Origin of the sequence: Photobacterium phosphoreum, assembly GCF_002954725.1 — a bacterium.
Lineage (GTDB): Bacteria > Pseudomonadota > Gammaproteobacteria > Enterobacterales > Vibrionaceae > Photobacterium > Photobacterium phosphoreum.
The window spans coordinates 2,070,126-2,122,326 of sequence record NZ_MSCQ01000001.1; the positions used below are offsets into that span (position 1 = coordinate 2,070,126).

Sequence of the window (52,201 nt, forward strand, 5' to 3'; positions counted from 1 at the left end):
CGTAACTGACAATATGCGGAAGTGGCGGAATTGGTAGACGCACTAGATTTAGGTTCTAGCGCCGCAAGGTGTGAGAGTTCAAGTCTCTCCTTCCGCACCATTCTCTCTGATAAAAAAGTCTTGTTACTACCCAACAAGCAACGCTTATGTATTTAAGCACTGTAGGTCTATCGCCAAGCGGTAAGGCAACGGCTTTTGATGCCGTCATACCCTGGTTCGAATCCAGGTAGACCTGCCATATTTAAAAGTAACGATTAATCATGTGATATAAGTGTTTTTTTATAAACGCTTCTAATTAACATAGATTGTTCGGTATTTTAAATCGGCTACGTAGCTCAGTTGGTTAGAGCACATCACTCATAATGATGGGGTCACAGGTTCGAATCCCGTCGTAGCCACCATTCTCTGTTGATTAAATTCAAAGAGATAAAGAATTTGCGGAAGTGGCGGAATTGGTAGACGCACTAGATTTAGGTTCTAGCGCCGTAAGGTGTGAGAGTTCAAGTCTCTCCTTCCGCACCATATTAGAGACCTACTCTTTGAGTAGGTTTTCTTTTATCTGCAATATAGTGATCATCTTCATTGATAACGACTGCAAGTAAAAGAATAAATAAAAAGCCGAGTAATTAATTTTACTCGGCTTTTTGTTTTTATTTTCGTTACAAAAAACATTCAATACTATCGTTATATCCCCATTGCATACTTCAATACGTGTTTTTTTATCGCGCCAGTATGATCAGCAGCCCGTAATCCTACATTGCGCAGTAACTTCAATGGGCCGATATTATTACTAAATGTTGCGTAGAAAAAATCCATTCCCGTTTGCATGATTAAATTATCCGGACGGCGACAACGCTCATAACGGGCTAAAACTTGCGGCTGTTGCCAATCATTATCGGCTTGATTAATTTTATCTAATAAGCAAACCACATCTTTAAAGCCTAGATTTACCCCTTGCCCCGCTAATGGATTAATCGTATGTGCAGCATCGCCTAACAGCACTACATGCGGCTTATAATACGTTTGAGCATGACGACGGGTTAACGGAAAACTACCGTGATTAAGTACCGTAAATTCACCTAATTCTGGCGGAAATGTTGCAACGATCTCTGCGTGTAATTGTGCTGCAGGCATTGCCGATAATTGACGAATACGAGCAGGGCTATCATACCAAACTAGCGATCCCTGATGGCCGGGTAATGGCAAAAATGACCGTGGACCTGCAGGAGTAAACTGCTGCCAGGTAATATCTTGTTGTGGTAGCTCAGTAGCGATATTTATCAGCATACAGTGCTGGCGATAGTCCCATGCAGTAATACCAATATTGGCTTGCTGACGTACTTGAGAGTTTGCGCCATCAGCACCAATTAATAAGCCACAATTAAGTAATGCGCCATCATCTAACTCAATCAGATAACCATCATCAATCGCAGTTGCCGCGACCATAGTTGCTGGACACAAAACAGTGATATTGTCGTAATGCTCAAATTGCTGCCATAACGCTAATTGGATCACGCGATTTTCAACGATATAACCCAATTGTTGCAATTGCATCTCATCGGCATTAAAACGGGTTCGGCATTCTGGATGCTCCCAGGTTTCAAGGCGCTTAAACGGACATAAGCGCATCGCTAGCACAGCTTGCCATGCACCTAATTGTTCTAATAATGTCACTGAATGGGGAGAAATTGCAGATACACGTAAATCCATTGCTTGTTCAGTAGCAAAAGGCGCAGGGGCATAGCCTTCGATCACTGCAACATCAAGCCCTTGCAGAGCTAAACCAATTGCAGCTGCCGCGCCAACCATACCGCCACCAGCCACAATAACATCATATTGTTCCATATCTTTACCTGCCTATTATGTCTTGGCTTGTTATTTAGTTATAATATTTCAAACCATCGTAATCGTATTAGATGATTGTATAAGAAAATACACTTAACGGGGTACTACGATAACGTATTCGCCACGAATCACCACTAGCCCACGCTCTCACCACCACCGAAAGGAATTCAATTACCATGCTGGCAGGCTTTAGACGTTTTATTGTTAAACTTATTTTATGCGCGCTAATTGTACCTATTGTTCTGGTTGTTATTTTTAAATTTATTAATCCTCCCTTTTGGGGCTGGGAACTTAGCCGTGCTCTGTTTCCGCCAAAAGGTTACCCAGAGCAAACACATCATCAATGGGTTGATTTGAGTAAGATTTCAAAAAATATGCAATTAGCCGTTATTGCCTCTGAAGATCAAACGTTTCCAGAACACCATGGCATCGATCTTAATGCCACCCTATCAGTACTAGAACACAGTGGTAAAAATGGACCGAGTCGTGGAGCCAGTACGATCAGCCAGCAAACAGCCAAGAATGTATTTTTGTTCCCCAGCCATTCATTTATTCGCAAAGGCATCGAATTGTATTTCGCGTTATGGATGGAAATTATTTGGGGCAAAGATCGTATTTTAGAAACATACTTAAACGTAATTGAATTTGGTCCGGGGATTTATGGCGTGCAAGCCGCTAGTGAGCACTTTTTCCATATTCCAGCGAGTCGACTTAGCGCCCAACAAGCAGCACAACTGGCTGCAGTATTGCCTAACCCGTATAAAATAAAAGCCAGCCCTATGAGTAATTATGTTTATCAGCGGACATTATGGATCCGTAAACAAATGCGTCAATTAGGTATGGTAACGCTAAATAAAGTCTATGATGAACAATCACTTTTTAAATCATTTAATCTCTATCGCTAGTTAAGTCCAAAGACCACACTTTTTTCAGGGTGGTGATGAACTAGTCAGACCGAGTTTAAAGCAGTACAATACGCGGCTTGCTACAGGGCATTACCCGTTAAATAACGTAATGTAACCTGTCAGCCCGTAATCTGAATGTAATGAATCAACACTACGAGCGAAGAGAGATGGCGAAGAAACTGCTGATTAAAACCTGGGGCTGCCAGATGAACGAATACGATTCATCAAAAATGGCCGATCTTCTTAATGCTGCTAATGGCTTCGAGTTAACAGAAATCCCAGAAGAAGCAGATGTTCTGCTACTTAATACCTGTTCGATCCGTGAAAAAGCACAAGAAAAAGTTTTCCATCAGCTAGGCCGCTGGAAAAAATTAAAAGATAAAAAGCCGGATCTAGTGATCGGCGTTGGTGGCTGTGTAGCGACTCAAGAAGGTGATTCTATTCGCAAACGCGCACCTTACGTTGACGTGATTTTTGGCCCACAAACCCTACACCGTTTGCCTGAGATGATTAAACGCTCTCAATCAAATGAAAAAACCGTGATGGATATTTCATTCCCTGAGATTGAAAAATTCGATAGCTTGCCTGAACCTCGTGCTGATGGTGCTACGGCATTTGTTTCTATCATGGAAGGCTGTTCTAAATACTGTACTTACTGCGTAGTACCTTACACTCGCGGTGAAGAAGTTAGCCGTCCTATTGATGATGTGTTGTATGAGATTGCACAATTAGCAGAACAAGGTGTACGTGAAGTTAACTTGTTAGGCCAAAACGTGAACGCATTCCGCGGCCCAACATTTGATGGTGAGCTTGCTAGCTTTGCTGAATTACTGCGTTTAGTTGCAGCTATCGATGGTATTGACCGTGTGCGTTACACCACCAGCCATCCGATTGAGTTTACTGACGACATTATTGACGTTTACAAAGATACCCCTGAACTGGTTAACTACTTACACCTACCAGTCCAAAGTGGTTCAGATCGTATTCTGACGATGATGAAACGTCCACATACGGTACTTGAATATAAGTCAAAAATCCGTAAGTTACGTAAAGTACGTCCAGATATCACTATGAGTTCTGACTTTATTGTCGCGTTCCCTGGTGAATCAGATCAAGATTTCGAAGATACTTTGAAACTTATTCGTGATATCGATTTTGATATTAGTTACAGCTTTATCTTCTCACCGCGTCCAGGTACGCCTGCGGCGGATTACCCATGTGATTTAACGGAAGAAGTAAAGAAAGAGCGTCTATACGCCCTACAACAGCAAATTAATAGCCAAGCAATGCGTCACGCTCGCCAAATGCTTGATACGGAACAACGTATTCTAGTTGAAGGGCCATCACGTAAAAATGTGATGGAACTACGTGGTCGTACTGAAAATAACCGTATAGTAAACTTTGAAGGCTCTGCTGAATTGATTGGTCAATTTGTTGATGTGAAAATCGTCGACGTATTTACTAACTCATTGCGTGGAGAACTTGTTCGTACTGAAGCAGAAATGGATCTTCGCGTAGCCATGTCACCAGCAGAAATGATGGCAAAAACACGCAAAGAAGATGATTTAGGTGTAGGCGTATATACTCCTGAGTAACAGCCGCTAACTGCTGTCTAATCACACGCAGTGATCGCTATTATTCAAAGTAAGTCGCATGCCCTGAAAATATGGTCGCCTGCTAATAGGCGACCTCAATGAGAGGCAAACCTTGAGCAAAATAATTACTGTAGAATTTGATCTGGAACCGGCCAATAATCAGCGTCTTTCCAGCCTTTGTGGTCCTTTCGACGACAACATCAAACAGCTAGAGCGTCGTCTAGGTGTTGAAATCAATCATCGCAGCAACCATTTTAGCGTTGTTGGTCAGCCGCACACTGCTGATGTTGTCACCAATATCATTAAAGATCTCTATGTTGATACGGCTCCCGTACATAACAACATTCCAGATATTGAACCTGACCATATCCATCTTGCCATTAAAGCGTCAGGTATCTTAGAACAAACTATAGAAACGCCCCTTCCTTTTGGTAAAGAAATTCATATCAAAACCAAAAAAGGGATCATTAAACCGCGGACACCGAACCAAGCCCAATACATTGCCAATATTGTGACCCATGATATTACCTTTGGTGTTGGTCCTGCGGGTACGGGAAAAACTTACCTCGCGGTTGCCGCTGCCGTTGATGCCCTTGAGCGTCAAGAAGTTCGTCGTATTCTGCTCACACGTCCCGCGGTTGAAGCGGGTGAAAAATTGGGTTTCTTACCCGGTGATTTAAGTCAGAAAGTCGATCCATACCTGCGCCCACTTTATGATGCTTTATTTGAAATGCTCGGCTTTGAACGCGTAGAAAAGCTGATTGAGCGCAATGTAATTGAAGTCGCACCATTAGCTTACATGCGTGGCCGTACGCTTAATGATGCCTTTATTATTCTTGATGAAAGCCAAAACACCACCGTAGAACAAATGAAAATGTTCTTAACCCGCATTGGCTTTAATTCACGCGCAGTGATCACAGGTGACGTGACTCAAATAGATTTACCGCGTGGCGCTCGTTCAGGCTTACGTCATGCAATTGAAGTATTATCAAACGTTGATGATATTAGCTTTAACTTCTTCCTCGCCAACGATGTCGTGCGCCACCCTGTGGTTGCCCGTATCGTTCAAGCCTATGAAGTATGGGAAAGTGAAGACCAAAAACAACGTCAACAAGCAGAACAACGTCGTCGCACCGAGCAAGAAGCAAAAGAAGCCGCCTTATTCGCTGTTGCAACTGCTGCTAAAATTGAATCACAAAAGAGTAACTAATGGCGATTTATCTTGATCTACAACATGCAACAGCAGACGAAGCGGGATTACCAACTGAAGCTGAATTCCAACAATGGTTAGAGGCTGCTGTCACACCATTTCAAGCCGATGCTGAAGTCACAATTCGATTAGTTGACGAACAAGAAAGTCACGCACTTAACCTTCAGTACCGTGGCAAAGATCGACCAACAAATGTCTTGTCGTTTCCGTTTGAAGCGCCACCAGAAATTGAAATCGATTTACTGGGTGATTTGATTATTTGTCGCCAAGTTGTCGAAACAGAAGCACTTGAGCAACAAAAGCCACTTAATGCACATTGGGCACATATGGTTGTACACGGTAGTCTGCATCTGCTAGGTTATGATCATATCGAAGACGATGAAGCAGAGGAAATGGAAGCATTAGAGACTGAAATCATGCAAAACATGGGCTTTGTCGACCCTTACATTTCTGAAAAGTAGTAAGATACCAACGAATATTCCGCGGCTTGATAAACCAAGCCGCATTTCCGTGGCAATATCCACTTAATTGATAAAGTAAATAATGAACGAAGATAATTCTCCAACAACTGAAGGTCCGAGTAGAAAGTCCTTCTTTGAACGTATTGGCCAACTTTTCCAAGGCGATCCACAAAACCGTGAAGAATTAGTTGAAGTATTCCGTGATTCGGAAGAAAACGATTTAATCGATCATGACACTCGCGACATGCTCGAAGGTGTGATGGAAATAGCAGAAATGCGTGTGCGGGACATCATGATCCCACGCTCACAAATGACTACTATCGAGCGTTCTCAGAAGCTAGAAGATCTCATTGATTTAATTGTTGAAGCCCAACACTCTCGCTACCCTGTTATTAGTGATGATAAAGACCATGTTGAAGGCATTTTATTAGCCAAAGACTTACTGCGTTATTTATTACCTGATAGCGAGCCTTTTGATATCGATAAAGTATTACGTCCCGCTGTTGTTGTACCGGAAAGTAAGCGTGTTGATCGACTATTAAAAGAATTCCGCGAAGAACGCTACCACATGGCTATTGTGGTGGATGAGTTTGGTGGTGTATCTGGTGTTATTACTATTGAAGACATTCTTGAGCAAATTGTTGGCGAAATCGAAGATGAGTTCGACGACGAAGAAGAACAAGAAATTCGTCAGTTAAGTAAGCATACTTATGCAGTAAAAGCCCTCACAACCATTGAAGATTTCAATGAACTGTTCCAAACCTCATTTTGTGACGAAGAAGTCGACACTGTCGGCGGCTTAGTTATGATGAGTTTTGGTCACTTGCCATCGCGCGGTGAAGTTGTTGAAGTTAGTGGTTATTCATTTAAAGTGACCTCGTCTGATAACCGTCGTGTTATCCAGTTACAAGTAACTGTACCTGACGAAGCATTTCAACCGACCATTACTCCGTAAATGATGACGAAAAAAAAATTCATCTTGTTGGGACAGCTGCTTGCAGCTGTCCCTGCCGGTGCAATCGCGACTTTATCTTTTGCACCTTATGACTACGCATTTATTGCCCCATTAACACTGATTCTGTTTTTCTTTTTACTACAGAAACAATCACCTAAACGTTCTGCACTGATTGGCTTTTTTTATGGCTTAGGCATGTTTGGTACTGGCATTAGCTGGGTACATGTCAGCATCGACACCTTTGGTGGAATGCCTAAAATCGCCAGTATGTTCTTAATGTGCTTACTGATTAGTTATTTAGCGTTATATCCCGCGTTATTTGGCTATTTATTTAACCGTTTTAACCGTCAACGTCCTTTCCATCAATTATTGCTTTCAGGCCCGGTTATTTGGCTAGTACTTGATTGGATCCGTGGCTGGCTTTTTACTGGCTTCCCGTGGTTATGGATGGGCTACAGTCAGCTAAATACACCATTGGCACACTTTGCACCAATATTCGGTGTCGAAGGGATAACTCTCGCGTTAGTACTTATATCAGGTTCTATTGTCGCGACCCTTTACTACCGTAACTGGCGTCCATTATTGGTTGCTATTCTTGTGGCAATATTAGCGGTATTAGCCGGTATTCCGCAGTGGGTTAAACCCGATCCTAAACACAGTGTTACCGTTGCTCTTATCCAAGGTAATATTTCTCAAGAAGAGAAATGGCTGCCCAGTCATCGCTGGCCAACCTTAATGAAATATATGGATCTTACTCGTGATAATTGGGGCGCAGATTTAATCATTTGGCCTGAAGCGGCAATTCCAGCACTTGAAGAAGAAATTCCAACCTTCTTACAAAATCTGGATGCAGCAGCTCGAGCCAATAATAGCACTGTGATCACGGGCATTTTAGATCAAAAGTCGAATGGTAAGTTCTACAATAATATTTTGACACTCGGTGTCGATGCTGATGGTCCGTATAACTACAACACCGCAACCCGTTACACAAAGCACCATCTGTTGCCTTTTGGTGAATATGTGCCGTTTGGTAGCTTGTTACGTCCATTAGCGCCGTTCTTTAATCTACCAATGTCATCGTTTAGTCGTGGTGCTTATATTCAACCGAATATTCAAGCGCATGGTTATTCAATTGCACCGGCACTGTGTTATGAAATTGCGTTTGGTGAACAAATTCGTGCAAACGTCACTAAAAAAACGGAGTTACTACTCACGCTATCTAATGATGCATGGTTTGGACACTCTATTGGGCCTTTCCAGCATATGGAAATAGCGCAAATGCGGGCGCTTGAGTTAGGTAAACCATTATTACGTGGAACAAATACAGGTATTACGGCAGTGGTTGACCATAATGGTCACATCACCAAAGAATTACCGCAATTTGTCACTGGCGTATTGAGAGATAAAGTGATTCCAACCATTGGAATGACACCTTATACCACCTTAGGCAGCTGGCCATTATACGGCTACTGTTTATGGGCATTAGCGTTATCTTGGATCCTAATTCGACGTAAACGCGGACATTTCCGTGACTTACGTTCAGCAGAAAAAGAATAAACTCAAAGGTGAAGTTAATAACTTCACCTTTTTTTACGGTTAGTTTATTGTAATTTCATAGCCTAATAACAACCGCGATCCCGCAGGTCCAACCGCCCGTGGCGACGATAAGGAACGACAAATGCAAACACCACCTAAAATCTTTATCAGCTTGTGTTCATTATTGATGCTGATGCTATCAACCCAAGTACTTGCTCAAGAACAGCAAAATGATACCAAAGATGCATTAGCTCATTTTTACAAATCCCCACAAACCCAACCTTTTTTCCATTCCGCTTATGGGTATGCTGTTTTTCCATCGGTGGGTAAAGGTGGTTTTTGGATTGGTGGCGCTTACGGCTCAGGGGTCGTTTTTAAAGCCAACCAAGCGATGGGATTTGCTAAATTATATCAAGTATCTATTGGGTTACAATTTGGGGGACAAGCCTTTAGCGAAATTTTGTTCTTCCAAGACCAGCGGGCTTATGATCGCTTTATTGATGGCGGTCTAGAATTAGATGCTCAAGCGTCAGCAGTTGCCTTAACAGAAGGCGCTTCAGCTAAAATAGGCACCGCAGGGGCGGGAATGAGTGCGGGTAGTGACTACATGACCCAAAGCTACATTAATGGCGTTGCTATCTTCACCCGCGCTAAGGGTGGAGCCATGATTGAAGCATCATTGGCAGGACAAAAATTCACTTATGATCCAATGACAGCGGTTACCCGTGAAATTAAAGGTTATGATCAAGTACTGCCTGAATTTAAGCATGACGACCAAACCACTCAAACAGTCTCTCAGCAGCCACAACAACTGCAAAAGCCCGCTAACACTATAAACTCAACAGACTCAACAGACTCAGCGGTAGTGGTTGATACTATTGAACAGCCTGATGATTAATCGTTAACCTTACGATATAACAAAAAAACGCAGCCCTATTAGTGCTGCGTTTTTTTGATGGTAAATAAAGCACCCACCATTATGGGTTCAATGGTAAACGTGAAAATTGCTTACAGCCACATTTTACACATGGCTCAATGCGAGTCACATGGGTGATCATTTGAGTATGATCACATTGCTCACACACAAGATTACCTAACCCAACCAATTCACCCGCCTGATAAACGCCTTTATGTTGAATATCTTCCATTACCTCAATCCACTCTAATTGTGTTTTATCGGTAATTTCTGCTAAATTTTTCCAAATGCTTTCGCTAACTAATTTGTAAAAAGGACTTTCGCTAAACGGCTGTGAACTGCTTTTCACTTCTTCCGTAAAGGTTTTTAAATCACTTTTGACATAAGCTTCAACTAATGACAATTCATCTTTGGTCATATCGCTAGCGGCTTTACCATAAAGCTCGGTCGTTTTAAGATCACTTTTGATATACGCTTCAATCAATGCCAGCTCATCTTTAGTCATATCACTGGCCGCTTTACCATAAAGCTCAGTCATTTTAAAAAACTTCTTGAGCTCTTCTGGACTATGCTTAAGCGCTTCAGTTACTTTTTCTAATACCGCTTCATAATGCTTTTGTTGCTTAGTCATGGGATTAATCCTCCGCCAATGTGCGAAATAATTACGTAATTACGATCAAATACAAGATTAAGGTCGACGAATCGCTATCAGCTATTGTTGACACCTTGACCTTTAGTTATCCTATGTCGATTACAATGAATGTGTTTGTATTAAACTCACAAAATTCTGGATGTCATCGATGCAAGAACAATATCGTCCACAGGACATTGAACAAAAAGTTCAAGAACATTGGGATAACAATAAGACCTTTGTTGTTAGTGAAGACCCTAATAAAGAAAAATTCTACTGTCTCTCTATGTTCCCGTACCCAAGTGGTCGCTTGCATATGGGTCACGTGCGTAACTACACTATCGGTGATGTTATCTCTCGCTACCAACGCTTACAAGGCAAAAATGTGATGCAACCAATTGGTTGGGATGCATTTGGCCTGCCAGCAGAGAACGCAGCGGTAAAAAATAACACTGCACCTGCGCCTTGGACCTACGAAAACATCGAGTACATGAAGAACCAACTTAAGCTATTAGGCTTTGGTTACGATTGGAGCCGTGAGTTCGCAACCTGTACCCCTGAGTACTACCGTTGGGAACAAGAGTTCTTCACTAAACTGTATAACAAAGGCCTAGTTTACAAGAAAACATCTTCTGTTAACTGGTGTCCTAACGACCAAACTGTATTGGCTAACGAGCAAGTAGAAGACGGTTGTTGTTGGCGTTGTGATACCCCTGTAGAACAAAAAGAGATTCCACAGTGGTTCATTAAAATTACTGAATACGCGCAAGAATTACTTGACGATCTTGATACGTTAGATGGCTGGCCTGAAATGGTTAAGACTATGCAGCGTAACTGGATTGGTCGTTCTGAAGGCGTTGAGCTAACGTTTAACGTTAAAGGTCAAAACGATTTAGAAGTTTACACCACGCGTCCTGACACCCTAATGGGTGTGACATTTGTTAGCATTGCAGCGGGTCACCCTCTAGCGGCAAAAGCGGCTGAGAATAATCCAGCTCTAGCAACATTTATCGATGAATGCCGTAACACCAAAGTTGCTGAAGCTGAACTAGCAACAATGGAAAAGAAAGGCATGGATACGGGCTTTACTGCTATCCACCCACTTGATGGCCGTGAAGTACCGGTATACGTTGCTAACTTCGTATTAATGGATTACGGCACAGGCGCAGTAATGGCAGTGCCTGCTCACGATCAACGTGACTTTGAATTTGCAACTAAATACAACATCGACATCATGGCGGTTATTAAGCCAGAAGACGGTAGCGAGTTTGATATTTCTGAAGCGGCATACACTGAAAAAGGTGTGTTGTTCAATTCAGGTGAATTCGACGGTCTAAACTTCCAGCAAGCGTTTGATGCTATTGCAGCAAAACTTGAAGCAGATGGCAAAGGCAAGAAAACCGTTAACTTCCGTCTTCGTGACTGGGGTGTTTCACGTCAACGCTACTGGGGTGCACCAATCCCAATGGTAACCACTGAAGACGGTCAGGTTCACGCAGTACCTGCAGATCAACTACCAGTGATCTTACCTGAAGACGTGGTAATGGATGGCGTAACCAGCCCAATAAAAGCGGACCTTGAGTGGGCTAAAACTACGTTTAACGGCGAACCAGCACTACGTGAAACTGATACTTTTGACACCTTCATGGAGTCATCTTGGTACTACGCGCGTTACTGTTCACCACAGGCGGATGATATTCTAGATCCTGCTAAGGCGAACTACTGGCTACCTGTTGATCAATATGTTGGTGGTATTGAACACGCTTGTATGCACCTATTGTACTCACGTTTCTTCCACAAATTGCTACGTGATGCAGGTTACGTAACCTCTAACGAACCGTTTAAGCAACTACTATGTCAAGGCATGGTATTGGCAGATGCATTCTTCTATACCACAGAAAAAGGTGGTAAAGAGTGGGTTGCACCAACAGATGTTACTGTTGAGCGTGATGGCAAAGGTCGTATCACTACTGCTGTTGACTCACAAGGTCACAATGTTGAGCACTCAGGCATGATCAAAATGTCTAAGTCTAAAAACAACGGTATCGACCCACAAGAGATGGTCGACAAGTTCGGTGCTGATACTGTACGTCTATTTATGATGTTTGCATCACCTGCTGATATGACACTTGAATGGCAAGAATCTGGCGTTGAAGGTGCTAACCGTTTCCTTAAACGTGTTTGGAAACTGGTTCGTGAGCATGCTGAAAAAGGTGATGCTAAAACAGTTGATACCACAGCACTAAGCAGCGATCAAAAAGCACTTCGCCGTGATATTCATAAAACTATCGCTAAAGTAAGTGATGATATTGGTCGTCGTCAGACATTCAATACCGCAATTGCTGCCATCATGGAATTAATGAACAAGCTGGCTAAAGCGCCACAAGAGTCAGTACAAGATCGTGCTATTCTTGATGAAGCACTAAAAGCGATTGTTACCATGCTTTACCCAATGACACCGCATATCTGTTTTGAAATGTGGCAAGCACTGGGTCAAACAGACATTGATCATGCAGTATGGCCACAAGCTGATGCAGCGGCATTGATTGAAGATGAAAAACTGATCATTGTTCAAGTTAACGGTAAACTACGTGCTAAATTAACGGTAGCGGCAGACGCAACCAAAGAGCAAGTAGAAGCATTAGCAATGGCTGATGAAGGCGTAACTCGCTTTACTGAAGGAAATACCGTACGTAAAGTTATTTATGTACCAGGTAAACTACTTAACATTGTTGCTAACTAATCAAGGTTAACTGCTGTATAACGTTGTTACTAAAGCAGTAAATAGCCTCAAGATCCCCGCTTTTGCGGGGATCTTTATAATTACGGTCATATTTAATTTTGCGCCCAGCGCACCTTCTTTTCTTTCAAGGAGCTGACTTTCGTGAAAAGTTTTTTCTCGGCCAACAGCCTAACTCGACTACTTATCATCACTCTTCTCGCGCTTACAACAGCTTCTTGTGGCTTTCACCTTCGGGGTAACTACATGCTGCCTGAAGGGATCGCTAAGCTATCGTTAACCAGTTTTGACCCCTATGGTAAATTAACCCGCATGGTAAAATACCAATTTAAACTGCATGGTATTGAAGAAGTAAAACCAGCAGCGACAATCCCGAACCTTAATATTACCAGTGAATCAACCGGTGATAGTACGTTATCGCTATATCAAAATAACGGTAAAGCAGAATACGATTTAACCTTAACGGTAAATTACACTGTGACCATACCGAACCAAGGTATTGAACAATTTAGCACCAAAGTCACGCGTACTTTCTTAGATAACCCACTTTCAGCACTAGCAAAATCAGTAGAACGTGATGAGTTAGTGAATGTAATGCGTGAACAAGCGGCGCAACAAATCATGCGTAAACTCGCGCGTCTAACCACTGTCTTTAATAAGATGGAAGAAGATAAGTTGAATGCTGAATTAAACCAAATTTTGCATAACCAAAAAGTATCCATCAAAGATGGCAGCACTACCACCATAACGACCACGCCTGCGGTTATACATAAAAAACAAGATCACAACGCGCAATGAGAGTCTACCCAGAACAACTGACGCAGCAGCTGACAAAAGGCCTGCGTCAGGCTTATTTACTGTTTGGTAATGAGTTATTATTAAAACAAGAAGCGGGCGATAGCATCAAGCATATCGCCCAGCAACACGGTTTTTTAGAACGCCATAGTTTCACTATCGATAACAGTATTGATTGGAATGCAGTGTTAGATTGCTGTCATGCAATGAGCTTATTTTCAGCCCAACAAATCATCGAGCTTGAAATCGCTGAAACAGGGTTAAATGCCAATCAAGCCAAAGCATTGCTTGAGGTTATTGACGCGCTACATCCTGATATTTTATTAATTATTACCGGACCAAGAATTAATAAAAAACAGGAAAGCACTAAGTGGTTTAAAGCTCTCGATACTATTGGCTTGTATATTCCGTGTAATACTCCAGATCCACGCCAAATGCCGCGCTTTATTCAAAGCCGTTGCCAACAGCTCGCTTTAAAACCTGATCACGAATCAGTGCAAATGTTAGCTCAATGGCATGAAGGTAATTTACTGGCGTTATCGCAAAGTTTACATAAATTAGTGCTACTTTACCCCGATGGCATTCTCACTATCGTGCGGTTACAAGAAGCATTAAGTCGCCATAATCACTACACCCCATTTCAATTAATTGATGCACTGTTAGCTGGACAAGCTAAACGTAGCCAACGGATATTGCGTCAATTACAAGCGGAAGGGGTTGAGGCGACGATTTTATTACGTACCTTACAGCGTGAATTAACTCAGCTGTATAAAATGCAAGAAATGGGTAAAAGAGGCACACCATTAAATCTCATTTTTGAACAATTTAGGGTGTGGCAAAACCGCCGTGAAATGTATATTGGTGCTCTGCATCGATTACCACTTACTACTTTAGTGTCCATTATTCGGCAGCTAACATTATTAGAAATTCAGGTTAAAACTGATTACGACACCCAGCCATGGTCAGACTTAAGCTGTTTATGTGCCGAAATGTGTGGTGTAAAAACACATTTACATCATTTGAACTAAAATAAATTCAGGTCAAAATCGCGACTTTTTAGGTATTTGAACCTAATAGCGATACAAACATGCGAAAAAACACCGTCTGAACCTTGTCCGCTTATCGCTGTCTGATAAGAGCATGGTATACTGCGGCACAATATCATGGTCAGTATGTCTCTTTGACATTATCGACGCTAATAATAGCGCCGCCACTCGACCAACATCATACTAACACTCAAGTGAGGGAATCCCTTTGCAGCTTCAAGAACTACACGATTTCATTGTTGATAAAATTGACGACATTAAAGCACAAGATATCGTAACTATTGATGTACGCGGTAAATCAAGCATTACTGATATGATGGTTATCTGTACAGGTACATCTAACCGTCATGTGGCTTCTATTGCAGATCACGTCGAAAAAGAAACAAAATTAGTTGATTACCCACCTCTAGGCATCAGTGGCGAAAAAGAAGGTCTATGGGTTATTGTTGATATGGGCAATGTTATGCTACACATCATGCAAGAAGATGCACGTGAGCTGTACCAACTGGAGAAGCTTTGGAGCTAATTGACAATGAAGCTTCAACTGATTGCTGTTGGTACTAAAATGCCAAAATGGGTTGAGGAAGGCTATAAAGAATATAGTCGTCGCTTCCCAAAAGATATGCCACTGGAATTAATTGAAATTTCAGCGGGAAAGCGTGGTAAAAATGCTGATATTCCTCGTATTCTTCAAAAAGAAGGTGAGGCAATGTTAGCAGCGGTCGCTAAAGGTAACCGTATTGTCACGCTGGATATTCCGGGTAAACGCTGGGATACAGGAGAATTGGCACAACAATTAGATGCATGGAAACTTGATGGACGTGATGTATCAATTTTGATCGGCGGACCAGAAGGACTTTCTCCTGCATGTAAAGCAGCGGCAGAACAAAGCTGGTCATTATCACCATTGACTTTACCACACCCATTGGTGCGCGTGGTAATGGCAGAAAGCTTATACCGTGCATGGAGTGTCACGGCTAACCATCCGTACCACAGGGAATAATCATTAATGAGGCAAAAGCGAACCCAGATCCGCGATCATCGCGCTGAGTCGGCACTGTTTTATCGTCGAGCTCTTGTCTCATTTATTGGTATTGCAATACTTGTAGGCCTGCTGCTGTTTAATCTGTTTCACATTCAGGTTGAGCAACATCAGGACTATCAAACCCGTTCTAATGATAACCGCATCAAAATTGTTCCCGTCCCCCCTAATCGCGGCTTAATTTATGACCGTAACGGGGTAATTTTGGCTGAAAACAGGCCAATATATAGCCTTGAAATCACCTTAGAAAAAGTCTCTGAACTCGATCAGACTTTTGCCGATCTCAAACAGATCATGGGCATTACTGATGAAGACATTGCTAACTTCCAAAAAGAACGCCGTCGCACCCGTCGTTTTAAATCAGTGCCTATTCTTGAGCATCTCAACGAAAAACAAGTGGCGCTGTTTTCTGTTAATCAACATCGCCTACCCGGGGTAGAAGTTAAAGCACACTTAAAGCGTTATTATCCTTACGGAGATGTCTTAACTCACGTTTTAGGTTACGTCGCTAAAATTAACGATCGTGATCTTAAAAAGCTCGATAAAGCCGGTAAAATAAGCAATTACAAAGCCACCCGTGATATGGGAAAACTGGGCGTTGAACGTTATTACGAAGAACTATTGCATGGCACATCAGGCTATCAAGAAGTTGAGGTCAATAGCCGTGGGCGCGTTATTCGTACCCTAAAATATATTCCCCCAATTCCGGGTAAAGATATCAAGATCAATATTGATATCCATCTTCAGCAATATGTGCGTAATTTACTGATCGAACGCAGTATTGACCCAGAAACAGGCAAAGAAATCGTTAAACATAAGCGTGGTTCTATTGTGGTATTAGACCCTAAAGACAACGCTATTTTAGCCATGGTCTCAAGCCCAAGTTATGATGCAAACCTGTTCGTTCGTGGGATCTCAAGTAAGAAATACAATGCCTTACTGAATAATCCAGATCGTCCCTTGGTTAATCGAGTCACGCTCGGTATTTATCCACCCGCATCAACCGTTAAGCCCTTTATTGCCGTTGCCGCATTAACGGAAGGGGTTATCACGCCCAATACCACTCGGAATGATCCCGGTTGGTGGCAAATACCGAACTCTACCAGTCGTAAATTCCGTGACTGGTTACGTTGGGGACATGGTCGAGTCAATATTTATAAAGCGATTGAAGAGTCAGTCGATACGTATTTCTATCAAGTTGCCTACGATCTTGGTATTGATCGCCTCTCGACATGGATGAACAAATTTGGTTATGGCGAATATACAGGCGTTGATATTCACGAAGAAAGTAAAGCCAATATGCCCACTAGAGAATGGAAACAAACACGCCATAAGCGTCCTTGGTATCAAGGGGATACTATTCCCGTTGGTATTGGCCAAGGTTATTGGACCGCGACCCCATTACAAATGGCGAAAGCCACTTCCGTATTGGTCAATAGTGGCGTTGTACATCGCCCACACCTACTTAAAAATATTATTGATGACAACATAGAAGCACCGGCTGAATTTAAAGATTTTCCACAAATCACAGGCGTTGATCAAAAAACATGGGAAATCGCACGTGAAGGTATGCACCGCGTACTTTACGGTAACCGTGGTACAGCACGTAAAGCGTTTTATAACACCCCTTATCAGGCGGGTGGTAAATCAGGTTCAGCCCAAGTTTTTGGTTTAGCTGAAAACCAAAAATATAATGCTGATGAATTAGAAGAGCATTTACGTGACCATGCCTTATTTACCGCTTTTGCACCATTTGATAAACCACAAGTTGTGGTCGCGATGGTATTAGAAAATGCTGGCGGTGGTTCAAGTAACGGTGGACCTATTGCACGTAAAATATTTGATCATATGCTCATTGAATCCCCTGCCGATATACTGTCACCAGTGGTAGCACCAATAAAAGCAACAGCAGAGGTACGTTAATGAGCATCATGGCAACAACCGGTCAAAAACCCACGTTAAGTGACCGCTTACATATCGATATCCCTTTATTACTGGGATTATTAGCGATCATGAGTTTCTCATTAGTGATCATGTACAGTGCCAGTGGCCAAAGTATACCGATGATGGAACGTCAAGCGATGCGAATGGTATTGTCACTTGGGGTAATGTTACTATTAGCCCAAATCGCACCGCGTCACTATGAAGCATGGGCACCCTATTTATTTGGCATTGGCTTAGTGCTACTGGTAAGTGTTCTCTCTTTTGGCGAAGTATCCAAAGGCGCCCAACGATGGCTAAACTTAGGCTTTATTCGCTTCCAGCCCTCAGAGTTAATCAAACTTGCAGTACCATTAATGGTGGCGCGATTTATAGGCAATCGTCCACTGCCTCCCACATTTACTAATATCTTCGTTGCATTAGTGTTAATTTTCACGCCAACGATTTTAATTGCCAAACAACCCGACCTTGGCACCTCAATTTTGATCGCCGCATCGGGGATATTTGTTCTGTTTCTGTCAGGAATTAGCTGGCGAGTGATAATTGGTGCATTGGTATTACTCGGCGCCTTTATTCCTGTGTTATGGTTCTTCTTGATGCATGACTATCAACGCACTCGAGTGATGACCTTATTTAATCCTGAGTCTGATCCTTTAGGTGCGGGATACCATATCATCCAATCAAAGATAGCCATTGGTTCCGGAGGGATCACGGGCAAAGGCTGGCTCCATGGTACGCAATCACAATTAGAATTTGTTCCTGAACGTAATACTGACTTCATTTTTGCGGTGATCGCCGAAGAATGGGGCTTAGCGGGTGTTATTGGTTTATTAACAATGTATCTATTTGTGCTTGCTCGTGGATTATTACTTGCAAGCCGAGCTCAAACTGCGTTTGGACGCATGATGGCAGGTAGTATCGTACTCAGCTTCTTTGTTTATATTTTTGTTAATATCGGAATGGTGAGTGGACTATTACCTGTCGTAGGTGTACCGCTCCCCCTTGTTAGCTATGGTGGTACCTCAATGGTTACTCTTATGGCTGGTTTTGGTATTCTGATGTCCATCCACACTCATCGAAAAATGTTGTCTAAGGCGACCTAATAAATGCGTTCACTATTTGTAGTTTTTTTCCTAATTCTTACTGGGTGTAGTTCTTCGCCTGAACAAACTCAACAGCCCCAAACTAAGCCGAATACAACCACGAAACCAGCTCAAATCATCAAACCGAATACCGACGACCCAAATGCTGGCCGCTATTCCCTTAAAGATGATCGTGCTCCTAAGGTTATTCCTGACTTTTCAAAAGTACACTTAATTACGCCTCACTACGAACCTTATAGCCGTGGCGGCAATAAAGACTATACCTTACGCGGTAAACGCTACCATATTATTAAAAACCCTCAAGGCTATACTGAGACAGGGTTTGCTTCATGGTATGGTGAAAAATTTCACGGCCATAAAACCGCTAACGGTGAAGTGTATAATATGTTCGCGATGACAGCGGCGCATAAAACCTTACCATTACCGAGTTTTGTCCGTGTTACCAATACGCTTAATCATAAATCAGTGATTGTGCGTGTTAACGATCGGGGCCCATTCCATGATGGACGTATTATTGATTTAAGTATGGCGGCAGCGTCTAAATTAGGCGTGATCAGCTACGGTACAGCGCCGGTAAAAATTGAAGTAATAACGACACCAAAACCATCAACCAAAGCTGAAATAAAAAAAGCACCGATCCCTATTCAATATTTCATCCAATTAGCGGCAGTTAATAACCAGAAAACAGCGGATCAGATGCAACAAGACGTTAAAAAACGCTATAACACCAACGTTGATATTGAAAAAATCACCGATCGTACTATTTTTCGGGTTCGATTAGGGCCATTTTTAGACCATAAAGATGCTGATTTATTACTCAGTAAAGTGAAAGATAAGCATTACCCGCAAGCATTTATGATCACTGAAAAACGATAATTGAACCTTCTTCTTATTTTGTGATCATACCTACAGCCTATAGTTTGTTATTAAACTCATAAAACTATAGGCTTTTTATTGCTCTACTCAATAGCAATACCATCAATGTTAATCTTAATTCCCCCAATGTCAGAACTGTGGAAACTTCCGTTCAGGCACTGATTGCCAAGATGTTATCTGTTATAGTAAGCCCACTTTTTAGCCACAGATTAATTAAAGTTAGATATATCATGAAAAAAACAGCTGTGCTTTTCCGTTCTGTAGCCATCTCTGCCACCCTGCTGGTTTCAGCTACTGTTGCTGCATCACCAGCAGTAGTACCTGAAGCTCCACAAATTGCGGCTAAAGGTTATGTTCTTATTGACTACAACTCTGGCAAAATCATTGCTGGTCATAACCAAAATGAAAAATTAGCGCCCGCTAGTCTAACCAAACTAATGACCAGTTATGTTATTGGTCAAGAAATTAAAAACGGCAATATCTCCCCTAATGATAACGTCGTAATTAGTAAAAATGCATGGGCGAAAAACTTCCCAGGTTCATCAAAGATGTTCTTAGAAGTGGGTAAGACCGTTAAAGTCTCAGATCTTAACCGCGGCATTATTGTTGACTCAGGTAACGATGCTTGTGTCGCAATGGCTGAGCATATTGCAGGATCACAACAATCGTTTGTTGAATTAATGAACGGTTGGGCTAAAAATCTAGGCATGAAATCAACCCATTTTACCAACGTACATGGTTTAGATAATCCAAACCTATACACCACCCCTTACGATCTTGCTGTTCTTACACGTGCGCTTATCCACGATCTTCCAAATGAATTTAAGATCTACGATGAGAAATCATTTACCTACAACGGCATAACCCAATATAACCGTAATGGTTTATTGTGGGATCAAAGCATGCATGTTGATGGCATGAAAACCGGTCACACAGATAATGCCGGTTATAGCTTGGTAAGTACTGCCACAGAAGGCAATGTACGTCTAATTTCAGTGGTAATGGGCACGGCAAGTAAACATGCGCGTCTTGCTGAAAGTAAAAAGTTACTGACTTATGGTTTCCGCTTCTTCACCACGCTAACACCGTATAAAAAAGATCAAACATTTGTGACTGAAAAAGTCTGGATGGGCGATACTGATAAAGTAAATCTTGGTGTTAATGAAAATACCTACGTTACGATCCCTCGTAGCCAAACTAAAGATCTTAAAGCAAGCTTTGTATTAACCAAAGAACTTAAAGCACCAATTAAAAAAGGTGAGGTGATGGGTACACTTTATTACCGTTTAGGTGATACCGATATTGCTCAGTACCCTTTAGTTGCTCTAACTGAAGTAAAGCAAGGCAGTTTCTTTAGCCGTTTAGTTGATTACGTAATGATGCTGGTACAAAGCTGGTTTTAATCATTCGTTATAAACGCAATATGCCCTAATAAGAAGCTGCCGAATGGTGGCTTCTTTGGGTTTACAAGGCTGCATACACATTTTCCAATAACCGACAGCCACCACCACAATTACACGCTTGTTTTCCAGCTAATGACGCATTAAGATGCCAGCATACTTCGTGTTTTGTGACTCATAACACGGTCTAAAATTGAATAAACGCAACCTTGGAGTTCTATTATGCAAGAACAAGAGCAACCAAAACTAAAAGACCTATTGGAATTCCCTTGTAGCTTTGCTTTCAAAGTCATGGGTGAGAATAAGCCAGAGTTAGAAGATCGTATCGTTGAAGTTATTCAAAAAACGATCCCTGGCGATTACGTTCCGACATCTAAGCCAAGCAGCAAAGGGACATATACCGCTGTCTCTGTAACGGTTAATGCAACCAATGTTGAACAAATTGAAACGCTATACAAAGAACTTGGCGCGATCGACATCGTGCGCGTTGTACTATAGTCATTCCATGTAAAGACTAATGGCGACTACTTTTCAGTCGCCATATTTTTTATCTTTTTTCTTTTCCCTCTCTACATTTACTCTCTTTTTATCTTCTTTTTCCCTTTGAAATATAATCATCAAAACTATTAATAATCACTCAATAACGGGTTAATCATGCATCTTTGAGCAGTTTAGGTATAATAGCGAGGTTCACAGTCATAAAATGGCGCTTTGCGTTATATCAATAAATAGGCACAAATTTGCAAAATTCTCTTATTATTAGAAATCTGGGCCGTTGTGATTATCAAACTACCTTTGATGCTATGCATCAATTCACCAATGACCGCACCGACATGTCGGCCGATGAAGTATGGTTGGTTGAACATCACCCCGTATTCACTCAAGGCCAAGCTGGAAAAATAGAACATCAGCTCAACACAGGTGATATTCCAGTAGTGCAAAGTGATCGTGGTGGCCAAGTGACATATCATGGTCCAGGGCAGCAAGTCGCTTATATATTGATTAACTTACGCAGAAAAAAACTCAGTGTTCGTGACCTAGTCAGCCACATCGAAAACACAATTATTAACACGCTATCTCAATTTGGGATTACATCTAATGCTCGCCCTGATGCACCTGGTGTCTATGTCGATAATCGCAAGATATGTTCATTAGGCCTACGGATCAGACGCGGCTGCTCTTTTCATGGTCTGGCACTTAATATCAATATGGATTTGGCCCCGTTCCAACGGATTAATCCTTGTGGTTATGCTGGAATGGAAATGACGCAAACAGCGTTATTGAATGGCCCGTATGAACTGATGGACGTTCAGCCGGTACTCATTGAAGAATTAACAAAATTACTCGACTACCCTCAGGTCGAGTGGATGACGGAAAGCAATCAACTATGAGCAAACCAATAAAAATTGAACAAGGCGTTAAATACCGTGATGCTGATAAAATGGCATTAATTCCTGTACGCAATGTTGCCCAAGAAGAAGCACCCAAAGAGGTGTTACGTAAACCTTCATGGATGAAAATAAAACTGCCATCTGACAGTAAGCGTATTCAAGAAATCAAATCGGCACTACGTAAAAACAATCTCCACTCAGTATGTGAAGAAGCATCATGTCCAAACTTGGCAGAATGTTTTAATCACGGTACTGCAACCTTTATGATTTTAGGTGCAATTTGTACTCGTCGCTGCCCATTTTGTGATGTTGCTCATGGTCGTCCATTACCTCCCAATGCAGAAGAGCCAAGTCATCTAGCACAAACGATTGCCGAGATGAAATTGCGTTATGTCGTCGTTACATCCGTAGACCGTGATGATCTTCGTGATGGTGGTGCTCAACATTTTGTTGATTGCATTAATGATATTCGTGCCAAAAGCCCACAGATTCACATTGAAACGTTAGTACCGGATTTCCGTGGTCGTATGGATCGCGCGTTAGATATTTTCCGTGATACGGCACCGGATGTATTTAACCATAATCTTGAAACAGCACCCCGCTTATACCGCAAGGCTCGCCCTGGGGCGAACTATCAATGGTCGTTGGATCTATTAAAGAAATTTAAAGAAATTCATCCAACAGTGCCGACTAAATCTGGCGTTATGATGGGCTTGGGGGAAACTAAAGAAGAGATCATTCAAGTTCTAAAAGATCTACGAGCTCATGGCGTCACCATGCTAACTCTAGGTCAATATTTAGCACCAAGTCGTCACCACTTACCGGTTGAACGTTATGTGCCGCCTGAAGAATTCGATGAATTAAAACAAATTGCACTCGACCTAGGCTTTACTCATGCCGCTTGTGGACCGTTTGTACGTTCGTCTTACCATGCCGATCTACAAGCTCAAGGTGTTGAAATTAAATAATTAGTCGTTAATTAATAGCTAGTTGCTCGTTAATTTCCATAAAAAAACCGCTTTAGTGATTAACTAAAGCGGTTTTTTAATAACCAAGATAACAGGTTAATTATTTAGCAAAAGCTGCGCCAAATACCGGTGCAATTGAATCTAATACCGATTCAGTCACAGGTTTGCCTTCATTATCAGTAATATTCAATGAAGTACGATTACCTAAATCACCAACAAGTATACGATACTTATCATTGGTTAAATTCATCGGTTTAGTGCCAAGCTTAGTCCAGAAGGCATCATCCGGTTGACGGTATTTAACATCAATCAGACCTTGTGAACGGTTACGATCTTCAACCGTAAAACCAAGCTTTTGTAGCATTATTGGTAAACGTTCCCACATATCATCATAAGGAGCGCGTGCAATAATAATCGGTAAGCCGCTGCGATCAGTACCCATCATAATAGGCACATTCTTTAATTGCTCAGCCGCAGCAATACGTGCTTGCTCACGCGCCATATTATCGTATTTCGCCATCACTAAATTGGTCATTAAAATGCTATAGCGACGCTTGTTATCAACACTAACAGGTTTAACTTTACCATCTTCACGCCAATCGGTTAGCGTAATACGGTAGCTATTAATGTTAGGTGATTTTTCAATCGTGTAACGACTACTGATCTTGGTATCTTCATCATCATTGGTCCAAGAAACCCAATCAGTATCAATACGATCAGCACTTTGTTTTACAATACCGACTTTATTATCAGTGATCAGCTGTTGTGTCACACGCCATATCTTCATTAGCTCATTTGACGAAGGCATAAACAGGGTTACACCTTGTTGATCAATGGCAAAAGTTACACCGGGAATCAACTCTAACACTTGTAGTGGTGGACGAATATCAACCTTCGTACCCACTTCTCCCTGATAAACACGTTGTGGGATCGTATAGTCAGTGTTACTAAAAGGTTGAGCACCTGCCGGCAACGTCCAACTTTCAAGTGATGGCGTATTAAGATAATTAAAATCTTGCGCTGCCTGTCGGCGACTATCTGCACCACTAGAACATGCTGTAATGCTTGTCGCTACAACGGCGGCTAATGCTAGCCGGTATTTATAATTCATTTATGCTCCTGCGCTCCTATATTGTTACAGCGGTTTATTAACGATTCAGTATTATAATACTTTCGCGTCAATGAGTGCTTGCTTAACAATAGGTTGCTGTGATTCGCTTAAAACAGTAAGCGGAAGTCGTAAGTTATCGTGTTCAATTAATCCCATTTGGTAAGCTGCCCATTTAACAGGAATGGGATTCGCTTCAACAAACAGTTTGGTATGTAATGGCATTAAGCGTTGATTTATTTCTTGTGCAGCTTCAATCTTACCGTTTAAGGCCAAATCAAACATCGTCGCCATTTCTGCTGCGGCAATATTCGCTGTAACAGAAATAACCCCATGACCACCTTCAGCAACAAAATCAACACCCGTTGCATCATCACCGCTTAATTGGATAAAATCTGCGCCACAAAGTTCCCGTGTTTTTTTAACGCGAGTAATATCACCCGTTGCATCTTTAATACCGATGATATTGTCAAGCTTTGCTAACCTTGCAACCGTTTCTGGCAGCAAATCAACCGCAGTGCGACCCGGAACATTGTATAAAATTTGGGGTATGTCCGTCGCTTCTGCAATGGCTTTATAATGTTGGTATAAACCTTCTTGGGTTGGTTTATTATAGTATGGCGTCACACTTAAACAGGCAGCAATTCCCGTACCAGAAAACAGTTTGGTAATCGTTACTGCTTCATGGGTTGCATTCGCTCCGGTACCTGCAATAACAGGCACGCGTCCATCAACATACTCTAGCGTTTTTAAAACAACTTTAACCTGCTCATCAACAGTTAGTGTTGTTGATTCACCCGTTGTTCCAACCGAAATAATAGCTTTGGTACCCGCTTCAATATGGTAATCAACTAGCTTTTGTAGGCCGATGTAATCAACTTCACCTGAAGAATCAAATGGTGTCAATAATGCTACCATGCTTCCTGAAAACATATTCGTCTCCCCTTTTTTATATATCGTAACGATTCAAAGCTAACCACATTAACAACCAATCAATAAAAATGGTTACGGTATATAGCTAGTGATAAGTCATGGTACTTTTGCATGACTATAAACTCAAGCAAAGGGTGACTGAAAACCGTTAACTGACGCGCTTTATCGTATTCATTTTAAGCGAGTCGGTAATGTTTAACGTTTCTCACACCAAAAACACATTTTTAAAGTGATTATAATTGTTAACCACACAATTATAATAAAAAATTTTGTGATTACTGATGATGATTTGCGCTCTTTTGAATAATCAGTCTGTGCTAACATACGAATAATGATCACGAAAAATGGCGCTAAATATGGAACATTACCTCGTAATAACCGCAGTAGGTACTGACCGACCAGGTATCACCGATGAGATCACTCATCTTGTCGCGCACAGTGGCTGTAACATCGTTGATAGTCGAATCGCTCTTTTTGGCTCTGAGTTCACGCTGATTATGTTACTTTCGGGTAACAGCAATGCCATCTCAAGAATTGAATCTACACTGCCGCTTAAAGGCCAAGAGCATGATTTAATCACGGTAATGAAACGTACCAATAAACATATTGCGCGTTTCTTTCCATATACGGCTGATTTTCATATCGAAGCCAAAGATAGCCCTGGGCTGATTAAGAATTTCACCCATTTCATGGCTAGCCGAAAAATTGATATTTCAACCCTAAGTGCCAATACCGTTGAAAATGGCTATGCCGATATCGATAACCAATTAGTGTTGCAAATAAGTACTAATTTACCTGAAGGCTGTAATTTAGAGAGCTTACAAGAAGAATATGAAACACTTTGTTCTCAACTCAATGCTCACGGTACAGTAAATTTTATTGGTCACCATTGATTAATATAGCCCTTCAAAACACACCATAACAGTACGCGTTATATTGACGTTTATGACTAATTAAAAGGACAGCTGCATGAATACACTAACAGCAGGAATGCTCGCCCCCACTTTTACTTTGCTCAATCAAGACGACCAACCCGTCAGTTTAAGTGACTTTACAGGCAAAAAAGTACTGGCTTATTTCTACCCTAAAGCAATGACCCCCGGTTGTACCGTTCAAGCCTGCGGTTTACGTGACAGTAAAGCTGAATTAGAAGCACATAATGTAGTCGTTTTAGGCATCAGTATTGATCCCGTTAAGCGTTTACCTAAGTTTATTGAGCGCGATAATCTTAACTTCACCTTATTATCTGATGAAGATCATGCGGTTGCAGATCAATTTGGGGTGTGGGGAGAGAAGAAATTCATGGGTAAAATCTATGATGGTTTGCATCGCATCAGTTTTCTAATTGATGAACATGGCAAAATTGAGCATGTGTTTGATAAATTCAAAACCAAAGATCATCACCAAGTCGTGCTTGATTACCTCAATCAATAATATCATCTAAAACTACAGCTATTAAAAAAGGCCGCTATCGGCCTTTTTAAGTTTTTTAGTCTGGTTAACTCACGATAAATTTATCAAGAAATCAGTAACTCACAGGTGGTATAGCTTCTTTCATCACTAATGCACTCCACACCGCTTTGACTAAGGTTGCTAATGGGATCGCGAAGAACACTCCCCAGAATCCCCATAACCCACCGAAGACTAACACCGCAACAATAATGGCCACAGGGTGTAAATTAACCGCCTCAGAAAACAGTACCGGTACCAATACATTACCATCAAGTACTTGCACAATACCGTAAGCAACTAATAACCACCAAAAATCAGGTGTCCAGCCCCATTGAAATAAAGCAACCATCGCAACAGGTACTGTGACAGCTGCGGCACCAATATAAGGAATTAATACCGATAAGCCGACTAACACCCCTAGTAGCACAGCATACTGAAGCCCCATCACCACAAACACAATATAACTCGCGATGCCAACAATGAATATTTCAATCACTTTCCCACGAATATAATTCGAGATTTGCTGGTTCATTTCGACACTAACCTTACCAGCTAGACGACGGTTTTTAGGTAATACCCCTATAAATGACCGCAAAATAGTGTCTTTATCTTTCAATAAAAAGAACAGTAATAAAGGCACTAAAATCAAATAAACCCCTAACGTGGCTAAACTCACTAATGATGATAATGAGCCTTTAACAACGCTGCCGCCTAATGCCAGCACTTTTTCACGTAAGGTATCAGTAAAGACGGTGATTTGATGAGCTTGAACAAAATCAGGATAACGCTCAGGAAGGCTGGAGACATATAACTGCAAATCATTGAGCATTTTGGGAACATCAGCACTTAAATTGGTAATTTGATGCCAAATAGTCGGCACTAAACCCAACAACGCTAAAATCATTAATCCTGCAAAAACAATCAATACTACTGCAACAGCAAGTGTTCGTGGTACGCCCCACAGGGTTAAACGTGCTACCGGCGATTCAAGTAAATAGGCCAAAACGATGGCAACTAATAGCGGTGTAATTAACCCCCCAAAGAAATATAAGGTTAAAAAAGCACCGCCTAAAATGATCATTAAACTCACAGCATGAGGATCAGAGAATCGGCGTTGATACCAACTTTTAAACATATCCAACATGAAGTTACTGTCCTTTTTTCACAATAATCACCAGCTGATCAATCGTTTCAGCCTGTATATCAATAATAAATCCATTATTTTGTAAATAACGAAAAATATCCGTTTTTGCACTGGGTTGTGAAACCTTAATCACCAGTTTCTGGGTTGGTGATAAGTGTTTACATCTTCGCTTCACCATCAATAATGCTAACGGGCAACGGTGTGCCATAAGATCAAGCGTGAGGATTTCCATTCCAATAGAGTGACAGTGATTATTCATTGTCGTATTGTACCCTTAACCGCAAGGAATAAGCGAGATAACCACAAACGAATATCATAATAGCGAACCTAAGCTAAAATTCGCTGTCATAACAACGCAGCAGGTTATCGATAATTATCCCGTTATCCTATATTAATCATTAATCGACATGGTGGTTGTATTATTAATATGTTCCAATTTGCTAAAGCGCCAAGGTATCTTTTACTGTCAGCCTTACTCACAACGAGTTTATCAGCCGTCGCCAATAATGCCACGTCACTGCCAGATATCGGTACAACAGCAGCCTCAACACTAACCATTGATAAAGAAATTAAATACGGCGATATGTACATGCAAATGATGCGTGCCAGTCGTCCAATGATTAATGATCCAGTCTTGTCTGAATATATTCAAGATCTTGGTCATAAATTAGTGGCTAATGCTGATGGCGTAAAAACCCCATTTAATTTTTTCTTAATCCAAAATTATGAAATCAACGCCTTTGCATTATTCGGTGGCAATATTGGCGTGCATTCAGGATTGTTTTTACATGCTAAAACAGAAAGTGAATTAGCCTCTGTTATTGCACATGAAATTGCTCACGTTACCCAGCGTCACCTCGCGCGTACTTTAGAAGATCAAGCTAAAAAAAATCCAGCAACGATGGCTGCATTAATTGGCTCTCTATTATTAGTGGTGGCTGCACCAGAAGCGGGAATGGCGGCATTACACACCACCACCGCCGTATCGATGCAAGGTATGCTTAATCACACTCGTAGCAATGAAAAAGAAGCAGATCGAATAGGTATCGCCACCCTTGCTAAAGCTGGTTTTAACCCTCAAGCGATGCCACACTTTTTTGGACGCTTAGCCGAACAATATCGCTATACCACCAAATTACCCGCAATGTTACTTAGCCACCCACTGCCTGAATCACGTATTACCGATAGCCGTATGCGTGCAAATAACTACCCGAAAGTAAAATTACCGCCTTCAGAGCGTTATTTATTAGCTAAATCACGGATCGTGGCACGCAATATTGGTTTTAGTAAAACGTCGGCCTTAAATTGGTTTAACGCTGAACTCAAAAAAGCGACGCCGACTCAACGCCAAGAACTCAATTATGGCAAAGGGCTGGTTTATCTCGATAGTGGCCAGTATGCTAAAGCACAACAATTACTGTTACCATTAATCAGCGCTGAACCCAATAATTTATTTTATATTGATGCGATGACTGATTTGGATTTATATAAAAAACAATATGATAAAGCGATTGAACGGTTAGACAAAGCGTTACAATATCAACCAGAAAGTAGTGTATTACAACTTAATCTGGCCAATGTTTTACTTGAAGCTAAACATTATCAGCAAAGCCTTAACATATTGACCCGTTATAGCTATCAGCACCCTAATGACATTAATGGCTGGGCACTGTTAGCTCAAAATTATGCAAAACAAAATCAACGAGCCGGTGAGCTTGCGGCAATGGGCGAGTTAGCGGCACTGCGGGCACAATGGAAATTGGCAATCAGCAACTATACCCAAGCGGCTCAACAAGCAACATTGGGCTCGCTCGATCAAGCTCGATATGATGCACGACTTGATCAACTTAGGGTTCAACAAGCGCAATTTGAAGCCCTGCGTACTTCTTTTTAATATTTATTATTCAGTGAAACCATCAAGGATCTCTATGACCATTTCTATTTATCACAATCCACGTTGTTCAAAAAGCCGTGAGACATTAGCTTTACTCTCTGAGCATGCTATTACTCCCACCGTTATTCTCTATTTAGACACACCACCAACGATTGAGCAGCTACAACAGCTTTACCGCCAATTAGGCTATAGCAGCGTACGTGAAATGATGCGTACTAAAGAAAAACAGTACCAAGAATTGCAACTCGATGATCAAAACCTAACCGACCAAGCTCTATTTGAAGCGATTGCACTACACCCTAAATTACTCGAGCGACCAATTGTAGTTAACAATGATAAAGCGGCAATGGGTCGTCCGCCTGAGCATGTTTTGAGTATTTTATAATGGTAAAAATATTAGTACTTTATTACAGCCTTCATGGTAATACGCGCCAATTGGCACGTCATATAGGTCGGGGTATAGAACAAATCGAAGGCTGTGAAGCGGTACTAAGAACGGTAGCAGACATCCCTATTACGACGGATATTGCGACTGCAACAACTGCGGCGACAACACCAACCGTCACGACGATGAAAACTACCGATCCCATGGTGAGTCATGACGATCTTAAACAATGTGCCGCTATAGCAATGGGAAGTCCGGTTCGATTTGGCAATATGGCAGCACCGCTGAAGCATTTTTTAGATACAACCAGTAGCGAATGGCTCTCTGGCACCTTAATTGATAAGCCTGCCTGTGTGTTTACCTCATCGTCATCATTACATGGTGGTCAAGAAACTACGCTACAATCAATGATGCTACCCTTATTACATCATGGCATGGTCATTGTGGGGATCCCTTACTCGGAACCGCTCTTACATACCACATGCCACGGTGGCACACCTTATGGTGCATCGCATGTTAATCATGGCATTAATAAACAATTACACCCCGACGAAATAACACTAGCTCAAGCCATTGGACGGCGTTTAGCAACCATTGCATATAAATTAAGTGGCTAAAAAAGGAATATTCATGCCTAAAATGCAACTTTTAACCTATTTTGCACGTCAATCTGCATTAATCAGCCATTGTGGTTTAATTGCTTTTATTGGCGTGTGGCAATTAGTACTCTCACCTCATCAACACTTCTCTGCCGTTATTATTACCCTCTTGTGGGTAGCGCCGTTATTATTGCCTTTACTCGGTATGTTAGAAGCTAAACCCTATACTCATGCATGGGCCAATTTTATTTTAATGTTCTATATTTTGCATGCTGCAACGCTAATCACGCTCAATGATGGCGAAAGGAAGCTCGCGATAATAGAGTTAGCTATCGTTACGGTTTGCTTTGTCAGTAATATTGTTTTTGCGCGTTTACGAGCAAAAGAATTAGGGATTAAATTAAAGCGGCTATCACAAGTTGAACGTGAAGAACATGCCCGTTATAACGGTTAGCTCTCTTATCAAAATAAAACAATTATCACATTTAAAAAAGCCTCAGTACCCTATCTCTTTCTTATTGAAAGTGTATAAAGTACTAAGGCTATTTATTTAACCACACTGCTATCTCATCACTTTGGCAGGTGTGATCAGCTATTCCACGAATAAATATTTTGTGGTGTTACCGTTAATGCGTTAACCACAGGGGCTGATGTAACTGCTGCCGTTGAAGTAACTGCTGATGCGTCTGTCGTTGCGACAGGAGTTACAGGTACTGGTGTTGATACAACAGGATCAGCTGCAAAAGCTACCGCTGATTGAGTTTGGCTAATTTGATTATCATGACTAATTTCTTGATGGAATGCCTGCTCAGAACCTTGAAGATTTAATTGGAAGATTACACTATTGCCTTTAATTCTCATCGCATTAGCGCTACCAACAGTGGTTAAGTTACTCAACATTTTTTCTAATGCAAAAAAATCTTCTGTTGAATGAATATTATCGACTTCAATATTGATCTCGCCACCAGCAACACCACCTAATACAACCGCATATTTATTGGCTAAATAATCCGTTACTTGGTTAATCATCTTATTTGATGTTTGTGCCAACGTACCAGATGTTGTTCCGGTAATCGGTTGAGTATCCGCCGTTGCTATCTTACTTGGCTGCTGAGGATAAAACTGCCAGTTTAAGCTTACAGTGCCATCGGGTTGTTGCTGGGCTTTCACCAATAACAATCCATCAGCATGGTAACGTGTACTGGCAGCAGCAATAGGATCAATAAAATTACCCCATAAATCTGAAACATTGAGCGCGGTTGCATCTGTCATATCCCCAACAGGGAATGTTAATGGCAAACCACGGCTATCGGCTGCTTGCTTAGTGTCACTCACCAAAGCGTTAGTTGACTGATCCCACAAAATATTGCGTTGCTGACCATCGTTATCAACCATCCATACCAAAATATTAGGACGTTGATCTTTCCAAATGCTGGCTTTTGACTGAATCAATAATTGTTTAATTTGGTTTTTATCAAAGCTCAGATCAATTGCACGCTGACCATTTACTTGGTTGTAACCAAATTGACTTATATAACGACCACTATTGGTAATAGCCGCTTTAATCGCTGAGTTATTAAGAATATCAGTATTACCTGATATTTTGACCAATACATTCGCCAACCCCTGCTCACGCGCAGCTTGATCTGCTTGTTGATCGCTACCGATCAAGGTGACTTGGGTTTGATAAAGATCATTCACCGTCGCAGCTTGTACCGGCAACGCCAATACTGCTAAAAATAATAATGCAAATCGCAACATAGTAAGACTCATGGTTAATTCAAAAAATAGACCTAGTAAGACAGACAACAGGTTTTATCATTGGTGCCGTATCATAGCGCAGAGTATGTAAATTTGATTCGACAATTTCGTCAATATAATTTTATAACTCACATTTTTAACGGTGCTATGACTATTCCCATGCAAATAAAACGCCACTCGTTCTAAATTTAAACGTTTATAAGTCTTTTTCGCCTTGCATTCATATAGGCTATCTTTTGCTTCCATGCTAGGATTGCGCGATTTTTTTTACTTAGGAATAAATACCATGATGCAAGTTCTTCAAGGTGCACAGATGCTATTTGTAGCATTTGGAGCGTTGGTTCTCGTGCCGTTACTTACCGGCTTAGATCCTAATGTTGCTTTATTTGGCGCGGGGGCTGGAACACTTTTATTTCAGGTCGTCACCAAACGTTCTGTACCCATTTTTCTTGCCTCATCTTTCGCCTTTATTGCTCCAATGATGTATGGCATCCAAACTTGGGGCGTTGCAAGCACCATGGGTGGTTTAATGATGGCTGGCGTGGTCTATGTGATCATGGGCGGTGTTATTAAAGTGCGTGGCGTTGGTTTTATTCACCGTTTATTACCCCCAGTCGTTGTTGGTCCGGTGATCATGGTGATCGGTTTAGGACTCGCCCCCGCAGCCGTTAATATGGCAGTAGGAAAAACGGGTGGCGGTGACATTCAGCTAATCGCCCATGATACTGCACTGTGGATCTCAGCGATCTCCCTAACGGTAACAATTACTTTAAGTGTATTCGCTAAAGGCATTTTAAAATTAATTCCCATTGTAGGCGGCATTACTGCTGGCTATATAACTAGCCTTGGTTTTGGTGTAATTGATTTCACCCCCGTCATACAAGCCAGTTGGCTCGCAGTACCGAATTTCACCTTACCTGAATTTAATATCAACGCGGTGTTATTTATGATCCCCGTTGCGATTGCGCCAGCGGTCGAACATGTTGGTGATATCTTAGCTATTTCTAATGTTACGGGTAAAGATTACCTTAAAAAGCCCGGCCTACACCGTACCATGGCGGGTGATGGTATTGCGACTATCGCAGCTTCACTGGTAGGCGCACCACCAAACACAACCTATTCAGAAGTAACTGGTGCAGTTATGCTAACCAAAGCATTTAATCCAGTGATCATGACATGGGCAGCAGTCACAGCCATCATATTAGCTTTTGTGGGTAAACTTGGCGCGATATTACAAACCATTCCAGTGCCTGTTATGGGTGGGATCATGATTTTATTATTTGGCTCGATTGCAACAGTTGGTTTAAATACTCTGATTCGAAATCAAGTCGATTTACATCAAGCCCGCAATCTAGTTATCGTTGCGGTCACCTTAGTATTTGGTATCGGTGGCATGGCATTTGGTATTGGTGAGTTTAGCTTACAAGGTGTGAGTTTATGTGGCATCGTGGCTATTTTATTAAACCTTATCCTACCCCAAGATTTAGGCGAAACCAATATGGTTGATAATGCTCAAATTGAAGATACTGAGCATCTATAATCGCAGTCATTCTCGCTTTTAACCGATAAATTTTATCAAAAAAAACCGGACTTATTCAGTCCGGTTTTTTTATATCAGTGATAAATAATCGAATAATTATTTAGTACCGAAAATCTTATCGCCCGCATCACCAAGACCAGGGACAATGTAGCCCTTGTCGTTTAGCTTCTCATCAATAGCTGCTGTGTATAGCTCTACATCTGGATGCGCTTTTTCTAATGCTGCAATACCTTCAGGTGCTGCAACAAGTACCAGTACTTTAAATTGCGTACAGCCGTGTTCTTTTAATAGATCAAGCGTTGCAATCATTGAGCCGCCAGTCGCTAGCATTGGATCAACAACCAGTGCAATACGCTCATCAATGTGTGATGCTAACTTATTAAAGTAAGGTACTGGCTCTAGCGTTTCTTCATCACGGTAGATACCAACAACACTGATACGTGCGCTTGGCATATGCTCTAAAACACCATCCATCATGCCTAAACCAGCACGAAGAATTGGCACTACCGTCACTTTTTTACCCTTTAGTTGATCGATTTCAACTGGACCATTCCAGCCTTCAATCATCACTTTTTCTGTTTCGAAGTCTGAAGTCGCTTCATACGTTAGTAGGCTACCAACTTCGGTGGCCAATTCGCGAAAACGCTTAGTGCTGATATCACCTTCACGCATAAGACCGATCTTATGTTTAACCAGTGGGTGTTTCACCTCAACGACTTTCATTTTGACTCCTGGGCAATAAATTAAAAAAATCGCGCTATTATATACCAAGCCAATCGATTGCCGATAGTATCAAATGTTTATTGACTTAAATTTAATCGCTGCAACAAATTGACGCAAACGTTTGCTCTAATGTAATGACTACTGCTATTATACGCTGGTTTTTTACTTTAATACGTTTGAGGGATCATCTGTGAGCAACAAAAACTCTTCTCTTAGTTACAAAGATGCTGGTGTTGATATTGATGCTGGTAATGCATTAGTTGACCGTATTAAAGGCGTAGTTAAACGCACTCATCGTCCTGAAGTCATGGGCGGCATTGGAGGTTTTGGGGCTTTATGTTCACTTCCAACTAAATACAAAGAGCCTGTTTTGGTTTCAGGAACAGATGGCGTAGGTACCAAGCTTCGCCTTGCGATGGATCTAAAGCAACACGACACCATTGGTATTGATTTAGTCGCTATGTGTGTTAATGATCTGATTGTACAAGGTGGTGAGCCGTTATTTTTCCTAGATTATTACGCAACAGGTAAACTTGATATTGATACTGCTGCAAGTGTTGTTGCGGGTATTGGTGAAGGGTGTATTCAAGCAGGTTGTGCACTCATTGGCGGTGAAACAGCTGAAATGCCTGGCATGTACCATGGTGAAGATTACGATGTTGCCGGTTTCTGTGTCGGTGTTGTTGAGAAAGCCGACATCATTGATGGCTCAAAAGTCACCGCGGGCGATGCACTTATCGCTGTTGGTTCAAGTGGCCCACACTCAAACGGTTATTCATTGGTACGTAAAATCTTAGAAGTTTCCCAAGCTGATCTTAATCAAGATCTTGAGGGTAAAAAATTATCTGAGCATTTATTAACCCCAACTAAAATTTATGTTAAATCAGCGCTAAAAATGATTGAGAACTGTGATATTCACGCAATTTCTCATATTACTGGCGGTGGTTTCTGGGAAAATATCCCCCGCGTATTACCACAAGGTACTAAAGCGGTTGTTGATGGCAACAGTTGGCAATGGCCGGCTATTTTTAACTGGCTACAACAAGCGGGTAATGTTGATACATACGAAATGTACCGCACCTTCAACTGTGGTGTTGGTTTAGTCATTGCCTTACCACAAGCACAAGCTGCACTGGCGATTGAAATTCTACAGGCAGAAGGCGAAAACGCATGGCTGCTGGGTAAAATTGCAACAGCAGCCGTTGGTGAAGAGCAAGTAGAGATTAACTAAGTTCATGCATAATATCGTTGTCTTAATCTCAGGAAATGGCAGTAACTTGCAAGCGATTATTGATGGTTGCACTAATGGTGTCATCAAAAATAGCCGTGTTACTGCTGTGATCTCAAATAAAGCCGATGCTTATGGTCTTAAGCGAGCTCAACGGGCGAATATAGATAATCTTTATCTTACAGCAACTGAATTCGCCAACCGCCAAGCTTACGATCAAGCACTGATTGAAAAAATTGATGCTTATCAGCCTGATGTGATTATTCTAGCGGGTTTTATGCGAATATTATCTGCAGATTTTGTTCACCATTATCAAGGAAGAATGCTTAATATTCATCCTTCGTTATTACCAAAATATTCAGGATTAAATACTCACCAACGCGCAATCGATGCGGGTGATACAGAACATGGAACCAGTGTCCATTTCGTTACTGAAGAGCTTGATGGCGGACCGGTTATTTTACAGGCTAAAGTGCCGATTTTTGCAACTGATAATGTCGACGACGTCATTCAGCGCGTTCAACGACAAGAACATAATATCTATCCGTTAGTGACCCAATGGTTACTGAGTCAACGATTATCAATGCAAAATGGACATGCAGTACTTGATGGTAATATTCTGCCACCGCAAGGTTATGCCGCACAATAGACCCTATTAGGTACGTATAAAAAAGGCGATCTTATTGAGATCGCCTTTTTTTATTATCATGAATAAAATTATTTATTATTCATGAAGACTAACATCAGTTGCAACACTATGATAAACCGTCTCACCGAGATGGAACACGCGAAACTCACCACTCACCATCTTCTGCCAACTTTCATCATTCGTTAAAGGCTGAGTCGCGATGACAGTCACCACATCATTGGCGGTTGTCTCACGTTGAAAATCAATCGTCACATCTTCATCAATTAATGATGCTTTACCAAACGGAGCTCGTCGAGTGATCCAATGCAACTTATTAGTACAATAAGTAAGAACATACTCACCATTGCTCAGTAGCATGTTATACACGCCTAATTGACGCAATGTGTCACAACACTCAGCAAAATAACCAAACACCGGTGTCATATCAACAGGTAACACAGGAAAGCGTATTTCCAATTGATTCATTAACCAACAAAATGCAATTTCACTGTCAGTATCGCCAACGGCTTGATTACGCCCTACCGTTAATTGCTCATACCCTGTCAATTGGCCATTATGAGCAAACGTCCAATAGTTACCCCATACCTCACGTGTAAAAGGGTGTGTATTTTCTAAATTCACACCACCACGATTCGCTTGACGAATATGACTTACAACAGCACGGCTTTTTATTGGATATTGTTGCACCAACTCAGCAATACGTGATTGACAGCTTGGATTAGGATCTTTAAAAGTTCGAAATCCTTTACCTTCATAAAAGGTAATTCCCCATCCATCACTGTGTGGTCCAGTATTACCACCCCGCTGCATTAAACCGGTAAAGCTAAAACAAATATCTGTTGGCACATTGGCACTCATGCCTAATAATTCACACATTTTTATTTCTGCTCTTTGTGCTGAGTCATACTCATTTAAACATTAATAATCGTTGTTCTGACTTGATTAACAAGTAATGTTGATCCGATTATTTTTCCATTTCTTTTTCAACTAACATAATTAAAATATGAATAATTTTAATATGAATTTCTTGAATGCGATCAGCATAGCCAAAATGTGGCACTCGAATTTCCACATCCGCTAATCCTGCCATTTTGCCACCATCTTTACCCGTTAAGGCGATGGTTTTCATTCCCTTAGCTTGTGCTGCTTCTATCGCTTTAAGAATATTGGCTGAGTTACCTGAGGTTGAAAGCCCAAATAACACATCACCTTTAGAACCCACAGCTTCTAAATAGCGAGAAAATACATATTCGTAACCAAAATCATTACTCACACAAGATAGATGACTAGGATCTGAAATTGCAATCCCTGGGTAACCAGGACGATCGTCACGGTAACGACCCGTTAGTTCTTCGGCAAAATGCATCGCATCACAATGAGACCCCCCATTACCACATGACAAGACTTTCCCACCTTGCTTGAATGAGTCAGCTAATAATTTAGCTGCTGCTTCAATATCAGCCAAGTTTTTATCGTCATTTAAAAAACGGTCAAGGACGTCAGCGGCATCAGTTAGTTCGCTGCGGATCAAATCTTTATACATAATCAGCTCTCTCAATGTTTTCCATTAAATACAAATCAAGCAAGCAATCGGCTCGCTTGATGTTGCAATACATCGTTAATCGCAGTGTACAGACAAATAACTTACAGTGTCGACTCTTGATATGATGCTATGTCGGAATTAACCACTAAAGTTTGCTGTAATTGCGAAATTGAATGCGCTATATGAAGATTTGTTAGTTCAAGTACGCCTGCGTGATCCAATTTACGCTCAACATGCGGTAATAACCCTAGTAAATAAACGGGCAAATCAGATAACCGGTCTAATGCTAATTCAAACGCATGGATCGCAGTAATATCAATCGTTGATACATCACTAAAATCAAGCACAATTGCGCGCGTTTCTATTGTTGCATGTTCAATTACTGAAAACGCTTTTTCACTCGCAGCAAAAAAAAGTGGCCCATTAATGTCATACACCACCACATCATCACCAAAATAAAGATGTGGGTGCTCAACATCAGTAATAGTAACCGTGGTTAAACTCGCAATACGTTGAATAAACAATACGCCAGCTAATAATAAACCAACAATTACCGCCACCACCATGTCAAATACAACGGTCAACATAAAACACGTCATTAACACGGCCACATCACGACGTGGTGCGACTTTTAAGGTATGTACAAAATGAGGTGATTCCGACATATTCCAAGCGACCATGATTAACAACCCCGCTAAAGCACTCATCGGTACATAAGACAGTGCTGGCGCTAAAACCATCATTGCAGCTAATACAAACAACGCATGAATAATGCCGGAAATCGGTGAGAAAGCCCCGGAACGAATATTGGTCGCTGTTCGAGCAATTGCTGCCGTTGCCGGAATACCACCAAAGAAAGGCACCACAATATTGGCTAAACCTTGGCCGACTAACTCCGCATTTGGATTGTGTTTGGTGCTTGTCATACCATCAGCAACAACCGCACATAACAACGATTCAATACAGCCTAAAATTGCAATCGTTAGTGCTGATGGCATCAATTCAATTACCGTCGCCCAATTAAAAGTATCGGCTTTCCATAACGCAATAAATTGTGGTGCTTCTTGTGGAATACCATGACCCACAATATTACCGATACTGTAGCTAAACTTTTCCCCAAGCAAAGTGACATGCTCAAGACTAAAATGATTTAACGCCAATGCTAAAATTGTACCCACAAACAAAGAAACTAAATGAGGTGGAATTCGGGTTTTCAGTTTAGCCCAGCCAATAAAGGTCATAATAGTAATAATACCAACGAGAGTATCGGCATAATTAATGGTCGATATAGCATGTGAATATGCCATCACTTTTTCAGGAAAATGAATAGGGCTACCTAATACATGCAGACCAAGCAGATCTTTTAGTTGTAAAAAAGCAATCACAAAGCCAATCCCTGCCGTGAAACCAGTTGTCACAGGGTAAGGCACATACGTCACTAGCTGCCCCAAACGAAAAAGCCCCATCAGTAATAAAATAATCCCTGACATCATGGTCGCCAGCATTAATCCTGACAAACCGTATTTCTGTGTTATTGGTAATAGAATTACAACGAACGCCGCAGTTGGCCCCGTAATATTAAACCGTGACCCCCCCAATAACGCTGCCAAAAAACCCGCTACGATAACAGTATATAAACCATGCTGGGGTGGCACACCGATAGCGATAGATAATGCCATCCCTAACGGAATAGCGACAATACCAACAGTAATACCAGAAACTAAATCGGCACGGAACTTGGAAAGGGAATATCCCTGTTTCCACGATTGAGAAAGAGCTTGAAAAATCAACACAACAAAACCCCTGTGCTTAGCGCACATAAATAAACAGGAATTGATGTCAACCCGACAGAGGGTCCGGCGGGCAAGTGTCAGTCGGAAATCGGGAAAGGCAACAAACGGAAATACTATCCACTCATCACTATGTATAAAAAGAACACAATTACGATAACGCGAACAGTATCACAATAGCGCTACTATGCTACCGCTTGATTAATAATTGACAAGTAAAAACAAACTCGTAGCTGATCTCGATCAATATCAATAAAACCACAGAGTTAGTATTTGTTATCCCTCTACATTCGCCGTTAAAACAATAAAACATTTTACATTTATTTAAAAAACAACTTACACTTACATGAAGTGGTTAGACCTCTTACCTTTATTTTAACACTGTCATACTCTAAAAAAACCTGTAGCACAATATTACCCCTAAAAAATACTAGCCATGAACTGAATGATATTTTTAACTGCTATCTACAGTGCTGCTATATGATTATGGAGAGTCGCTATGACTACATTAGTATACTTAATTGCTTTTTTTTGTGGGCTAGCCATCCTCGCCTACCACCGAGCATCTCGCCTAACGTTTACAGTCGTTATTGCTGCACTATTAATCCTAGGTACACTACTAAATGTAACCGGAATGATTAGCTGGTTAATTTTTGCAGTCATAGCTTTAGTGTTAAACACTCCCATATTACGTAAAAAATTTATTACTCACTACGCACTCAATAGTTTTAAAAGCATCATGCCAAAAATGTCACAAACCGAACAAGAAGCCATTGATGCGGGTACTGTATGGTGGGAAGCTGACCTTTTTAGTGGCAAGCCTGATTGGAACAAGCTCCATGCCATTCAAGCTCCGACCTTAACCCCAGCAGAACAAGCCTTTTTAGATGGGCCCGTTAATGATGTTTGCCGCATGGTCAACGACTTTCAGATCACGCACGATCTTGCCGATTTACCACCTGAAGTGTGGCAGCACCTCAAACAGCATAAGTTTTTTGCGATGATCATAAAAAAACAATATGGAGGATTAGAATTTTCAGCTTACGCACAATCATTAGTACTTCAAAAATTAACAGGGGTCTCTAGCGTATTATCAACCACCGTAAGTGTGCCTAATTCGCTTGGACCTGGAGAGCTACTGCAACATTACGGTACTGAGCAGCAAAAAAATTATTACCTACCTCGCCTAGCTACAGGCAAAGAGATTCCCTGCTTTGCTCTTACCAGCCCAGAAGCAGGTTCTGATGCAGGCTCAATTCCAGATTTTGGGATTATCAAAAAGGGCTTATGGCAAGGTAAAGAAGTACTTGGGATGGAGTTAACATGGAATAAACGTTACATCACTCTAGCCCCAGTAGCGACGGTATTAGGGCTGGCATTTAAGCTCTTTGACCCCGAACATTTACTGGGTGAACAGCATGATCTCGGTATTACTTGCGCCTTAATTCCAACCAATGTTGCTGGAATTGAGATTGGTCGTCGTCACTTCCCACTTAATATTCCGTTTCAAAATGGTCCAACCCGCGGCGAGAAAATATTTGTTCCTATTGATTTCATCATTGGTGGTCAAGCTATGGCTGGTCAAGGCTGGCGAATGCTGGTTGAATGTTTATCTGTTGGGCGCGGCATTACCTTACCCTCTAACGCCACAGGGGGCTTAAAAACCGCAGCAATGGCAATTGGTGCTTATGCACGCATTCGTCGTCAGTTTAAATTACCCATTGGTAAAATGGAGGGTATCGAAGAGCCTCTCGCACGTATTGTGGGTAATGCTTATGTACTGGATGCAGCTACAACATTAACGGTTACTGGTATCGATTTAGGCGAAAAACCCGCGGTTATCTCAGCGATTGTAAAATACCACTGCACCCACCGTAGCCAACAAAGCATTATAGATGCAATGGATATTGCTGGCGGCAAAGGGATTTGTATGGGGCCACGCAATTTCCTTGCAAGAAGTTACCAAGGATCACCGATTGCGGTTACCGTTGAAGGGGCGAATATATTAACCCGTTCAATGATCATATTTGGTCAAGGGGCTATTCGTTGTCATCCATATGTACTTGATGAAATCAATGCCGCTTATAATGACGATCCACACCTTGCTACAGATCAATTTGATAATGCATTATTTAGTCACATTGGGTTTGTGTTCAGTAATATGAGCCGTAGTTTATGGTTAGGATTAACTGATGGTCGAGGCTCATCAGCACCACGCAAAGATGCAACCCAACGCTATTATCAACAACTGAATCGTTACAGTGCTAACTTGGCATTATTAGCCGATATATCAATGGCAACGCTAGGTGGTTCACTTAAACGTAAAGAGCGTTTATCGGCCCGTTTAGGTGATGTATTAAGCCAATTATACTTAGCCTCTGCCACATTAAAACGTTATACCGATGAAGGTCAGCAACAAGAGGATATCGCATTAGTACATTGGGGATTACAAGATGCGCTTTATCAAACCGAGGTTGCCATTGATAATTTTTTAGCGAACTTTCCCAATAGAGCGATTGCAGCTGGACTGCGATTATTAATATTACCGACAGGATTACGTCGCCGTAAACCCACCGATAAACTTGATCACCTTGTTGCACGTTTAATTCAAACCCCATCAGCAACCAGAGATCGGATTGGTCGTGGTCAATTTTTAGAAGCTACTGAAAATAATACCGTGGGAATGATGGAAGTGGCACTACTTGATATTCTCGCTGCGGAGCCTATTTATGATCGAGTCTGCCAAGCTGCTGATACTGCGTTACCATTCATGCAATTAGGCAAAGTAGCCACCATAGGTTTAGAACTAGGTGTCATCACAACAGCAGAAGCCGAGTTACTCCACCGCGCAGAAGCGGGACGATTATATTCCATTAATGTCGATGATTTTGATCCTCAGCAATTAGCGGTTAATCCGTCTCAAACAGCACCCAAGGTGCACAGTGCAGCATAAACATTGAACATCACTATGACAACGGGGAAGCATCATGCTCCCCCGTTTTTATTGCCACTATTTAGGCAACATTAAATCATGTTTAGGTGTACGTTTACGTCGCCACAATAACAACAATGTCATCACACTCATGACGACAATGATATTGACAATAACTACCCATAATAACCGCTGTTGTCGTTGCTCTATCTTATTGCGAGCAACTAACTTCTGTTCGAACTGTTGCTGAGCCAATGACGAGGTTAAATCCGGTGTTACTACAGCCATCTGCATATAATTTTGCTTTGATAATCGAAACACTAACTCACGTTGAGTGAGAGTATCAGTAACATAAGCCCACCCCTGCCACCATGCCTTACCGACATGCATATTATTGGGCCATGTTAATGCTAATTGTGATTGCGATACTGTTGTACTTCGTTGAATAATTTGCGGCTTCGCCTGTGGTTGGTTAACCACTAAATAAGCCGCTAATGAACCGACAACCGTTTGATTAGGTTGAGTCTCAATATTCACAGCATGGGGTATTGCCGACTGCTGGCTTTGTGTAAAAGACGTGGTTATTGGCGGAGGGTAAACCAATACTGTTTGTTCTACTTCACGCTTAAAAACACCATTGGTTGAGATGATTTTAACGAGATATTTACCCGGTTCAACATCAACATTAAGGGCAATGGTAAAGATACCATCAGCAGCAATTTCATCATACTCTTGACCATTATCAGTAAATGAACCGACCTCAATTACCGCCAGCTCATCTTCCGTAACATTAGATAAATCATTGCTAATAGGATAAAACATCACCTTCAGCTGTACTCGCTCTAAAAAGTCACGCAATAATAATGGTTGCTGATTTTGAGTCAGTCGCGCCTTAAATTTCAACACTTCTGTTTGATACAATTGTGCGGGTAATTGATCGACAGTAAGTTGGATATTAGAAATGAGCTTTATACCATTATTAACAGATACTTTGCCTAGTGCTTGCCAAGGTCCGGCCATGGGGTGATTAATAGAAATAATATCCATCCCATTATCGCTGTACCATGACATCGTTTTAGCGTGACGATCTGCATAATATTTTCGCCCATCAGGTGCGACTAACACTACCGATTGACTCGGTTGCTCACGCGTCACAATAAAGGTAATTTGTTCTATTGCGGGATCAACCCGAAACCGATTATCAAGCCACGTTAATCTCGTCTCGGTTTGTCCCCAAGCACTTGATATTGGAATCCAGGCACAAAGCGGGACATAGAAAATAAGTAACCATAATCGCCGCAACATAATGCCCCTAAAGACGCCAAATAACGTCAGCCTTTTTACCAATCAGATCAAGCCTATCTTGATGTGCTGTTAGTTCATCGGCAGTTGCATGAACAACCTTTAATACTTTTCGACCATCAACTAAGCGGCGAATGCTAGATTCCGTTGTCGAATCATCGTTACCGCTACTTAAACGTAATGATGTTTGACCACCGGTCATCATCAAATAAACGTCAGCGAGGATCTCGGCATCGAGTAATGCGCCGTGCATAGTACGATGTGAGTTATCTATACCATAACGTGAACATAAAATATCGAGGTTATTTCGTTTACCTGGAAACAGCCTTTTGGCCATATCTAAGGTATCAGTGACCTGACAGATATCTTCTATTTTTGCAATTGACGCACCCATTTTATGGAATTCATAATCCATAAAACCGGTATCGAACGATGCGTTATGTGCGACTAGCTCTGCGCCATCAATAAAATCAATAAATTCTTGGTGAATATCTGCATAAACAGGTTTATCACGCAGAAATTCATCCGTAATACCGTGAACAGCAATCGCTTCAGGCTCGATGGCCCGATCTGGTTTGATATAAACATGAAACGTTTTACCGGTTAATTTACGATCAATGATCTCGATCGCACCGATTTCAACAATACCATGGCCTTCATAATGGGGGCCGGTCATGTTCATACCGGTTGTTTCTGTATCAAATACAATAATGCGTTGGTTAGTGGCTTTCATAGTAGTTAATGTGTCAGACTTAAGTTTTTATCTAAGGCAAAACTACCCACAATGATGAAGCAGGTAGAAATTTTCACCGATGGATCGTGTCTAGGTAATCCAGGTCCGGGCGGCTATGGCACGGTACTCAGATACAAACAACACGAAAAAGAGCTCAATGGCGGTTATTTAATGACCACCAACAACCGCATGGAACTGCTTGCAGCCATTATGGGACTCGCAAGTTTAAAACAGCCATGCTCTGTTGATCTTACCACTGACAGCCAATATGTGCGCCAAGGAATTACGCAATGGATCCATAATTGGAAAAAACGGGGTTGGCAAACAGCAGATAAAAAACCGGTAAAGAATGCCGATCTTTGGCAACAACTTGATCAAGAAACTCAACGCCACCAAGTTCAATGGCACTGGGTTAAAGGCCATGCTGGCCACCCTGAGAATGAACGTTGTGATGTGTTAGCACGCACAGGCGCTGAAAACCCTACTCAAGCAGATACGGGTTATCAACCAAACTGACATTTATGAGCGTGGTGGCGTTTTAGGTAATATTTTTTCAGCTTGAGTACGGCAGTTAATCCGCAGTGGTGCCAATTGACGGCGTAATTTCCATGTCGGTTTAATCGGTTTTAGCGGGCAAGTACGTTTCCGTGCCACAATAAAATACAAACTACCGACTGCCGATAAAGGCTCAGACAATACATGTTCAAGCCACGCGGCACAGGCAAGGTGACGTGTTGCTGGCACTATCGCAAATGTTTCTTGATACACCACCTCATAATTGAGTAATCGCAGCCAATCATTAATTCTAAACGGTAAATACATTCTTCCCGTCCACGGTGCTTGGCGGCGATTCCACGGTAATAACCCTCGTAACCCTAATAGGCTAAGTGGATTATTACCACTTAATACCAAGTAGCCGTCATCAACCATCACCCGATCAATTTCACGTAATAGCCCATGGGGATCAGTGGCATAATCCAATTGATGCATCAATAAGCACGCATCAAAGGATTTTTCAATAAAGGGTAATTCCAAAGCATCAGCCACAACAGTACGCTTAGGGCTAAGCTTATCGACGCTAATTTGATGTTGAATATTACAATGGTTACTGGTCAGCTCTGCACTCAAGCCTCCAAGCTTTAACATATGATAGCCAAACAATCTCGGACACCACTCATCGAGTCGCGCCTGTAATAATTCTGCTACCCATTCACCATTGATCACATTCGACCATGTATAAGGAACTTCAATGTGTGTTACTGTACGCGTTGGCTTCATAAGATACTGCTCAACACCTGATAAGGCTGGAGACAAAATTCATGTTAACTGTTAAAAGCATACCCGCATTTAAAGACAATTACATCTGGCTGATTCAAAACCCAGATAATCATTGTGTCGTTGTTGATCCAGGGGATGCCACGCCGGTTCTTGAGGCAATAGAAAAAGACAATTTAATTCTAGATGCTATCCTCATCACTCATCATCATCATGACCATGTGGGTGGTATTAGTGAGTTAAAACGCCGTTTCCCTTCAATTAAAGTTGTCGGTCCTAACGATGAACCTATTCCAGGGATCACGCGTCCAGTCGAAGATGGCGACCAAGTTGATATCTTTGGTGAACGTTTTATGGTGCTTAGCGTACCTGGACACACCCTTGGACATGTTGCTTATGTCGGTGATGAAAAACTATTTTGTGGCGACACATTATTCTCTGCAGGCTGTGGTCGTATTTTTGAAGGTACGCCTGCACAAATGTTTAACTCACTACAAAAAATAGCATCACTACCAGATGAAACTCAGATTTATTGCGCTCATGAATACACCGCTGGAAATCTTGCGTTCGCGTTAGTCGCTGAACAAGGTAATGCTCATTTGCAACGTTATCGTGATCAAGTTAACCGTCTACGTGCAAATGGTCAAAGTACTCTACCAACAACTCTCAGTAATGAGAAACTTATTAACCCTTTTTTACGTTGTGATCAGCCAAGTATTAAACACTCTGTTGCTGATAAAGCATACGATAACTCAGATATTGAGACATTTGCGGCACTTCGACGTTGGAAAGATGAATTTTAACGTTTCTCCCCTTGTAACCAAGGTGGTTGGGCAAGTATTATCACCAACCATTTTGGCTACAAACGACTGTCATGAAATTCAAAATTCTTTTAGCAAGTGTGCTTGTTATCGCAGGTTGTCAAACTACAAAAGAGACAACGCAGGTCGATACTAACCAACAAAATACTGTCGTTGAGCAACCAATTAATACACCTGTTGTCCCTGTGGCACCTATCGTCAAAAAACCACAGCCCGTCGTCGTTAAGTTAACGCCGCAACAACAACAGGATGTTTGGGATCGCATCGCGATGCAGATCACGACTAAAATCCCTAATAACAAACGTGTTCAATATTACCGTAACTGGTATTTAAATAATCCACGTAACCTTGAAATTATCGCTCAACGTGCTCAACCCTTCTTGTATTACATCACAGAACAAGTTGAAAAACGTGGTATGCCGCTCGAACTCGCTCTTCTGCCTATCGTAGAAAGCTCATTTGATCCTCACGCTTATTCAAATATGGCAGCGGCTGGACTATGGCAAATCATTCCCGATACTGGACGTCGTTTTGGTTTAAAGCAAAATAGCTGGTATGACGGCCGCCGTGATGTGGTTAAATCAACCGCAGCTGCGCTAAATTTACTCGAGTACTTAAACAAAAAGTTTGATGGTAATTGGCAACAAGCGCTTGCTGCTTATAATACTGGCGAAGGTCGTGTATTTAGTGCGATTCGTAAAAACCGTGAAGCAGGTAAACCGACTGATTATTGGGCACTCGATCTGCCTAAAGAAACCAGCAGTTATGTGCCGAAACTTTATGCGGTTGCCGATATTATTATGCATCCTAAAAAATATGGCTTTCACATTCCACCAATCAGTAATAAGCCAGTTATTGAAGTAGTGAAACCTGGCGTACAAATGGATCTTGCGATTGCAGCAGAATTTGCAGGTATTAGTACTCGTGAACTTAAAGATCTTAATCCAGCATACCGCCGTGGTGTCACCGCACCCAATGGCCTTAATCATCTGTTATTGCCAATCAAAGATGTTAAGCGTTTTAAACGTGAATTAGCGCAGAACCGTAATGCGAGCATCATTACTCACCATCACCGCGTAAAAGCAGGTGAAAGCTTAGGATTAATCGCTAAGCGTTATCACAGCAGCATTATAGCAATTCAAAAGATCAATAAACTTAAAACAACTAATATCCGTATTGGTCAATCGCTAACAATTCCAACATCACCAATTTCATTAGTTAATCGTCAGCATCGTGCTGCCATTAATGTAGAAGCGCAGCATTATGTGGTGCAATCAGGCGATAGTTTATGGAGTATTGCACGCCAGCATAAAACCAGTATCACTAAACTCAAGCAACTTAATCGCCTCAGCAAAAATACAATACTGAAAAAAGGACAGCGATTAAAACTCTCAACCGCGGCAGTAACTAAAATAACAGCAACTAAGCACAAAACGATCATTTATAAAGTCCGTCGAGGTGATAGCTTAAGCGTTATCGCACAACGTTATGATGTATCTGTCGCCGAGATCAAAAAATGGAATAATCTGGCTAGCAGTAAATACATTAAGCAAGGTCAACAATTAAAGTTAGTTATTGATAAGAGAAAGGTTAAAGCATGACGCCATCTAAAAACCCAATCATTGCTATTATTGATATCTTTCGTTCGCCAATAGAATGCTTTGCAGCCATCTATGAGCGTCCAAAATGGGCAATTTTACCGTATTTAATGATTTTACTCGGCTCATTTATTTTATGGGGCAGTTACTTTAATCATGTCGATATGCCATGGCTACAACAAAACATTCAAGCTCAGCTAGGCAACATTGGAGAGAATGTACAACAGTCATGGTTAACCCGTGAAGTGCTACTTGCGGGCGAGGTATTTAGTGATATAACAGGGCGCACCGTGGTTATTTTTGTACTGGCTTTATGGCTAAAGTTAGCGACTAAAGGCAGTCAACATCAACATAGCTATGGTAAATGGCTCGCGGCGGTTTGCTTTATTATGCTGCCGTCTTTTATTGGTGATATTGCCAGCTATATTAATATTGTTTTTAATCATAATAATATTCTGCCTAATGCTGCAGATTTAAATAGTTTTAATGGTCTTCTAAAATTACCAATGAATAATCGCTGGGCAGCGATCGCGACGACCATGCCATTATTAGCGCCATGGTACATCGCATTAACTTACGCAGCAGTGAGTGCGTGGACAGATCTTGATCGCGCTAAAGCAATCATTATTGCGGTACTTCCTTGGGTACTGACCATTATTATCTGGCCGCTACTGATTATTTCAGCTTAATGCATCACCGAATGCGTTAATTTAAACGTGGCCAATAATGGACTATGATCAGAAGCATCCGTTTTAGGTGCTTCTGATTTTACCAATTGCAAATCACGATAATAAAGATGATCCAACGGCTTACCTAATACTCGTACTCGCTGATCATTATGGTATTTAACTTCTTTCAACCCCAAAGAATGTGCAAATTCATGCACCACTTTAATACGCGCTTTACGCCAAGTATTGAAATCTCCTGCCAATATAATCGGCCCTTGATGCTGCTCTAAAACGGCTTTTAAGCTATCTAATTGCTGTTTGTATTCACCTAAACCAATCGCAAAATTAACCCCATGTAAGTTAACGACCGCCAATGTTTGTCCGTCTGATAATGAAAACTGTGATAATAATGCCGATTTTGGTAACCGTAGCCATGGCTCCATAGCAAGATAAGCACAGGTTTGACGCGATGATACCCGCGATAAATTCATCACCCCTGCTGGCGTATCAAGAAAACGAAATGCATTCGCCATTCTGACTTGCCAATGGTTAGCATCTAAATAAGTTTTTAGATCGGTATTTAAACTGGCTTCTTGTAATAACACCAAGTCACTTTTTTGAGTAAATGATTCTAATGCTGAGCGCCAATTCGAACGTTGCTGTTTATAAATATTCCATACAGCAACCGTGAGCACGCCATTATTATCAAGTGGTGGAGCAATTTCACTCTCAATACAACGATAAGTAAAATGGGGAGCAAAAACTTCATTTGTCACTTCAGGTTGCATCGTCACATCAAATGATGAATTAAACGCACCTAACCCCAATGCACCAGCCACAACACCTAAGCCAGCAACTACTTTTGTTTTTGTTCTACGCGCCATAATACAAGCCTACACAGACAAATCAGCCCATTAATGTAATGGGCTAATATCATCATAAAATTAAAAATAACCACATCACTATAAGAATAAAAACGGCTTAATAATGTTTACCGTTATCATAATAAGCTGAAGGCGTCAGGGCAGTAAAAATAACCGCTACGTCTTGATTCGCATCGGCAACAGCCTTTCTCACTACCGCAGTAATCGTTTCAGCCACAAGATCTTGAATCTCTTGGCCACGATCAAACCAAAATACTTCAACAAAAGGGTAAGCATCAGACACTTCACCATCAAATATAAATGATGCCGGTATATGTTCTAATGTGAAGTCTTCACGAGGACACTGCATTATTGGCTGTAAATCATCAACCAATGCCGTTGATAAATGCTTTACTGTATCGAATGCGATAGCACGAAAACGAATGTGTGGCATAAAAACTCCCAAAAATTGACTATTTACTCTACCACATTACCACTTTCACTCTCTATCCAAGAACTTTTTATTACAAATAAAATGTCTATACGTCAATTAATCTCTGGTATTTAAAACTAGCACTTATCGCTTTGTCATTGTTTATTATGTTTTTTCACGCGAAATACCGCTATAAAATATTTACCTACTAACAAGCTTAGTATGCTCAAATACCCGCGTCTATGTTGGTGGTTTTTAGCGCTGAGTTTCGGTATGGTGAATCCGCTACTCTGCCAGTTGGAGCTACACCTAAATTATATAGACGTAAAAAAGCCCCGACATTGCTGTCGAGGCTTTCTTTAATATGGCAGGAGTTACGATATTCGAACGCCCAACACGCGCTGATTTTCGGTATGGCGGAATCCGCTGCTCTGCCAGTTGGAGCTACACCTAAATTATACAAACGTAAAAAAGCCCCGACATTGCTGTCGAGGCTTTCTTGAAGATGACAGGGTGGAGAGATTCGAACTCCCAATACGCGCTGATTTTCGGTATGGCGAATCCGCGGCTCTACCAATTAACGCTACAAGCATAAATTACAGATAGTAAAAAGGCTCATATCTTTCGATATGAGCCTTCTTTAAGATGGCAGGGGTGGAGAGATTCGAACGCCCAACACGCGCTGATTTTCGGTATGGCGAATCCGCTGCTCTGCCAGTTGGAGCTACACCTAAATTATATAGACGTAAAAAAGCCCCGACATTGCTGTCGAGGCTTTCTTGAATATGGCAGGGGTGGAGAGAGATTCGAACTCCCAATACGCGCTGATTTTCGGTATGGCGAATCCGCGGCTCTACCAATTAACGCTACAAGCATAAATTACAGATAGTAAAAAGGCTCATATCTTTCGATATGAGCCTTCTTTAAGATGGCAGGGGTGGGAAATTCGAACGCCCAACACGCACTGATTTTCGGTATGGCGAATCTGCTGCTCTGCCAGTTACGGCCACACCTAATCTACTACAATAATGCAGACGTAAAAAAGCCCCGACATTACTGTCGAGGCTTTCTTTAATATGGCAGGGGTGGAGAGATTCGAACTCCCAACACGCGGATTTGGAATCCGCTGCTCTGCCAGTTGGAGCTACACCCCTATAGTTATTTTAAAGACTTAACTATGTCTTAAATAATGGCGGAGTGGACGGGACTCGAACCCGCGACCCCCGGCGTGACAGGCCGGTATTCTAACCAACTGAACTACCACTCCGCAGTGTCTATTCAGCATAAATGCAACTTGTTGTCTCTACCTTAATAAAAAAGTAAAAATGAAATTAAAGCCTGGCGATGTCCTACTCTCACATGGGGAGACCCCACACTACCATCGGCGCTATTACGTTTCACTACTGAGTTCGGCATGGGATCAGGTGGGTCCATAACGCTATGGTCGCCAAGCAAATTCTGTTTTATTTAC

49 protein-coding genes, 6 tRNA genes and 1 rRNA gene are annotated in these 52,201 nt (G+C 41.6%); 37 read left to right on the plus strand and 19 right to left on the minus strand.

What is annotated here, in order from left to right; all coding sequences use genetic code 11:
* The first annotated feature begins 15 nt into the window (after nt 1-15).
* The 4 genes from BTO21_RS08990 (at nt 16) to BTO21_RS09005 (ending at nt 522) form a co-directional block, all read left to right on the plus strand.
* Nucleotides 16-100: transfer RNA gene (locus tag BTO21_RS08990), tRNA-Leu, on the plus strand.
* Between the two features lie 63 nt (nt 101-163).
* Nucleotides 164-238: transfer RNA gene (locus BTO21_RS08995), tRNA-Gln, on the plus strand.
* An 86-nt stretch (nt 239-324) separates the two neighbouring features.
* Nucleotides 325-401, plus strand: a tRNA-Met gene (locus BTO21_RS09000).
* Between the two features lie 36 nt (nt 402-437).
* A tRNA-Leu gene (locus BTO21_RS09005) sits at nt 438-522 on the plus strand.
* 162 nt (nt 523-684) lie between these two features.
* On the opposite strand, the gene BTO21_RS09010 is transcribed toward BTO21_RS09005, so the two are convergent.
* On the minus strand, nt 685-1,845 hold the full coding sequence (locus tag BTO21_RS09010) for a 2-octaprenyl-3-methyl-6-methoxy-1,4-benzoquinol hydroxylase (RefSeq protein ID WP_045030982.1): 1,161 nt from the start codon (nt 1,843-1,845) through the stop codon (nt 685-687).
* Nucleotides 1,846-2,021: 176 nt separating this feature from the next.
* Here BTO21_RS09010 and mtgA point away from each other — a divergent pair, with 176 nt between their 5' ends.
* The 7 genes from mtgA (at nt 2,022) to BTO21_RS09045 (ending at nt 9,405) form a co-directional block, all read left to right on the plus strand.
* Nucleotides 2,022-2,750, plus strand: coding sequence for a monofunctional biosynthetic peptidoglycan transglycosylase (mtgA, locus tag BTO21_RS09015; RefSeq protein WP_045030984.1), 729 nt, complete (start codon nt 2,022-2,024; stop codon nt 2,748-2,750).
* A gap of 167 nt (nt 2,751-2,917) precedes the next feature.
* Complete coding sequence (gene miaB / locus BTO21_RS09020; RefSeq protein ID WP_045030986.1) at nt 2,918-4,345, plus strand: tRNA (N6-isopentenyl adenosine(37)-C2)-methylthiotransferase MiaB; 1,428 nt, start codon at nt 2,918-2,920, stop codon at nt 4,343-4,345.
* A gap of 112 nt (nt 4,346-4,457) precedes the next feature.
* On the plus strand, nt 4,458-5,555 hold the full coding sequence (locus BTO21_RS09025; RefSeq protein WP_045030988.1) for a PhoH family protein: 1,098 nt from the start codon (nt 4,458-4,460) through the stop codon (nt 5,553-5,555).
* Nucleotides 5,555-6,016: an rRNA maturation RNase YbeY gene (gene ybeY, locus BTO21_RS09030; RefSeq protein ID WP_045030990.1), complete on the plus strand. Its 462-nt coding sequence runs from the start codon at nt 5,555-5,557 to the stop codon at nt 6,014-6,016. Before BTO21_RS09025 ends, ybeY begins: the two co-directional genes overlap by 1 nt.
* A gap of 82 nt (nt 6,017-6,098) precedes the next feature.
* Nucleotides 6,099-6,971 carry a CNNM family magnesium/cobalt transport protein CorC gene (corC, locus tag BTO21_RS09035; protein ID WP_045030992.1) on the plus strand — a complete coding sequence of 291 codons (873 nt, stop codon included), beginning with the start codon at nt 6,099-6,101 and terminating at the stop codon, nt 6,969-6,971.
* Between the two features lie 3 nt (nt 6,972-6,974).
* Nucleotides 6,975-8,528, plus strand: coding sequence for an apolipoprotein N-acyltransferase (gene lnt, locus BTO21_RS09040; RefSeq protein WP_105026831.1), 1,554 nt, complete (start codon nt 6,975-6,977; stop codon nt 8,526-8,528).
* 121 nt (nt 8,529-8,649) lie between these two features.
* Nucleotides 8,650-9,405, plus strand: a complete 756-nt coding sequence (locus tag BTO21_RS09045; RefSeq protein ID WP_045030996.1) for a lipid-binding SYLF domain-containing protein — start codon at nt 8,650-8,652, stop codon at nt 9,403-9,405.
* A gap of 79 nt (nt 9,406-9,484) precedes the next feature.
* Here the strand turns inward: BTO21_RS09045 and BTO21_RS09050 are convergent, their stop codons facing one another.
* Complete coding sequence (locus BTO21_RS09050; protein WP_045030998.1) at nt 9,485-10,054, minus strand: zinc ribbon-containing protein; 570 nt, start codon at nt 10,052-10,054, stop codon at nt 9,485-9,487.
* Nucleotides 10,055-10,223: 169 nt separating this feature from the next.
* Between BTO21_RS09050 and leuS the strand changes: the two genes are divergently transcribed.
* The 12 genes from leuS (at nt 10,224) to lipA (ending at nt 23,356) form a co-directional block, all read left to right on the plus strand.
* Complete coding sequence (gene leuS, locus BTO21_RS09055; RefSeq protein WP_045030999.1) at nt 10,224-12,797, plus strand: leucine--tRNA ligase; 2,574 nt, start codon at nt 10,224-10,226, stop codon at nt 12,795-12,797.
* Between the two features lie 141 nt (nt 12,798-12,938).
* A complete protein-coding gene (locus tag BTO21_RS09060; protein WP_045031002.1) occupies nt 12,939-13,592 on the plus strand; it encodes an LPS-assembly lipoprotein LptE in 654 nt (217 codons plus the stop codon).
* Nucleotides 13,589-14,617: a DNA polymerase III subunit delta gene (gene holA, locus BTO21_RS09065; protein WP_045031004.1), complete on the plus strand. Its 1,029-nt coding sequence runs from the start codon at nt 13,589-13,591 to the stop codon at nt 14,615-14,617. Before BTO21_RS09060 ends, holA begins: the two co-directional genes overlap by 4 nt.
* A gap of 226 nt (nt 14,618-14,843) precedes the next feature.
* Nucleotides 14,844-15,161 carry a ribosome silencing factor gene (rsfS, locus tag BTO21_RS09070; RefSeq protein ID WP_045031006.1) on the plus strand — a complete coding sequence of 106 codons (318 nt, stop codon included), beginning with the start codon at nt 14,844-14,846 and terminating at the stop codon, nt 15,159-15,161.
* A 6-nt stretch (nt 15,162-15,167) separates the two neighbouring features.
* The gene (rlmH, locus tag BTO21_RS09075) at nt 15,168-15,638 is read left to right on the plus strand and encodes a 23S rRNA (pseudouridine(1915)-N(3))-methyltransferase RlmH (RefSeq protein ID WP_045031008.1); all 471 of its coding nucleotides are present in this window, start codon (nt 15,168-15,170) and stop codon (nt 15,636-15,638) included.
* 6 nt (nt 15,639-15,644) lie between these two features.
* The gene (mrdA, locus tag BTO21_RS09080; protein WP_045031010.1) at nt 15,645-17,600 is read left to right on the plus strand and encodes a penicillin-binding protein 2; all 1,956 of its coding nucleotides are present in this window, start codon (nt 15,645-15,647) and stop codon (nt 17,598-17,600) included.
* On the plus strand, nt 17,600-18,721 hold the full coding sequence (gene rodA / locus BTO21_RS09085) for a rod shape-determining protein RodA (protein WP_045031012.1): 1,122 nt from the start codon (nt 17,600-17,602) through the stop codon (nt 18,719-18,721). Before mrdA ends, rodA begins: the two co-directional genes overlap by 1 nt.
* Before the next feature lie 3 nt (nt 18,722-18,724).
* Nucleotides 18,725-19,597 (plus strand): septal ring lytic transglycosylase RlpA family protein, encoded by an 873-nt coding sequence (locus BTO21_RS09090; protein WP_045031014.1) that lies wholly within the window; start codon nt 18,725-18,727, stop codon nt 19,595-19,597.
* Nucleotides 19,598-19,827: 230 nt separating this feature from the next.
* Nucleotides 19,828-21,000, plus strand: coding sequence for a serine hydrolase (locus BTO21_RS09095; RefSeq protein WP_045031016.1), 1,173 nt, complete (start codon nt 19,828-19,830; stop codon nt 20,998-21,000).
* Between the two features lie 219 nt (nt 21,001-21,219).
* Nucleotides 21,220-21,495 carry a DUF493 family protein YbeD gene (ybeD, locus tag BTO21_RS09100; protein ID WP_045031018.1) on the plus strand — a complete coding sequence of 92 codons (276 nt, stop codon included), beginning with the start codon at nt 21,220-21,222 and terminating at the stop codon, nt 21,493-21,495.
* Nucleotides 21,496-21,737: 242 nt separating this feature from the next.
* Nucleotides 21,738-22,388, plus strand: a complete 651-nt coding sequence (gene lipB, locus BTO21_RS09105) for a lipoyl(octanoyl) transferase LipB (protein WP_045031020.1) — start codon at nt 21,738-21,740, stop codon at nt 22,386-22,388.
* Entirely contained in the window at nt 22,385-23,356 is a 972-nt protein-coding gene (gene lipA / locus BTO21_RS09110; RefSeq protein ID WP_045031021.1) for a lipoyl synthase, read from the plus strand. Before lipB ends, lipA begins: the two co-directional genes overlap by 4 nt.
* 100 nt (nt 23,357-23,456) lie before the next feature.
* Here lipA and bamC read toward each other — a convergent pair whose 3' ends face one another.
* Entirely contained in the window at nt 23,457-24,467 is a 1,011-nt protein-coding gene (gene bamC, locus BTO21_RS09115) for an outer membrane protein assembly factor BamC (protein ID WP_045031024.1), read from the minus strand.
* 51 nt (nt 24,468-24,518) lie between these two features.
* The gene (gene dapA, locus BTO21_RS09120) at nt 24,519-25,397 is read right to left on the minus strand and encodes a 4-hydroxy-tetrahydrodipicolinate synthase (protein WP_045031025.1); all 879 of its coding nucleotides are present in this window, start codon (nt 25,395-25,397) and stop codon (nt 24,519-24,521) included.
* Nucleotides 25,398-25,753: 356 nt separating this feature from the next.
* Here dapA and BTO21_RS09125 point away from each other — a divergent pair, with 356 nt between their 5' ends.
* On the plus strand, nt 25,754-26,290 hold the full coding sequence (locus tag BTO21_RS09125; protein ID WP_045031027.1) for an ACT domain-containing protein: 537 nt from the start codon (nt 25,754-25,756) through the stop codon (nt 26,288-26,290).
* Between the two features lie 76 nt (nt 26,291-26,366).
* Nucleotides 26,367-26,831: a thioredoxin-dependent thiol peroxidase gene (gene bcp, locus BTO21_RS09130; RefSeq protein ID WP_045031029.1), complete on the plus strand. Its 465-nt coding sequence runs from the start codon at nt 26,367-26,369 to the stop codon at nt 26,829-26,831.
* Between the two features lie 91 nt (nt 26,832-26,922).
* Here the strand turns inward: bcp and BTO21_RS09135 are convergent, their stop codons facing one another.
* Nucleotides 26,923-27,993, minus strand: coding sequence for an AI-2E family transporter (locus BTO21_RS09135; RefSeq protein ID WP_045031031.1), 1,071 nt, complete (start codon nt 27,991-27,993; stop codon nt 26,923-26,925).
* A 4-nt stretch (nt 27,994-27,997) separates the two neighbouring features.
* Nucleotides 27,998-28,252, minus strand: a complete 255-nt coding sequence (locus BTO21_RS09140; protein ID WP_232573331.1) for a sulfurtransferase TusA family protein — start codon at nt 28,250-28,252, stop codon at nt 27,998-28,000.
* A gap of 168 nt (nt 28,253-28,420) precedes the next feature.
* Here BTO21_RS09140 and bepA point away from each other — a divergent pair, with 168 nt between their 5' ends.
* The 4 genes from bepA to BTO21_RS09160 are packed head-to-tail and all read left to right on the plus strand — an operon-like array spanning nt 28,421 to nt 31,325.
* Nucleotides 28,421-29,887, plus strand: coding sequence for a beta-barrel assembly-enhancing protease (bepA, locus tag BTO21_RS09145; protein ID WP_045031035.1), 1,467 nt, complete (start codon nt 28,421-28,423; stop codon nt 29,885-29,887).
* 34 nt (nt 29,888-29,921) lie between these two features.
* Entirely contained in the window at nt 29,922-30,272 is a 351-nt protein-coding gene (gene arsC, locus BTO21_RS09150) for an arsenate reductase (glutaredoxin) (protein ID WP_045031037.1), read from the plus strand.
* Nucleotides 30,272-30,889, plus strand: coding sequence for an NAD(P)H:quinone oxidoreductase (gene wrbA, locus BTO21_RS09155; RefSeq protein WP_045031039.1), 618 nt, complete (start codon nt 30,272-30,274; stop codon nt 30,887-30,889). The genes arsC and wrbA overlap by 1 nt, the downstream gene beginning before the upstream one ends.
* A gap of 13 nt (nt 30,890-30,902) precedes the next feature.
* Entirely contained in the window at nt 30,903-31,325 is a 423-nt protein-coding gene (locus BTO21_RS09160; RefSeq protein WP_045031041.1) for a DUF2069 domain-containing protein, read from the plus strand.
* A gap of 134 nt (nt 31,326-31,459) precedes the next feature.
* On the opposite strand, the gene BTO21_RS09165 is transcribed toward BTO21_RS09160, so the two are convergent.
* Entirely contained in the window at nt 31,460-32,680 is a 1,221-nt protein-coding gene (locus tag BTO21_RS09165; protein WP_239998041.1) for a DUF2066 domain-containing protein, read from the minus strand.
* A 238-nt stretch (nt 32,681-32,918) separates the two neighbouring features.
* On the opposite strand from BTO21_RS09165, the gene BTO21_RS09170 reads away from it, so the two are divergent.
* Nucleotides 32,919-34,172 (plus strand): uracil-xanthine permease family protein, encoded by a 1,254-nt coding sequence (locus tag BTO21_RS09170; RefSeq protein ID WP_045031045.1) that lies wholly within the window; start codon nt 32,919-32,921, stop codon nt 34,170-34,172.
* A gap of 96 nt (nt 34,173-34,268) precedes the next feature.
* Here the strand turns inward: BTO21_RS09170 and upp are convergent, their stop codons facing one another.
* Nucleotides 34,269-34,895, minus strand: a complete 627-nt coding sequence (gene upp / locus BTO21_RS09175) for a uracil phosphoribosyltransferase (protein ID WP_045031047.1) — start codon at nt 34,893-34,895, stop codon at nt 34,269-34,271.
* A 190-nt stretch (nt 34,896-35,085) separates the two neighbouring features.
* Here upp and purM point away from each other — a divergent pair, with 190 nt between their 5' ends.
* Both purM and purN read left to right on the plus strand, forming a co-directional pair.
* Nucleotides 35,086-36,126, plus strand: a complete 1,041-nt coding sequence (gene purM / locus BTO21_RS09180) for a phosphoribosylformylglycinamidine cyclo-ligase (protein WP_045031048.1) — start codon at nt 35,086-35,088, stop codon at nt 36,124-36,126.
* A 4-nt stretch (nt 36,127-36,130) separates the two neighbouring features.
* Nucleotides 36,131-36,772 (plus strand): phosphoribosylglycinamide formyltransferase, encoded by a 642-nt coding sequence (gene purN / locus BTO21_RS09185; protein WP_045031050.1) that lies wholly within the window; start codon nt 36,131-36,133, stop codon nt 36,770-36,772.
* Between the two features lie 75 nt (nt 36,773-36,847).
* On the opposite strand, the gene BTO21_RS09190 is transcribed toward purN, so the two are convergent.
* From BTO21_RS09190 to dauA, 3 genes are all read right to left on the minus strand, one after another.
* Nucleotides 36,848-37,648, minus strand: coding sequence for a class II glutamine amidotransferase (locus BTO21_RS09190; RefSeq protein WP_045031052.1), 801 nt, complete (start codon nt 37,646-37,648; stop codon nt 36,848-36,850).
* Between the two features lie 88 nt (nt 37,649-37,736).
* Nucleotides 37,737-38,315 carry a D-sedoheptulose 7-phosphate isomerase gene (gene lpcA / locus BTO21_RS09195; RefSeq protein WP_045031054.1) on the minus strand — a complete coding sequence of 193 codons (579 nt, stop codon included), beginning with the start codon at nt 38,313-38,315 and terminating at the stop codon, nt 37,737-37,739.
* 101 nt (nt 38,316-38,416) lie between these two features.
* Nucleotides 38,417-40,108 (minus strand): C4-dicarboxylic acid transporter DauA, encoded by a 1,692-nt coding sequence (gene dauA / locus BTO21_RS09200; protein ID WP_045031056.1) that lies wholly within the window; start codon nt 40,106-40,108, stop codon nt 38,417-38,419.
* A gap of 496 nt (nt 40,109-40,604) precedes the next feature.
* On the opposite strand from dauA, the gene fadE reads away from it, so the two are divergent.
* Nucleotides 40,605-43,058, plus strand: a complete 2,454-nt coding sequence (gene fadE, locus BTO21_RS09205) for an acyl-CoA dehydrogenase FadE (RefSeq protein WP_045031059.1) — start codon at nt 40,605-40,607, stop codon at nt 43,056-43,058.
* A 57-nt stretch (nt 43,059-43,115) separates the two neighbouring features.
* Here the strand turns inward: fadE and BTO21_RS09210 are convergent, their stop codons facing one another.
* Together BTO21_RS09210 and dnaQ are read right to left on the minus strand one after the other, a co-directional pair.
* The gene (locus BTO21_RS09210) at nt 43,116-44,342 is read right to left on the minus strand and encodes a TIGR03503 family protein (protein WP_045031061.1); all 1,227 of its coding nucleotides are present in this window, start codon (nt 44,340-44,342) and stop codon (nt 43,116-43,118) included.
* 7 nt (nt 44,343-44,349) lie between these two features.
* Nucleotides 44,350-45,072, minus strand: a complete 723-nt coding sequence (dnaQ, locus tag BTO21_RS09215; protein WP_045031063.1) for a DNA polymerase III subunit epsilon — start codon at nt 45,070-45,072, stop codon at nt 44,350-44,352.
* 51 nt (nt 45,073-45,123) lie between these two features.
* Here dnaQ and rnhA point away from each other — a divergent pair, with 51 nt between their 5' ends.
* Nucleotides 45,124-45,588, plus strand: coding sequence for a ribonuclease HI (gene rnhA, locus BTO21_RS09220; protein ID WP_045031064.1), 465 nt, complete (start codon nt 45,124-45,126; stop codon nt 45,586-45,588).
* Nucleotides 45,589-45,591: 3 nt separating this feature from the next.
* Here the strand turns inward: rnhA and BTO21_RS09225 are convergent, their stop codons facing one another.
* Nucleotides 45,592-46,350, minus strand: a complete 759-nt coding sequence (locus tag BTO21_RS09225; protein ID WP_045031066.1) for a class I SAM-dependent methyltransferase — start codon at nt 46,348-46,350, stop codon at nt 45,592-45,594.
* A 41-nt stretch (nt 46,351-46,391) separates the two neighbouring features.
* On the opposite strand from BTO21_RS09225, the gene gloB reads away from it, so the two are divergent.
* The 3 genes from gloB (at nt 46,392) to BTO21_RS09240 (ending at nt 49,455) form a co-directional block, all read left to right on the plus strand.
* Entirely contained in the window at nt 46,392-47,150 is a 759-nt protein-coding gene (gene gloB / locus BTO21_RS09230) for a hydroxyacylglutathione hydrolase (protein ID WP_045031068.1), read from the plus strand.
* A 71-nt stretch (nt 47,151-47,221) separates the two neighbouring features.
* Nucleotides 47,222-48,769, plus strand: a complete 1,548-nt coding sequence (locus BTO21_RS09235) for a LysM peptidoglycan-binding domain-containing protein (protein WP_045031077.1) — start codon at nt 47,222-47,224, stop codon at nt 48,767-48,769.
* Nucleotides 48,766-49,455, plus strand: coding sequence for a Yip1 family protein (locus BTO21_RS09240; protein WP_045031070.1), 690 nt, complete (start codon nt 48,766-48,768; stop codon nt 49,453-49,455). Before BTO21_RS09235 ends, BTO21_RS09240 begins: the two co-directional genes overlap by 4 nt.
* On the opposite strand, the gene BTO21_RS09245 is transcribed toward BTO21_RS09240, so the two are convergent.
* The 5 genes from BTO21_RS09245 to rrf all read right to left on the minus strand — a co-directional run bounded on the left by BTO21_RS09245 (nt 49,452) and on the right by rrf (nt 52,182).
* Nucleotides 49,452-50,318 carry an endonuclease/exonuclease/phosphatase family protein gene (locus tag BTO21_RS09245; protein ID WP_045031072.1) on the minus strand — a complete coding sequence of 289 codons (867 nt, stop codon included), beginning with the start codon at nt 50,316-50,318 and terminating at the stop codon, nt 49,452-49,454. The two genes, BTO21_RS09240 and BTO21_RS09245, sit on opposite strands and share 4 nt — an antisense overlap.
* A gap of 97 nt (nt 50,319-50,415) precedes the next feature.
* A complete protein-coding gene (locus BTO21_RS09250) occupies nt 50,416-50,751 on the minus strand; it encodes a DUF1904 domain-containing protein (RefSeq protein ID WP_045031075.1) in 336 nt (111 codons plus the stop codon).
* 1,056 nt (nt 50,752-51,807) lie between these two features.
* Nucleotides 51,808-51,884: transfer RNA gene (locus BTO21_RS09255), tRNA-Trp, on the minus strand.
* 36 nt (nt 51,885-51,920) lie between these two features.
* Nucleotides 51,921-51,997, minus strand: a tRNA-Asp gene (locus tag BTO21_RS09260).
* A 69-nt stretch (nt 51,998-52,066) separates the two neighbouring features.
* A 5S ribosomal RNA gene (gene rrf / locus BTO21_RS09265) occupies nt 52,067-52,182 on the minus strand.
* Nucleotides 52,183-52,201 lie beyond the last annotated feature (19 nt).

What these genes read in the sequence shown, in the direction of transcription:
- BTO21_RS09050 (WP_045030998.1), bottom strand. Translation starts at nt 10,054, where the DNA reads ATGACTAAGCAACAAAAGCATTATGAAGCGGTATTAGAAAAAGTAACT.
- BTO21_RS09240 (WP_045031070.1), top strand. Translation starts at nt 48,766, where the DNA reads ATGACGCCATCTAAAAACCCAATCATTGCTATTATTGATATCTTTCGT.
- rnhA (WP_045031064.1), top strand. Translation starts at nt 45,124, where the DNA reads ATGATGAAGCAGGTAGAAATTTTCACCGATGGATCGTGTCTAGGTAAT.
- BTO21_RS09190 (WP_045031052.1), bottom strand. Translation starts at nt 37,648, where the DNA reads ATGTGTGAATTATTAGGCATGAGTGCCAATGTGCCAACAGATATTTGT.
- rlmH (WP_045031008.1), top strand. Translation starts at nt 15,168, where the DNA reads ATGAAGCTTCAACTGATTGCTGTTGGTACTAAAATGCCAAAATGGGTT.
- lpcA (WP_045031054.1), bottom strand. Translation starts at nt 38,315, where the DNA reads ATGTATAAAGATTTGATCCGCAGCGAACTAACTGATGCCGCTGACGTC.
- mtgA (WP_045030984.1), top strand. Translation starts at nt 2,022, where the DNA reads ATGCTGGCAGGCTTTAGACGTTTTATTGTTAAACTTATTTTATGCGCG.
- purN (WP_045031050.1), top strand. Translation starts at nt 36,131, where the DNA reads ATGCATAATATCGTTGTCTTAATCTCAGGAAATGGCAGTAACTTGCAA.
- gloB (WP_045031068.1), top strand. Translation starts at nt 46,392, where the DNA reads ATGTTAACTGTTAAAAGCATACCCGCATTTAAAGACAATTACATCTGG.
- BTO21_RS09135 (WP_045031031.1), bottom strand. Translation starts at nt 27,993, where the DNA reads ATGTTGGATATGTTTAAAAGTTGGTATCAACGCCGATTCTCTGATCCT.
- rodA (WP_045031012.1), top strand. Translation starts at nt 17,600, where the DNA reads ATGAGCATCATGGCAACAACCGGTCAAAAACCCACGTTAAGTGACCGC.
- mrdA (WP_045031010.1), top strand. Translation starts at nt 15,645, where the DNA reads ATGAGGCAAAAGCGAACCCAGATCCGCGATCATCGCGCTGAGTCGGCA.
- dnaQ (WP_045031063.1), bottom strand. Translation starts at nt 45,072, where the DNA reads ATGAAAGCCACTAACCAACGCATTATTGTATTTGATACAGAAACAACC.
- BTO21_RS09010 (WP_045030982.1), bottom strand. Translation starts at nt 1,845, where the DNA reads ATGGAACAATATGATGTTATTGTGGCTGGTGGCGGTATGGTTGGCGCG.
- BTO21_RS09235 (WP_045031077.1), top strand. Translation starts at nt 47,222, where the DNA reads ATGAAATTCAAAATTCTTTTAGCAAGTGTGCTTGTTATCGCAGGTTGT.
- bepA (WP_045031035.1), top strand. Translation starts at nt 28,421, where the DNA reads ATGTTCCAATTTGCTAAAGCGCCAAGGTATCTTTTACTGTCAGCCTTA.
- BTO21_RS09140 (WP_232573331.1), bottom strand. Translation starts at nt 28,252, where the DNA reads ATGAATAATCACTGTCACTCTATTGGAATGGAAATCCTCACGCTTGAT.
- BTO21_RS09225 (WP_045031066.1), bottom strand. Translation starts at nt 46,350, where the DNA reads ATGAAGCCAACGCGTACAGTAACACACATTGAAGTTCCTTATACATGG.
- BTO21_RS09095 (WP_045031016.1), top strand. Translation starts at nt 19,828, where the DNA reads ATGAAAAAAACAGCTGTGCTTTTCCGTTCTGTAGCCATCTCTGCCACC.
- ybeD (WP_045031018.1), top strand. Translation starts at nt 21,220, where the DNA reads ATGCAAGAACAAGAGCAACCAAAACTAAAAGACCTATTGGAATTCCCT.
- corC (WP_045030992.1), top strand. Translation starts at nt 6,099, where the DNA reads ATGAACGAAGATAATTCTCCAACAACTGAAGGTCCGAGTAGAAAGTCC.
- lipA (WP_045031021.1), top strand. Translation starts at nt 22,385, where the DNA reads ATGAGCAAACCAATAAAAATTGAACAAGGCGTTAAATACCGTGATGCT.
- BTO21_RS09090 (WP_045031014.1), top strand. Translation starts at nt 18,725, where the DNA reads ATGCGTTCACTATTTGTAGTTTTTTTCCTAATTCTTACTGGGTGTAGT.
- BTO21_RS09210 (WP_045031061.1), bottom strand. Translation starts at nt 44,342, where the DNA reads ATGTTGCGGCGATTATGGTTACTTATTTTCTATGTCCCGCTTTGTGCC.
- miaB (WP_045030986.1), top strand. Translation starts at nt 2,918, where the DNA reads ATGGCGAAGAAACTGCTGATTAAAACCTGGGGCTGCCAGATGAACGAA.
- bamC (WP_045031024.1), bottom strand. Translation starts at nt 24,467, where the DNA reads ATGAATTATAAATACCGGCTAGCATTAGCCGCCGTTGTAGCGACAAGC.
- leuS (WP_045030999.1), top strand. Translation starts at nt 10,224, where the DNA reads ATGCAAGAACAATATCGTCCACAGGACATTGAACAAAAAGTTCAAGAA.
- arsC (WP_045031037.1), top strand. Translation starts at nt 29,922, where the DNA reads ATGACCATTTCTATTTATCACAATCCACGTTGTTCAAAAAGCCGTGAG.
- bcp (WP_045031029.1), top strand. Translation starts at nt 26,367, where the DNA reads ATGAATACACTAACAGCAGGAATGCTCGCCCCCACTTTTACTTTGCTC.
- BTO21_RS09160 (WP_045031041.1), top strand. Translation starts at nt 30,903, where the DNA reads ATGCCTAAAATGCAACTTTTAACCTATTTTGCACGTCAATCTGCATTA.
- upp (WP_045031047.1), bottom strand. Translation starts at nt 34,895, where the DNA reads ATGAAAGTCGTTGAGGTGAAACACCCACTGGTTAAACATAAGATCGGT.
- ybeY (WP_045030990.1), top strand. Translation starts at nt 5,555, where the DNA reads ATGGCGATTTATCTTGATCTACAACATGCAACAGCAGACGAAGCGGGA.
- BTO21_RS09125 (WP_045031027.1), top strand. Translation starts at nt 25,754, where the DNA reads ATGGAACATTACCTCGTAATAACCGCAGTAGGTACTGACCGACCAGGT.
- wrbA (WP_045031039.1), top strand. Translation starts at nt 30,272, where the DNA reads ATGGTAAAAATATTAGTACTTTATTACAGCCTTCATGGTAATACGCGC.
- BTO21_RS09245 (WP_045031072.1), bottom strand. Translation starts at nt 50,318, where the DNA reads ATGGCGCGTAGAACAAAAACAAAAGTAGTTGCTGGCTTAGGTGTTGTG.
- lnt (WP_105026831.1), top strand. Translation starts at nt 6,975, where the DNA reads ATGACGAAAAAAAAATTCATCTTGTTGGGACAGCTGCTTGCAGCTGTC.
- BTO21_RS09045 (WP_045030996.1), top strand. Translation starts at nt 8,650, where the DNA reads ATGCAAACACCACCTAAAATCTTTATCAGCTTGTGTTCATTATTGATG.
- fadE (WP_045031059.1), top strand. Translation starts at nt 40,605, where the DNA reads ATGACTACATTAGTATACTTAATTGCTTTTTTTTGTGGGCTAGCCATC.
- BTO21_RS09170 (WP_045031045.1), top strand. Translation starts at nt 32,919, where the DNA reads ATGATGCAAGTTCTTCAAGGTGCACAGATGCTATTTGTAGCATTTGGA.
- BTO21_RS09250 (WP_045031075.1), bottom strand. Translation starts at nt 50,751, where the DNA reads ATGCCACACATTCGTTTTCGTGCTATCGCATTCGATACAGTAAAGCAT.
- dapA (WP_045031025.1), bottom strand. Translation starts at nt 25,397, where the DNA reads ATGTTTTCAGGAAGCATGGTAGCATTATTGACACCATTTGATTCTTCA.
- holA (WP_045031004.1), top strand. Translation starts at nt 13,589, where the DNA reads ATGAGAGTCTACCCAGAACAACTGACGCAGCAGCTGACAAAAGGCCTG.